This window comes from Paenibacillus sp. IHB B 3415, from assembly GCF_000802655.2.
Lineage (GTDB): Bacteria > Bacillota > Bacilli > Paenibacillales > Paenibacillaceae > Paenibacillus_AQ > Paenibacillus_AQ phytohabitans.
Window position 1 is genome coordinate 1 of record NZ_JUEI01000010.1, and the last position, 57671, is coordinate 57671.

Annotated in this window: 50 protein-coding genes (1 of these 50 running past the window's edge); 16 read left to right on the forward strand and 34 right to left on the reverse strand. The window is 51.0% G+C overall.

Going from position 1 to position 57671, the window contains the following annotated elements; translation table 11 throughout:
• Positions 1-149: 149 nt before the first annotated feature.
• The 7 genes from QW71_RS05665 to QW71_RS05695 all read right to left on the reverse strand — a co-directional run bounded on the left by QW71_RS05665 (position 150) and on the right by QW71_RS05695 (position 8104).
• Entirely contained in the window at positions 150-533 is a 384-nt protein-coding gene (locus QW71_RS05665) for a cytidine deaminase (protein ID WP_039294606.1), read from the reverse strand.
• A 171-nt stretch (positions 534-704) separates the two neighbouring features.
• Positions 705-1712 carry a hypothetical protein gene (locus QW71_RS39730; protein WP_152679703.1) on the reverse strand — a complete coding sequence of 336 codons (1008 nt, stop codon included), beginning with the start codon at positions 1710-1712 and terminating at the stop codon, positions 705-707.
• 236 nt (positions 1713-1948) lie between these two features.
• Positions 1949-3043, reverse strand: coding sequence for an NADH:flavin oxidoreductase (locus tag QW71_RS05675; protein ID WP_047013647.1), 1095 nt, complete (start codon positions 3041-3043; stop codon positions 1949-1951).
• Positions 3044-3215: 172 nt separating this feature from the next.
• Positions 3216-4061 carry a rhamnulose-1-phosphate aldolase gene (rhaD, locus tag QW71_RS05680; protein ID WP_039294610.1) on the reverse strand — a complete coding sequence of 282 codons (846 nt, stop codon included), beginning with the start codon at positions 4059-4061 and terminating at the stop codon, positions 3216-3218.
• Positions 4062-4134: 73 nt separating this feature from the next.
• A complete protein-coding gene (gene rhaA / locus QW71_RS05685) occupies positions 4135-5391 on the reverse strand; it encodes an L-rhamnose isomerase (RefSeq protein WP_039294612.1) in 1257 nt (418 codons plus the stop codon).
• 56 nt (positions 5392-5447) lie between these two features.
• Entirely contained in the window at positions 5448-6923 is a 1476-nt protein-coding gene (rhaB, locus tag QW71_RS05690; protein WP_039294615.1) for a rhamnulokinase, read from the reverse strand.
• 29 nt (positions 6924-6952) lie between these two features.
• Positions 6953-8104, reverse strand: a complete 1152-nt coding sequence (locus tag QW71_RS05695; protein WP_039294619.1) for an iron-containing alcohol dehydrogenase — start codon at positions 8102-8104, stop codon at positions 6953-6955.
• Between the two features lie 463 nt (positions 8105-8567).
• On the opposite strand from QW71_RS05695, the gene QW71_RS05700 reads away from it, so the two are divergent.
• Together QW71_RS05700 and QW71_RS05705 are read left to right on the forward strand one after the other, a co-directional pair.
• The gene (locus tag QW71_RS05700; RefSeq protein ID WP_039294622.1) at positions 8568-9323 is read left to right on the forward strand and encodes a DeoR/GlpR family DNA-binding transcription regulator; all 756 of its coding nucleotides are present in this window, start codon (positions 8568-8570) and stop codon (positions 9321-9323) included.
• Positions 9324-9539: 216 nt separating this feature from the next.
• Positions 9540-10595, forward strand: a complete 1056-nt coding sequence (locus QW71_RS05705) for an ankyrin repeat domain-containing protein (RefSeq protein WP_039294625.1) — start codon at positions 9540-9542, stop codon at positions 10593-10595.
• Positions 10596-10615: 20 nt separating this feature from the next.
• On the opposite strand, the gene QW71_RS05710 is transcribed toward QW71_RS05705, so the two are convergent.
• The 4 genes from QW71_RS05710 to zwf all read right to left on the reverse strand — a co-directional run bounded on the left by QW71_RS05710 (position 10616) and on the right by zwf (position 14956).
• On the reverse strand, positions 10616-11905 hold the full coding sequence (locus QW71_RS05710; protein ID WP_039294627.1) for a serine dehydratase subunit alpha family protein: 1290 nt from the start codon (positions 11903-11905) through the stop codon (positions 10616-10618).
• Between the two features lie 142 nt (positions 11906-12047).
• Positions 12048-12254, reverse strand: a complete 207-nt coding sequence (locus QW71_RS05715) for a hypothetical protein (protein ID WP_039294632.1) — start codon at positions 12252-12254, stop codon at positions 12048-12050.
• Between the two features lie 224 nt (positions 12255-12478).
• Positions 12479-13372: a phosphogluconate dehydrogenase (NAD(+)-dependent, decarboxylating) gene (gene gnd / locus QW71_RS05720; RefSeq protein WP_039294635.1), complete on the reverse strand. Its 894-nt coding sequence runs from the start codon at positions 13370-13372 to the stop codon at positions 12479-12481.
• Positions 13373-13417: 45 nt separating this feature from the next.
• On the reverse strand, positions 13418-14956 hold the full coding sequence (zwf, locus tag QW71_RS05725) for a glucose-6-phosphate dehydrogenase (protein ID WP_039294638.1): 1539 nt from the start codon (positions 14954-14956) through the stop codon (positions 13418-13420).
• A 198-nt stretch (positions 14957-15154) separates the two neighbouring features.
• Here zwf and QW71_RS05730 point away from each other — a divergent pair, with 198 nt between their 5' ends.
• The gene (locus QW71_RS05730) at positions 15155-15469 is read left to right on the forward strand and encodes a helix-turn-helix domain-containing protein (protein ID WP_039294641.1); all 315 of its coding nucleotides are present in this window, start codon (positions 15155-15157) and stop codon (positions 15467-15469) included.
• A gap of 90 nt (positions 15470-15559) precedes the next feature.
• On the opposite strand, the gene QW71_RS05735 is transcribed toward QW71_RS05730, so the two are convergent.
• From QW71_RS05735 to QW71_RS05750, 4 genes are all read right to left on the reverse strand, one after another.
• Entirely contained in the window at positions 15560-16789 is a 1230-nt protein-coding gene (locus QW71_RS05735; protein ID WP_039294644.1) for an MFS transporter, read from the reverse strand.
• Between the two features lie 137 nt (positions 16790-16926).
• A complete protein-coding gene (locus QW71_RS05740) occupies positions 16927-17157 on the reverse strand; it encodes a hypothetical protein (RefSeq protein WP_235441400.1) in 231 nt (76 codons plus the stop codon).
• A gap of 6 nt (positions 17158-17163) precedes the next feature.
• The gene (locus QW71_RS05745; RefSeq protein WP_039294645.1) at positions 17164-18390 is read right to left on the reverse strand and encodes a Ger(x)C family spore germination protein; all 1227 of its coding nucleotides are present in this window, start codon (positions 18388-18390) and stop codon (positions 17164-17166) included.
• Position 18391: 1 nt separating this feature from the next.
• The gene (locus QW71_RS05750) at positions 18392-19900 is read right to left on the reverse strand and encodes a spore germination protein (RefSeq protein ID WP_039294648.1); all 1509 of its coding nucleotides are present in this window, start codon (positions 19898-19900) and stop codon (positions 18392-18394) included.
• 184 nt (positions 19901-20084) lie between these two features.
• Between QW71_RS05750 and QW71_RS05755 the strand changes: the two genes are divergently transcribed.
• Positions 20085-21185 carry an endospore germination permease gene (locus tag QW71_RS05755; protein WP_039294651.1) on the forward strand — a complete coding sequence of 367 codons (1101 nt, stop codon included), beginning with the start codon at positions 20085-20087 and terminating at the stop codon, positions 21183-21185.
• Between the two features lie 27 nt (positions 21186-21212).
• On the opposite strand, the gene QW71_RS05760 is transcribed toward QW71_RS05755, so the two are convergent.
• Complete coding sequence (locus QW71_RS05760; protein WP_039294653.1) at positions 21213-22802, reverse strand: glycoside hydrolase family 43 protein; 1590 nt, start codon at positions 22800-22802, stop codon at positions 21213-21215.
• 163 nt (positions 22803-22965) lie between these two features.
• Here QW71_RS05760 and QW71_RS05765 point away from each other — a divergent pair, with 163 nt between their 5' ends.
• Complete coding sequence (locus tag QW71_RS05765) at positions 22966-23826, forward strand: AraC family transcriptional regulator (protein ID WP_039294656.1); 861 nt, start codon at positions 22966-22968, stop codon at positions 23824-23826.
• 102 nt (positions 23827-23928) lie between these two features.
• Positions 23929-25035, forward strand: a complete 1107-nt coding sequence (locus tag QW71_RS05770; protein ID WP_047013648.1) for a glycoside hydrolase family 88 protein — start codon at positions 23929-23931, stop codon at positions 25033-25035.
• Positions 25036-25414: 379 nt separating this feature from the next.
• On the opposite strand, the gene QW71_RS05775 is transcribed toward QW71_RS05770, so the two are convergent.
• Positions 25415-27532, reverse strand: a complete 2118-nt coding sequence (locus QW71_RS05775) for a glycoside hydrolase family 52 protein (RefSeq protein WP_039294662.1) — start codon at positions 27530-27532, stop codon at positions 25415-25417.
• 175 nt (positions 27533-27707) lie between these two features.
• Between QW71_RS05775 and QW71_RS05780 the strand changes: the two genes are divergently transcribed.
• Complete coding sequence (locus tag QW71_RS05780; protein ID WP_047013649.1) at positions 27708-28637, forward strand: AraC family transcriptional regulator; 930 nt, start codon at positions 27708-27710, stop codon at positions 28635-28637.
• Between the two features lie 145 nt (positions 28638-28782).
• Positions 28783-29187: a hypothetical protein gene (locus QW71_RS05785; protein ID WP_039294665.1), complete on the forward strand. Its 405-nt coding sequence runs from the start codon at positions 28783-28785 to the stop codon at positions 29185-29187.
• A gap of 167 nt (positions 29188-29354) precedes the next feature.
• On the opposite strand, the gene QW71_RS05790 is transcribed toward QW71_RS05785, so the two are convergent.
• The 6 genes from QW71_RS05790 to QW71_RS05815 form a co-directional block, all read right to left on the reverse strand.
• Positions 29355-30185, reverse strand: a complete 831-nt coding sequence (locus tag QW71_RS05790; protein WP_039294859.1) for a carbohydrate ABC transporter permease — start codon at positions 30183-30185, stop codon at positions 29355-29357.
• Between the two features lie 7 nt (positions 30186-30192).
• Positions 30193-31131 (reverse strand): carbohydrate ABC transporter permease, encoded by a 939-nt coding sequence (locus QW71_RS05795; protein ID WP_039294669.1) that lies wholly within the window; start codon positions 31129-31131, stop codon positions 30193-30195.
• Positions 31132-31214: 83 nt separating this feature from the next.
• Positions 31215-32567: an ABC transporter substrate-binding protein gene (locus QW71_RS05800; RefSeq protein WP_039294861.1), complete on the reverse strand. Its 1353-nt coding sequence runs from the start codon at positions 32565-32567 to the stop codon at positions 31215-31217.
• A gap of 326 nt (positions 32568-32893) precedes the next feature.
• Positions 32894-34222 carry an ABC transporter substrate-binding protein gene (locus QW71_RS05805; RefSeq protein ID WP_235441401.1) on the reverse strand — a complete coding sequence of 443 codons (1329 nt, stop codon included), beginning with the start codon at positions 34220-34222 and terminating at the stop codon, positions 32894-32896.
• A gap of 38 nt (positions 34223-34260) precedes the next feature.
• Positions 34261-36030 (reverse strand): sensor histidine kinase, encoded by a 1770-nt coding sequence (locus tag QW71_RS05810; RefSeq protein WP_235441402.1) that lies wholly within the window; start codon positions 36028-36030, stop codon positions 34261-34263.
• A gap of 23 nt (positions 36031-36053) precedes the next feature.
• Positions 36054-37652: a response regulator gene (locus tag QW71_RS05815; RefSeq protein WP_039294674.1), complete on the reverse strand. Its 1599-nt coding sequence runs from the start codon at positions 37650-37652 to the stop codon at positions 36054-36056.
• Positions 37653-37954: 302 nt separating this feature from the next.
• Here QW71_RS05815 and QW71_RS05820 point away from each other — a divergent pair, with 302 nt between their 5' ends.
• The 3 genes from QW71_RS05820 to QW71_RS05830 all read left to right on the forward strand — a co-directional run bounded on the left by QW71_RS05820 (position 37955) and on the right by QW71_RS05830 (position 40442).
• Positions 37955-38269, forward strand: a complete 315-nt coding sequence (locus QW71_RS05820; protein ID WP_052769910.1) for an AraC family transcriptional regulator — start codon at positions 37955-37957, stop codon at positions 38267-38269.
• Between the two features lie 121 nt (positions 38270-38390).
• Entirely contained in the window at positions 38391-39143 is a 753-nt protein-coding gene (locus QW71_RS05825; RefSeq protein WP_039294870.1) for a YdcF family protein, read from the forward strand.
• A gap of 495 nt (positions 39144-39638) precedes the next feature.
• A complete protein-coding gene (locus QW71_RS05830; protein WP_039294677.1) occupies positions 39639-40442 on the forward strand; it encodes an aminoglycoside phosphotransferase family protein in 804 nt (267 codons plus the stop codon).
• Positions 40443-40505: 63 nt separating this feature from the next.
• On the opposite strand, the gene ybaK is transcribed toward QW71_RS05830, so the two are convergent.
• The 4 genes from ybaK to QW71_RS05850 form a co-directional block, all read right to left on the reverse strand.
• Positions 40506-40982 carry a Cys-tRNA(Pro) deacylase gene (gene ybaK / locus QW71_RS05835; RefSeq protein WP_039294679.1) on the reverse strand — a complete coding sequence of 159 codons (477 nt, stop codon included), beginning with the start codon at positions 40980-40982 and terminating at the stop codon, positions 40506-40508.
• 87 nt (positions 40983-41069) lie between these two features.
• Complete coding sequence (locus QW71_RS05840) at positions 41070-41321, reverse strand: YolD-like family protein (protein ID WP_039294685.1); 252 nt, start codon at positions 41319-41321, stop codon at positions 41070-41072.
• 144 nt (positions 41322-41465) lie between these two features.
• Complete coding sequence (aspA, locus tag QW71_RS05845) at positions 41466-42890, reverse strand: aspartate ammonia-lyase (protein ID WP_039294688.1); 1425 nt, start codon at positions 42888-42890, stop codon at positions 41466-41468.
• A gap of 207 nt (positions 42891-43097) precedes the next feature.
• A complete protein-coding gene (locus QW71_RS05850) occupies positions 43098-44771 on the reverse strand; it encodes a hypothetical protein (RefSeq protein ID WP_039294692.1) in 1674 nt (557 codons plus the stop codon).
• Positions 44772-45068: 297 nt separating this feature from the next.
• Here QW71_RS05850 and kduI point away from each other — a divergent pair, with 297 nt between their 5' ends.
• From kduI to kduD, 3 genes are all read left to right on the forward strand, one after another.
• Positions 45069-45902, forward strand: a complete 834-nt coding sequence (gene kduI, locus QW71_RS05855; RefSeq protein ID WP_039294695.1) for a 5-dehydro-4-deoxy-D-glucuronate isomerase — start codon at positions 45069-45071, stop codon at positions 45900-45902.
• 34 nt (positions 45903-45936) lie between these two features.
• Positions 45937-46692 carry a DeoR/GlpR family DNA-binding transcription regulator gene (locus QW71_RS05860; RefSeq protein ID WP_039294698.1) on the forward strand — a complete coding sequence of 252 codons (756 nt, stop codon included), beginning with the start codon at positions 45937-45939 and terminating at the stop codon, positions 46690-46692.
• Between the two features lie 66 nt (positions 46693-46758).
• Positions 46759-47514, forward strand: a complete 756-nt coding sequence (kduD, locus tag QW71_RS05865; protein ID WP_039294700.1) for a 2-dehydro-3-deoxy-D-gluconate 5-dehydrogenase KduD — start codon at positions 46759-46761, stop codon at positions 47512-47514.
• A 211-nt stretch (positions 47515-47725) separates the two neighbouring features.
• On the opposite strand, the gene QW71_RS05870 is transcribed toward kduD, so the two are convergent.
• Together QW71_RS05870 and QW71_RS05875 are read right to left on the reverse strand one after the other, a co-directional pair.
• Positions 47726-48244: a hypothetical protein gene (locus QW71_RS05870; RefSeq protein ID WP_039294703.1), complete on the reverse strand. Its 519-nt coding sequence runs from the start codon at positions 48242-48244 to the stop codon at positions 47726-47728.
• Positions 48244-48669: a hypothetical protein gene (locus QW71_RS05875; RefSeq protein ID WP_047013650.1), complete on the reverse strand. Its 426-nt coding sequence runs from the start codon at positions 48667-48669 to the stop codon at positions 48244-48246. Before QW71_RS05875 ends, QW71_RS05870 begins: the two co-directional genes overlap by 1 nt.
• 152 nt (positions 48670-48821) lie before the next feature.
• On the opposite strand from QW71_RS05875, the gene QW71_RS05880 reads away from it, so the two are divergent.
• Positions 48822-49451, forward strand: a complete 630-nt coding sequence (locus QW71_RS05880; protein WP_039294706.1) for an NUDIX domain-containing protein — start codon at positions 48822-48824, stop codon at positions 49449-49451.
• A 396-nt stretch (positions 49452-49847) separates the two neighbouring features.
• Here QW71_RS05880 and QW71_RS05885 read toward each other — a convergent pair whose 3' ends face one another.
• Positions 49848-51926 carry a beta-galactosidase gene (locus tag QW71_RS05885; protein WP_039294709.1) on the reverse strand — a complete coding sequence of 693 codons (2079 nt, stop codon included), beginning with the start codon at positions 51924-51926 and terminating at the stop codon, positions 49848-49850.
• Positions 51927-52114: 188 nt separating this feature from the next.
• Here QW71_RS05885 and QW71_RS05890 point away from each other — a divergent pair, with 188 nt between their 5' ends.
• Positions 52115-52993: an AraC family transcriptional regulator gene (locus tag QW71_RS05890; protein WP_083442450.1), complete on the forward strand. Its 879-nt coding sequence runs from the start codon at positions 52115-52117 to the stop codon at positions 52991-52993.
• 58 nt (positions 52994-53051) lie between these two features.
• On the opposite strand, the gene QW71_RS05895 is transcribed toward QW71_RS05890, so the two are convergent.
• The 4 genes in view from QW71_RS05895 to QW71_RS05910 are tightly spaced (at most 56 nt apart) and all read right to left on the reverse strand, a layout consistent with a single transcriptional unit that may run on beyond the window.
• Positions 53052-54608 carry a hypothetical protein gene (locus tag QW71_RS05895; RefSeq protein ID WP_039294712.1) on the reverse strand — a complete coding sequence of 519 codons (1557 nt, stop codon included), beginning with the start codon at positions 54606-54608 and terminating at the stop codon, positions 53052-53054.
• 56 nt (positions 54609-54664) lie between these two features.
• Entirely contained in the window at positions 54665-55342 is a 678-nt protein-coding gene (locus QW71_RS05900; protein ID WP_235441403.1) for a DUF262 domain-containing protein, read from the reverse strand.
• 18 nt (positions 55343-55360) lie between these two features.
• Positions 55361-56710, reverse strand: a complete 1350-nt coding sequence (locus QW71_RS05905) for a DUF262 domain-containing protein (protein ID WP_039294718.1) — start codon at positions 56708-56710, stop codon at positions 55361-55363.
• 16 nt (positions 56711-56726) lie between these two features.
• Positions 56727-57671 carry the 3' portion of a hypothetical protein gene (locus tag QW71_RS05910; RefSeq protein WP_039294721.1) on the reverse strand. Its footprint extends 558 nt past the window's final position, so only the last 945 of its 1503 coding nucleotides appear in the window; its start codon lies beyond the right edge, outside the window — the gene reads right to left on this strand; its stop codon occupies positions 56727-56729.

Below are 57671 nucleotides of genomic sequence, written 5' to 3' on the forward strand. Positions count from 1 at the left end.
TTGGCCAAGTCTTGCTATTCAGCCAACTGAATTATGAAATTGACTCTTTTGGGCAGGATTATATAAAAAGTTACCAGAGCTCTGCGAAAAAATTTCCTGAATGACAAAAAAAGCCCGCGACAAGGCAGAGCTTTTCCTGAATCTTACGTTTAATGATGCGGTATAAGCTCTTGGATACTGTACTTCTCCACTCCATTTCCTGTTTGCACCAGAACCTGAATATTCGGCGCATAACGTACCAGCATCTCCCGGCAATTGCCGCATGGAGGAAGCAGGACCCCTCCTTCGCTTTGCGTTCTGGTAGCAACGATAGTCTCGAATTCCCGTTCCCCTGCCGTAATTGCAGCACCGATGGCAATAAACTCTGCACAGGAGCCATGAATGGAATAGAGATTCACTCCTGTATATACTTTGCCATTCTTACAGCGCACCGCTGCCCCTACCGTATGACGCTCATTCACTTCATCGAAGTTTCGGTCAATTACCTTAATGGCTTCCCGGATTAGTTCCAGATCTCTTTGCTCAACTTGCATTGTATTAGTCTCCTTATGTATCAATTCCACTTACTTCCTTATAATACTAAATATCCTTTATATTTCATTGAAGAATATCACTGCACCCTTCCATTCTATCAACAGCAATAAGCCCGGCCCAAGCTTACGGTTCCGGGCTTATTCATTAAACTCTGCTTACCATAACCGGGCTCAGCCCCAAAGCCTATAGATCAGAATCGATGCATTGGAGTTGATCTGTGTTCCTCCAGCTAAGGTCTGCAATGTGACTGCTGCGGCACTGGAATGGTTCCTTAACGTGATTACATCGCCAGTGACTGCAGAGATAATCACCATTCCCGGATTAGGCTGGGTTCCCGCTCCTGAACCGTAGACGCTGCCTCCTACAGGAGCACCATTCAGATACAAAGTGAACTGATTCGCTTCAACTGCATTGACAATGAAAATTACCGCATAATCTCCGGAATTCTCCACGTTAATAGCGGCTGTATTAGGGGTATGGCTGAAACCGACAAGACTCTCATTGCTGTCAAAAGTAACCTCCGCTTCGGTCGCGACACTCTGGGCACCTGTGTTGAAAATATAGGCATAGGACGATGAAACACTGCCTGTGGCTCCAGTAGCACCCGGTAATCCCGTCGCGCCTGTCCCCCCTGTCAACCCTGTAGCACCCGTCAACCCCGTAGCACCGCTAGTTCCCGGCAATCCTGTAGCTCCTGTTGCTCCTGTTGCTCCTGTTGCTCCTGTTGCTCCCGTAAACCCTGTAGCTCCTGTAGCACCCGTAAACCCCGTAGCACCCGTAAACCCCGTGGCTCCGGTTGCGCCAGTGATTCCTCCCCCGGTTTCACCTAGTAACTCCTGAGATACCAGCCGGTGTGCGGTCACCAGCTGTCCTGCGGCATTTTTGCCCCATACGGACACCTGGGCTTCGGGCTCTGCGATTCCTGTTGTGCTGAACACAAACTCGAATGCGTCCAGATCCGCAAAGTAATCCCTGGTGATCACCTGAAACGGTCCGACACTTAATTCTTCTTGCACATACAAGGTGCGGAATCCAATCAGGCTGTAGCCCAAGATAAGAACATCGAATTCTTCGGTTGTATTGCGGCCGTCTATTTTGACTGTTACCGATTGAGTCGGGCGGGTGCCTGTGCTGATTACCACATTGTTCTCGATAGGTCCCGTTGATAGAATCGCCATATCTCACTCTCCTTCTTCTGAATTTACAAAGGTCCTCCTTATAGCAATATTCGAGAGAAAGGTAAGGGTGCTCGGACAATGGCATTATTTTAGATAATTGGACAGTAGTACAGCGTAATGGGGCTAATCTGCGCAAAAAACACCCGATGCGGATGGACATTAGCGGATAAACACGAGGTTTGCCGCAATTCCCAATGCATCGGGTGTTATAGCTCAAACTATATTCGTTAGTATTCTTAGTATAATGTCTTGGTTGCGTCGGAGGTGAAGTGAATGATCTCACCAATACTGCCAGCCTGCACTTTGGCAGCCCACGCCGGATCGCTGATCAGAGCTCTGCCTACCGCAACAAGATCGAACTCTGCTTTATCCAGCCGCTCCAGCAGAAGGTCAATATTATCTTCCTGATTCTTCTCGGTTACCGGGCTAGGAAAAGCACTGTCAAGTCCCACAGAGCCTACCGTGATCGTCGGTTTGCCGGTGATCTTCTTCGTCCAGCCTGCCAGATTAAGATCTGACCCCTCGAACTCCGGCTGCCAGAAACGCCGGGTGGAGCAGTGGAAGATATCCACACCCGCATTGCTAAGCGGTGTAAGGAAGCGGGCAAGGTCTTCCGGAGTCTCCACCAGCCTTGCGTCATAATGGCCGCCCTTCCACTGCGAGAAGCGGAGCACAATCGGGAAGTCCGGTCCTACCGCACGGCGGCAGGCATCGATCACTTCAACCGCGAAGGTGGTCCGTGCCTCAAGATCACCGCCATATTCATCGGTACGGCGGTTGGTCTTCTCCCAGAAGAACTGGTCGATCAGATAACCGTGGGCCCCGTGTAATTCAATGCCGTCGAAGCCAATGGCCTTGGCATCTTTGGCCGCCTTGGCAAAGGCGCTGACAATCCCCTGTATTTCATTCTTGGTCATCGGCTCGGTAACTTGCTCTCCGGCCAGATTAAGCCCTGAAGGACCGATAGGCAGCGCTGAAGCATTAGGCAATTCACCGATGCTCCGGGCCATGCCGACATGCCACAGCTGCGGAATAATCTTGCCTCCGGCAGCATGCACTTCCTTGACTACCTGCGCCCATCCCTCCAGAGAGGCTTCGCCGTGGATATTCGGAATATCCGGGTGGCTGACCGCCGCCGGATGATCGATAGCTGTTCCTTCAGTAATGATCAAACCGACGCCGCCTTCCGCCCGGCGGCGGTAATAAGCCGCTACCTCCGGACTAGCCACGCCTCCTGGAGACTGCACCCGTGTCATCGGTGCCATTACTACACGGTTGGTCAGGGACAGGCCCCCTCCCTCAAAGGGTTCAAACAATTTATCGGTATTCATGATCGGCCTCCATTTCATACTTTGATTACTTTAAGTAAGTATAGTATGACTGTTCTCAGCGGCAAATGCAAATGAATGAGCACCGGGAATATGCCAAAAAGCCGGAAACTAGCAGCCATGCTGCATTGTCCGGCTTTCGTAGCATTCTCAAGACTTCAAGATCCTAATTAACCTACAGGTCCAGAACGCCGGCCTTCGGAGTTACCCGAAATGCTGCGGCCAGATCGGCCAGCTGCTGATCCGTGATTTTCTGTTTGATTTCACGTCCGCCGATCAGGTTGTAGACAATTGCCGCTTTTTCAATGGTTTCTACCAGACCGAAGGTAGCATCCATGGTAGCGCCCGTAACAAAGATACCGTGCTGCGGCCAAATCACCACACGATAGTCTTTCATTTTATCCGCAGTAGCCCGGCCGATATCACTGCTGCCCGGAACCATCCAAGGAATGACGCTGACGCCATCCGGGAAGACAACCAGACATTCTGTGCACATTTCCCACAGGGTCTTGGTGAACTTCAGTTCATCCAGATCATGGGTAAAGGTCATGGCAATCACATTCGTTGCATGGGTATGCAGCACGATGCGGTGCGAAGGATCTACCTTCAGCCGTTCAATATGGCTCATGAAGTGGGAAGCAAGCTCACTGGTCGGTACAGCGCCGTTCCGCAGACCCCACAGAACCTCTACACTCTCACCGCTATCACTGACACGCAGCACACCTAGGTTGGCTTCCGGGTCCTTAATGACATTACGGAAGTACTTGCCGGAGCCGGTTACGATGAAGTATTTGCCGGCCAGCTCAGTTACAGGGAAGGTAAGGGCGATTGTACGCAGCGGCTCGCGGATGTTAATGTATTTGGCAACCTCTTCTTCATCCAGCAGATAACTTACGTTGCCTCCGTTCAGCTCATCCCAGCCCAGGGACCACATGTGGTGGGTGATTTCGGACATTTCCCGGATAAACGGCGCTTCAACGCCGGCAATATAACCTTTGGATTCTACTACTGAAGTACTCATATGTTATCTCTCCTCTATATGCACGTATAAGTGCGTGGATACTTGTCATTTCGGTTATTACAAAAGTGCTAATCTATCTTGCAGCCAGTACTTCCTGCTCGTAGCTCTTTACTTCAGCCAGCCATTGCTCACGGACCGGAGTGCCCTGTGATGCGCAGTAGTAATCCCAGACTGCGCCGAACGGATAGGACTTGAATTCTTCTACCAGTGCCAGGCGTGAAGTATAGTCTCCTGCCAGTTCAATGGCACGAAGCTCCTCAACCGGCTCCAGCATAGCGCGAAGCAGCGCCTTAATAGTATTGCGTGTTCCAATAACCCAAGCCGCGAGATGATTGATGCTGCCGTCGAAGAAATCAAGGCCGATGTTCGTGCGCGGCAGCAAATCTCCGCGAACCAGTTCACGGGCGATTTCCAGCAACTCATCGTCCATGGTTACGACATGATCGCTGTCCCAGCGTACCGGTCTGCTGACATGCAGCAGCAGCTGTTCTGTGAACATCAGGATCGAGCTGAGTTTATTGGAGATGACTTCCGTCGGATGGAAATGTCCGGCATCCAGACAGATCGCCTTGCCGCGGGTCAGGCCATAACCCATGTAGAATTCATGTGATCCGACAACATAGCTCTCAGAACCAATCCCGAACAGCTTGCTCTCAAGTGCATCAATATTGTACTGCGGATCAATTTCCTCACTGAAAATATCATCCAGAGATTCCTTAAGACGCACACGCGGTGCCAGGCGGTCAACCGGAGTATCCTTGTAGCCGTCCGGTACCCAGAAATTCGTTACACAGGGCTGTCCCAGCTCGCGGCCGAAATGCTCAGCAATCCGGCGGGAAGCCTTGCAGTGTTTGATCCAGAAATTGCGGATTTCGTCATTGGCATGACTCAGGGTGAAGCCGTCAGCAGCCTTAGGATGCGAGAAACAGGTTGGATTGAAATCCAGTCCCAGTCCCTGCTCTTTCGCCCACTCTACCCAGCTTGCGAAGTGGCGCGGTTCCAGCTCATCGAGATCGACCTGTTCGTCCGTATCAGCATAGATTGCATGCAGATTGACTTTATGTTTACCCGGAATCAGCGACAGGGCTTTCTCCAAATCCTTGCGCAGCTCATCCGGTGTGCCGGCACGTCCGGGATAGCTGCCAGTTACAGCAATCCCGCCGCTGAGCTCTTTGTCTTTGAACAGGAATCCTTGAACATCATCGCCTTGCCAGCAATGCACTGAAATTTTGATCTTCTCAAGCTTCTCCAGCACCTCATCTACGTTAATTCCATGGGCTGCGTATAATTTCTTGGCTTCGTTATAGCTGTTTGTGATGCTCTGATCCATGCTGTTGCCTCCTAAATGTAATGTGAGCAGCTGCTCCGCCTGATAATCTTCGTAAATTATATATTCTCAATCGCACTTGCCGCAGAATGGAGCTCATCCCAGCGGGCCAGCAGCTGATTCAGCCGGGGAACCGGCCGCGGCAGATACGACTTGATTGCAAAGGAAGTGCCGATGACGTCCCGGGCTTCATGGATGTCTGCCATTCGGCCTGACTGAATCATCTGCACGGCCAGGTTGCCCAGTGCCGTTGATTCCGTCGGGCCAGCCAGTACTTCTCTGCCGATAATATCGGCGGTCAGCTGACACAGCAGTTCATTATTGGCGCCGCCGCCGACGATCTGCAGAACTTCAATCCCTTGGCCTGTGAGGTCTTCAAGCTCGGCCAGATAGCTGCGGTAGGACAGAGCCAGACTGTCAAAGATACAACGGGCTAATTCGCCCGGCGTCTCTGGAACAGGCTGGCCGCTCTCCGTGCAGGCCTGGCGAATCTCTTCTATCATATGGTCCGGATTCAGGAAACGCGGATGATTGCATGGAATCAGGCTGCGGAAGCCTTCGCTGCCCGCGGCCATTGAGGCCAGCTCGGCGAAGCTGTATCTTCCCCCATCCAGTCTCCGTACTTCCTGGATCAGCCAAAGGCCCATAATGTTCTTCAGGAAACGGTAGGTGCCGTAAGCTCCCCACTCGTTCGTATAATTGGCTGCCAGAGCTTTGCTGTCATTAATCGGGTGATCCAGCTCCACCCCGAGCAGAGACCAGGTGCCGCTGCTGATGTAAGCTGAGGATCTGCCTTGCTGCGCAGGCACACCGAGCACGGCAGAAGCCGTGTCATGCGTGGCGGCACAGATTAGGCGGCACTGCGGCAGATCATGCTGCTGCACCAGCTCCGCCGTGATGAAGCCGAGATCTTCTCCCGGCTCCGTAAGCGGTGCGAACTGCTCTCTGCGGAGATGCAGGAAGGACAGCAGTTCCGGATCAAAGTCACGGGTGGCAAGGTTCAGCAGCTGCATCGTGGAGGCATTGGTCACCTCGTTGATTTTGCGGCCGCTTAGTCTATAGTAGAGATAATCCGGCACCATCAGAATCTGATCGGCCGCTTCCAGCTCTACCCGGTCATGCGCATACAGCTGATACAGTGTATTGAAGCTCAGCTGCTGAATCCCTGTCTTGGCGTAAACCTTCTCAGGGGAGAGCAGCTTGCCGACTTCCTCCATAACCCCATCAGTGCGGCGGTCACGGTAGGCGTATACTTCCCTGATCCGCTTGCCTTCCGCATCCAGCAGTACATAATCCACGGCCCAGGTATCAATCCCGAGTGTACATTCAGTAATTCCCGCGGTTTTCGCTTGATGAAGACCGCTGATAATTTCATTAAACAAATACTCAATGTCCCAGAAGCAGGAGCCCTCCTGCTCGGTGAATCCATTGCTGAAACGGTGAAGCTCCTCCAGCTTGAGACTCCCGTCCACGAGGGTTCCGAGTACAAGCCGCCCGCTGGAGGCGCCGATATCGACGGCGATATGATTGTTCATAGGGAATCTCCTTATCTATAGAAGGTAAATTACAGAATTTTGCGGAACAAGGCAATAACCTCTTCTTTGGTAGGAATGAACGGGTTACCCGGTGCGCAGGCATCCTTCATTGCATTCTCAGCCAGCAGATCCAAATCTACTTCATCTACACCCAGCTCGGACAGTTTGGCCGGAATGCCAACTTCCTTGGACAGGGCTTTGATCGATTCGATGACGAAATCCGCGCATTCCTTGTCGCTTTTACCTTGTACCTGCAGTCCGATCGCTTTGGCAATCGCTCTGAATTTCTCAGGCACATATTTGGCATTCTCTTCTTCCACATATGGCAGCAGCATCGCATTACAGACGCCATGCGGCAGATCATACACACCGCCGAGCTGATGCGCCATGGCATGCACATAACCAAGTCCGGCATTGTTGAAGGCCAGGCCTCCCAGGAAGATCGCATATACCATCTGTTCACGTGCTTCGATATCATGTCCGTCTGTTACGGTTCGGGCCAGGTTGCCAAAAATCAGTTCAACAGCAGCCAGTGCAGTAGCGTCGGTTACAGGGTAAGCGCCTGGTGTGACCAGAGCTTCGATCGCATGCGTCAATGCATCCATACCTGTAGCCGCTGTAAGTGCAGCAGGCTTGTCGACCATCAGTTCAGGATCATTCACCGAAATGGTGGCGATACTGTTCTTGTCGACCATTACCATCTTGATCTTGCGTTCTTCATCCGTAATTACATAGTTAATTGTAACTTCACTTGAGGTTCCTGCAGTAGTGTTCACGGCTACGATCGGCAGGGATTTGTTCTTGGACTTGTGCACACCTTCATAATCAGCAATATATCCGCCGTTGGTTGCTACAATCCCGATCGCTTTAGCTGTATCCTGCGGCGATCCGCCGCCGATAGAGATCAGATAGTCGCATTCATGATCATTCAGGAAATCAACGCCGTCATGGACATTTTTGCAGGTGGGGTTCGGTTTCACTTCATCATATACGACATAGTTAATTCCTGCTTCATCCAGAACAGCCAGCAGCTTGCCGGCGATTCCGCTCTTCGTCAGGAACTTATCGGTAACCACGAGCGCTTTCTTCAGGTTCAGTTCTTGAATATAGGGAGCGATTTCTTTCAGACAGCCCTTACCCATAATGTTGATAGACGGAACATAATAGACATGAGTACTCATTGCTTGACCAGCCTCCCAGGCAAATTAGTATAGAACGATTAGAAAGCTAAGTATCTCCACTGATAGTAGGATGTACATTCTGGCTGTGACGCCTCAGGCTGGTCACTGAGGTTCAGCAGCAGACCGGCTCCGGCGCTTCCGTTGGGAACCGGCATACGCTTTCAAAGAGATTATTAGCATCCTCATCGTATCGCCGTTAATCTTTGTTGTCAACAAATAAAATATTAATTATGTTGTTTTCGTTTGTTTAATGTCTGTTTTGCAAAGATTATAATAGAATAAATGTTGTTTTTCTTAAATTCATTGTACAACACAGAAATAACGGTCTATATTTAAATATAAGAATCTATATGTTTCACACGATAACTTATCCTTATATTTCTCGCTGAAACGTTACCGTCCTTAAAAAGGAAGGCCAAGCCGTTTCCACTTGAAGCTATAAGCTACCGGAAAGGTGATACCTATGCTTGCTGCCGAAAGACGCAAAAAAATAATAGATCTTGTCCATCAGGATAAACGTGTGCTTGTGTCCGATTTGAGCCGGATGTTCGAGGTCACAGAGGAAACGATACGCAGAGATCTGGAGAAGCTGGAGAAGGACGGAATTGTCAGCCGCACCTACGGCGGAGCCATGCTGAACAGACATACCAATGAAGATCTGCCGTTCCTGACCCGTGGAGCGCTCAATACGGATATCAAACGCAATATCGCGATCAAAGCCCTCAATCTGATTAACGACGGGGATACACTTATGGTGGACCCCAGTTCCACCTCGTTTGAATTCCTTAAGCTGCTGGGCAATAAAAGCAATCTGACAATCATCACGAATTCGATCAACATTCTGCATGAATTCGCGAGTTCCAGCCTAAACATTATTTCCACCGGGGGTTCGCTGCGCCACCGCTCCCTGTCGCTGGTCGGCCCTGTAGCCCACGACACCACCCAGCGCTATAATGTGGACATCGCAGTGATCAGCTGTAAAGGCATTGATATGGAGCACGGAGTTACCGATTCCAATGAACCGGAATGCGAGTTGAAGAAATACATGCTGCGCCAGGCGGAAAAGGTAGTACTGCTGGCCGACCATACCAAGTTTGACAAAACCGCCTTCGCCAAGCTGGTCGAGCTGAGCCGGATCGATGTGCTGATTACCGACCGCAAACCTTCGGATACATGGCTTAAGCTGCTGGCCGGGAAGAATGTGGAAGTGCTGTATTAAGTAAACCTGGCACAGGTATTAACAGGCCAGTCCCCTATATAAGTGTATAAAAGCAAAAGGCAAACCCTCTCTTCCCGGATTCGGGATCAGAAGCTTTGCCTTTTTGCATACTCTCTGTTATGTTGCAATCCATTCCTTACTCTATTGGTATTCATTTCCCCTATATGATAAACTTGCAGAAATTATCTGCTATTCATAAAGGAGCGGAAAAATGCTATGGGGAAAAAGAAGCAAACCTTACCCGCCGATTTTGGCGAGCGGGTCAAAACGAATGATATCGCAGCGCTCAAGGCCATCTTTGAGGAATGCGAATGGGATGCCCGCGGGGGCTACAGCAAAGGAACCGCGCTCAGCTTCCGGCAAATCCCGGATGAGCTGGTCCGCTGGCTTGTAGAGCAGGGTGCTGACATCAACGCCCGGGACAAATATGAGCACACCCCGCTGCACTCCCAGGCTGCAACCTGGTCCGGAAATATCCCGTTACTCCTGGAATTAGGCGCGGACCCGGATGCCCTGGATTATCAGAATGAGACACCGCTGCACGCAGCGGCAGGTTATTACCGTACCCAGGCCATACAGGACCTGGTCGCCCATGGTGCAAACATCCATGCGGAGAATAAACGGAAACAAACACCGCTCGCTAAGGGATTATCCCAATGCCGGAATATCGATATAGCTAACATGGTGGAAATCTCGAAAATCCTGCTGGATGCCGGAGCAGCAATCACGCCGGAGATGAAAGATTCCGTGCGGCGGATCGGCAAGGATCTGGAATTTGTCAGAGCCAGTCACAATAACGATGAGCTGGATCAAAAAGCATCCGCACTGCTGGAGCTGTATCGGCTATTCGATGTCGAGCCTGTAGCGAAACAGGTGAAGCACGATGGAACCTCCCCCATCAAGGCTGCCACAGCGGCATGGTCCGCCCAGCATCAGGAGCTCTGGGATTACCTTGTCCCTGCTTCAGGGCACGCGCAAACTGTACAAGGAGAGGTTATCCGCATCACCGGACGGGTCTCTCATGAAATCCTGGATAACGGCGGAGGCAACTGGGATGACAATTTCCGTAAAATGCTGGATGCCCTTATCCGGCATCTGGGCACAGGTACACCGTTATCTCCCGCCCTCCTCCAGGAGGCAGCTTCATTAACCAATAGGCTGCGTAAGGGTTCCGGCTACGATGAACCGGCAAGATTAAGTGAACTGGCAGTGCAGTGGGTACTGGCCAATCCTCAGCCTGTCTCTATGGAACAACCGGATTATACCCGTTAAGTCTAATATATACGGACGTATTACGATACCGCTCCTTTGGAGAGCATAATGTTCAGGATGGCCTGGTCGGTTGCCGCAAGCCCTTCCTGAACCAGTGTCTCCATATTCTTGATTGTATCTTCAACCTTCTCAAAGATTACCCCGTCGTTCAGACTGGCTGAAATGTCGTTCATCGCCAGTGTTGCGGATTGGATTGCCGCGTTCGTGGCGGTTGAGATTTTGAGCGCGCAGGTCGGTTTCGCTCCATCGCAGATCATTCCGGAAGTAGAAGCAATAGTGTTCTGGATGGAGCGCTTGATCTGCTCCAGCGTGCCGCCCATCAGGTAGACAATACCGCTCCCTGCCCCTACTCCGCCGGCAATTCCCGATCCGCACAGCGGGGACAGACGGCCGATATAATGCTTGACATGAATGGTAATCAGATTGCTGAGTGCCATCGCTCTTGCCAGTGTCTCCTCATCTTTACCGAGGAGCTCTGCAAGGGCAATTACCGGCATCGTGCAGGCAATGCCCTGATTCCCGCTTCCCGCAGTGGTCATGACAGGCATGGCGCTGCCGTCCATCCGCGCATCGGATGCCGCTGCCGTTGCGGCAATAATCCGGTTCGCTACATCATTACCGAACAGATTGACAGCCGACTGCTGGCTCATCTTCCTGCCCACCTGCAGGCCATACTCCCCCCGCAGCCCCTCGTCCGAAATCGCCTTATTCATCCGCGCTCCTTCCAGCAGAAACCGCAGCTCAGAGAAATCCGCAGTCTGGATGAACTCATATATTTCTTCTAATGAAACCGAATATACCTCCGGGTCCACCGTGTCTGACTCCTCGCAATCCGCCTTGTCCTTCCCCGGCTCCAGCTTAACGCCGTCTTTGGACAGGAATACTACATTCGTATGCTCTTTAGCTACAATTGCAGTCGCTGTATGATTCAAGCTGCTTACCCTGGCTTCAATATACAATTTCTCAGGGGTATCCTTCAGTTCTACATTCAACAGCTTCTGCTCGATCATCGCATTAGCCTTCGCCAGCTCTTCAGGAGTAAGTCCGGAGAGAATCTCCAGCTTGCGGTGAGAACGGCGGATCACTGCGCCCAAGGCTGCCGCTATCGGCAGACCGGTCTGCCCGGTGCCGGGAATCCCTACACCCATCGCATTCTTCACAATATTCCCGCTGAGGAACAGCTGAATCGAAGTAATCTCTCCCTCAACCTGTTCAGCCGCCAAAGAGACTGCATAGGCAACCGCAATCGGCTCAGTGCAGCCTTCTGCCGGAACAATTTCTTTTATCAATACTTCCAGTAGGTTAACCATACGCGAATCACCATTCCTCTATCTCTCTCTATATAACTATTCCTATATAGTACCTCAGATTGATAGCCTGGGGGAATCCCCGTTATTAACCATTAACCAGCGGGTTATTTAATTTCCATCCCTGCTGAAATCGTGAATTCTGTTATTTCCCAAGTAACAACCCGAGTTTCCCCAGCCTCTTCAGCCCTTCAGTGCAAGCCCATCCCCCCGCGCCCGCCAGAATAGCATTATGAAAAATCTTCAGTGCCAGTGAATACGTCATGCTGCCTATGACAATTTCAACTGCAATAAACCGGATGATATCTCCCTTAGTGATCAGATACACTGTAAATTCCTGATTACGAGACACTGGTTCATCCCCCGTCTGCTTCGTGTTTCTGTACCTATATGCTCTGTGCGGGTTGTCTAATTCCGGATGCCGCATGGTTGAGCCGCTATCAGCCGGCTGCCCTCAGACTCAAAGACATTGCCCGGGCACCAAAAAACAGCAAATCCCCAAAGGATCTGCTGCTCTTCACACTGCTATTATCTTATAGAGCCAGAGTCCGGCAACTGCCGCCCCTGCCGCTTCCTTTACTTCGCTTCCACAGCATGGCCGCCGAATTCATTACGCAGCGCAGCAACTACTTTGCCGGTGAAGGTGTCGGTCTCCAGCGACCGGTAGCGCATCAGCAGCGCCATGGCGATAACCGGCGTAGCTGCCTGGAGATCAAACGCGGTCTCCAGCGTCCATCTGCCTTCCCCGGAGGAATGCATGATTCCCTTGATCTCATCCAGCTTGGCATCCTTGGAGAAGGCGCGTTCGATCAGCTCCATCAGCCAGGAGCGGACGACCGAGCCGTTGTTCCAGACGCGGGCCACCTGCTCGAAGTCGAAGTCATAGCCGCTTTTCTCCAGCACCTCAAAGCCCTCACCGATGGCAGCCATCATGCCGTATTCAATCCCGTTGTGGACCATCTTCAGGAAGTGTCCGCTGCCGGATTTGCCGGCATACAGGTACCCCTTCTCGACCGAAGTATCGCGGAAAATCGGCTCGACGACCGCCCATGCTTCCTCATCTCCGCCGATCATATAACAAGCGCCATTGCGTGCGCCTTCCATCCCTCCTGAGGTTCCGGCATCCAGGAAATGAATACCATGGGCGCTAAGCTCATCGTGACGGCGGATCGACTCCTTATAATGAGAATTCCCGGCTTCGATGATGATATCGCCCTCCGACAACAGCGGCGTCAGTTCTGAGATCACCGAATCCACAAAGGTGTGCGGGACCATGATCCAGAGGATACGCGGCGATTCCAGCTTGCCTGTAAGCTCCGCCAGACTTCCCGCACCGGCAGCTCCTTTCGCTTCAAGCTCCTGCACCGCAGCGGCATTCACATCATAAGCCACGACTTCGTGTGCGTGCTCCAATAGATTCTGGCCGAGATTGAAGCCCATTTTGCCTAGTCCAATTAAACCGACTTTCATTGCATATCCCTCCGAATGTTATAGATTAGATGATTATGCCGCTGCTCACGCACCAGGCCGGACAGCTTCCGGGTCCAGCTCCTGTGTCTGGCGGACCCCGGAATGCTCCACGTCCTCCGGTTCATCAAGCCACCAGTGATGCTCTCCGAGCAATTCATCGGCAGCCCGGGGTCCAAAGGAACCGGCTGGATACAGATGAAGCGGAAGCGTCCCTTCTGCTGTTGCTTCGATTATAGGCTGAACCCACTGCCAGGACAACTCAACTTCATCCCAATGGGCAAAGAAGGTGGCATCTCCGAGTAAAGCATCATAAATCAGGTTCTCATAGGCTTCCGGCAGGTCGGGGTTGCCCGACTCATGCTTAATGCTGACCGGCTCGAGCTGTCCGTGCTGGCGCGGATTTTTGGTATTCAGGGTAAGGGAGATCCCTTCATTCGGACCAATATCAATCACCAGCAGGTTAGGGTCCAGGGCAAGCTTGCTTCTGTTCTTATTATGCAAATCATTAAACGGCTCTTTGAATTCTATAACAATCCGCGTCGATTTCTCCTTCATACGTTTGCCGGTGCGGATATAGAAAGGCACATCCTTCCAAAGCGGGTCATCAATCCACAGCCGGGCAGCGATATAAGTCTCATTCTGTGAAGAGGCTTCTATGCCGGGTTCAGCCGTATAAGCGGGAACCTGCTGCCCGCGCATCTCACCTGCTGCATACTGGCCGCGTACCACATGCTGCGTCACTTCCTCACGGAGCAATGGCCGTACCGAACGGATCACATGGCGCTTCTTGCTGCGGACATCTTCCGGGGTGCTGCCTTTGGGCAATTGCATAGCCATCATCATAAGCAGCTGCAGCATGTGGTTCTGGAACATATCGCGCAGCGCGCCAGCCTTGTCATAATACCCTGCCCGCTCTTCCACACCGACCGTTTCACTGGCTGTAATCTGTACACTCTCGATATACCGGTTCTGCCACAATGCCCGCAGTACAGGATTGGAATATTTCAGCACCTCAAGGTTCTGCACCATCGGTTTGCCGAGGAAGTGGTCTATCCGGAAGATCTCTTCTTCCTTAAAAGCAGCGTTCAGGCTGTCATTAAGCACCCGTGCCGATTGCAGATCCCGTCCGAACGGTTTTTCGATAATCAGCCGCTTCCACCCTGCCGTGTCACCAAGTCCGCTGGAGTTAATGTTACGGGCAATCTCACCGAAGAATTCTGGACCGACCGATAAGTAGAACATCCGGTTCTGCGGAAGGCCCAGCTCTTCCTCACGTCGCCGGACATGGCCCAGCAGCTTCACATAGTCTTCGGGGCGTCCGACATCCAGCACACTGTATTCAAAAGCCCGCAGGAAATTCTGCAGCTCCGCCGAATCCTCAACCGGCCGCCGCGAGAAGGTGCGCAGTGAATCCAGCACCTGACGCTGGAAAGTCTCATGGGTCAGCTCTCTTCTGCCGAGACCTATGACTGAGAGAGGACCAGAGAGCTTGCCATCTTTGAACAGGTTATATAGAGCGGGGTATATTTTCCGTTTGGCCAAATCCCCGGTTGCGCCAAATAGTACGAATGATGATGATTCCACTTTCATTCCTCCCGTAATTATCAAATGTTTATGTGGTTACTTATTATTACTCACAAACTTTATAACACACATCATACGACTGCTGAAACCATTCGTCAACCTCATTTCGACATTTACGAAAAGTACTTATTTTCACGAACTTTCTGCTATGTTATAGTAAGGTGGATATTTATAATAACTATACAAGGGGGAATCCGCATGACCCGGGAGCTTAAACCCCTGCTCGCCAAAGTCGAGCATGTTCATCATATCATCGGCAAGAAATGGGTGAATCTGATCATCCATGTGTTAATGGAGGGTACCAAACGGTTCAGTGAGTTGCATAATATCATCCCCGATTTGAGCAAACGCATGCTCAACGAGCGCCTGAAGGAGCTTGAAGAATGCGGCCTGATCAGCCGCGAGGTCATTCCTGACCGTCCGGTACGGACGGAATATTCGCTCACTGCCAAGGGGCAGGAGCTGGGCACGGCGCTCCTGCCCGTCGAGGCATGGGCGATGAAATGGCTGTAATGCCGCTGCCCTGAACACACTAAACAGCAGGTCTCCGGGAAGAAGACCTGCTGTTGTTAGCTTTTATAGTATAATTTAAGCCTTTCAGAATCAGGACACCAGTGTCTTCTCTCCGTCTGCTTCGCTGCCTGCCCGGACATACTTAGTGTTGAAATAGAGCAGCACGATATTAGATCCCAGCAGCGAGGCGGCCGCTAAGCACCAGATGAAGGCATATCCGAGATTCTTGGCCATGATCCCCAGGATCAGCGTAATCAGGAAACCCGCAAGTGATTTGAGCGCTGACAGCCCGGAGGAGAAGGTCGCCCGCTTGGCCCGGGGAATGAAATCCTGTATCCAGACACCTGAAGAAGACATATCCATCCCGAGCCCAAATTCAAACAACACCAGACCGGCAATAAATACAGCCTTATGGGGAAACAATCCAACCAGCAGCAGCCCGAGTGCAGAGATTACAGTTCCACAGACGATGATCCGGACGGCAGCAACCTCTTTTTTGGCCAGATAGGAGACCAGGAAGCTTGATACACTGATTACTCCCATGAACAGAATCAGCAGGACCCCGAGCGCACTGACCGGAAATTCCAGCTCATTCACCCCATATACCTGCCAGGACAACAGAAAGGCCAGCAAGGCGGTATGTGTCAGGATGCTGCGCAGAAGGATAAACCGCATCTCTGTGCTGCGGGCGAAATCGGCCGAACTGGCATAGATCTCCCGGAGGATGCTGCTCTGCGTTCTGCTTCCGTAGTTGTCGCTGAAGCTGAGCCAGGTATAAATGCCGAGTCCTACCGCCAGCACGCCGGCAATAGCCACCGGAAGAACATAATGAACGCTGCTGCTCACCGTACCCAGCAATGCGCCGACGATGGCAAACGCCGAGACAAACCCGCTGATGCGGGGCAGGGCGATTTTTTTATAATCAGGCATTCCCAGCTCTTCCAGCTGATCAATGTACCAGGCCTGGGGAGAATCCGAGATCATCGATACGCCCAGAGACATCACTATGGAGGCGAGGATGAATAAGGCGAGACCCTCAGCAGCAGAAAAAAACCAAAGTCCCGCTCCCCACACAATGAACCCGGCCGCCGTCATGCGCTTTCTTCCATAGATGTCGGACAGATTCCCGCTCGGGTAATCAAAGACGGCCATAGACAGTGAAGAAACGGCAAACACGATGCTGATCTGAAAGGCATCCACGCCGCGCAAGCTCATCAAAATGATAAAAACCGCGCCATAGAGCTTATCAGCCACATTATACCCCGACAATATGACGCCCAGAAAAACACTGTATTTCCGGTGAAGCTGATTGTTCTCCACTCTGTATCCCGCCTTTCGCCTCTCGCCGGTATTCCAGTCCGAGTTAATTACTCAGGATTATATTATATTTGTTTCCTTTCCAAAGTGAATTATTGCACAGCTGGGCGGCCCTCTCATCCCGCTCCTTGATCAATGGATTAGAACCATGAAGCCACGAGATCATTGATCGGCTTGTAGATGACCATAAGGAGCAGCAGCGGGCTTGGAACCTGAAACCGCAGAAGTGTGCACACCGTCGCCGCCATTCCGCCAATCCAGAGTACACCGTAAACCATAAGATCACGCCGCTTAGCCCTTCCCTTCAGGGAAGGCAGATCCGCCGCAATACAGCCTGCGGCTATAATGACAAACAACAGCACCAGCAACATACAGGCTCACTCCTTGATATCGTCAAGAAAAGAATTGTCTATCGTACCGATCCGGTTGATTGTCACACTGGCATCGTAATGAATAGGCAGCAATTTGAGATAGCCTTCCTTGTTCTGCTCCTGCAGCTTGGCCCAAATTCGGGGGTGGGACCGGTAGATGGATTGGCCGAAGCCAAAAATATCAGCATTAAAACGTTCGTTGACCTTCTCAACGGACCGCTTCATCCGCTCAATGATCCGGTCCTCCGTTTCCTCCTCCAGCTGTCTAATCTTGTTCTCCGAATCCAGCTTGCCGGAACCCTCTACTTCCTCCACATTGCATAAAGCTTCGACCTTCAGATAAATATGCGGCTCTCCGCCGATGATTTTTACTTTCCGTCTGGTTGTAGTCGACAGCGCCTCGATGATTACCAGGCTTCCGTTATCCTTGTCTTTGATGTGCCCTGTATTTTTGCTTATGTTATCAATAACATAGTTGTAGCCCACAATCTCGTTGTCGTCCAGCCAGCCAAGCATTTTCGCCTTTTTGAACACGGCCACACCTTTGTAACTAAGCCTTGCAAGCGGCATGGTTTGTTCAATATTGCTTTTCTTACTGCCTGCCTCGGGATTCCCCTCTATCTCTACTCCGGTCAACACCGGATTCTCTCCCTCGTAAAGCACAACCTCTATGAATTTGTCCAGTGTAACCGCAGCTGTCTTGGCCGAGACCTTATAAGACTTGTCCAGTGCGGAGAATAATTTATTCGCCGGCAGCCTGTCCAGGGGCGTCAGGACTTTGAGCACATTCTCTGCGGTCGTATTCCGCGCCACCAGCATGAAGAAGTCCATACGCGGCTCGCGGCTTCTTTTGAGCATATCCAGCGTTTCACCGAGCCCTTCACGAGCCAGCTCTTCTCCGATCACGAGTACACGGATATGCCCCAGATAAGGCGAACGCGAACTGACCAGATTGAACTTGCGGAGCGATTCATAGATCGTCGGCACTGTAAAATCATAGGTGACTACCGGAACCCCGCCTGCCCCTGAACCCCCGGCCCCCTGTGATGTAATCGAAGATGGAATGACGACCTGCATCGATACCTTGTAGCCCGACTCGGCTTTATCCAGCCCCAGAGCCAGCACAAAAGCCAGTTCATTTAACTCCTTCCGTTCCCAGCAGCCGCTGAGCAGCATCGGAAGCAGCAATAGGGGAATGCATGCGGTCAAGACTTTCCTGATTCTTGTATACATATTAAGGTTCCTCACGCTTGGAAGTGTTCATCCGCTGCAGATTCTGCGTTTTATTCTCCTTCGGCCTTGTCTTCAGCAGCGGCCAGGGAAGCCTGAAGATGGAATCCTTAAGGTCTGCCGCCCTGAAGGGGCCAATCGGGCTCATGTAAGGAACGCCGAAGGAACGCAGACTGACCAGATGCAGCACCAGCAGGAACACTCCGCACAAGATTCCGTACAGCCCCATGAACCCGGCGAGTCCAATCAGGACAAACCGGATAATTCTCGCGGCAATGGCCATCCCTGCTTCGGGAATGACAAAGCTTGAGATCGCTGTGATCGACACAATGATAACCATAGCCGAGGAGATGAAGCCTGCTGCAACCGCCGCTTGCCCGATGACCAGCGTGCCGACGATAGAGACAGCCTGACCGACATTCTTGGGAATTCTCACACCTGCTTCGCGCAGGATTTCATAGGTGAATTCCATCAGCAGCGCCTCGATAAAAGCCGGAAACGGCACTGTTTCCCGCTGGGCCGCAAGACTGATTACCAGATTGGTCGGGATCATCTCCTGATGAAAGGTTGTAATGGCTACATAGAACGCAGGCGCAAACAAGGTAACAATGAAGGCCAGGAACCGTACGCACCGCAGCAATGTGGAGATATCCGCCCGCTGATAGTAATCTTCCGCCGACTGAAAAAACGATACAAAAATCGTAGGCGCCAGCAGTACAAAAGGCGTCCCGTCGACCAGGATTGCCACCTTCCCCTCCAATATCCCTGCAGCAATGGTGTCGGGACGGTCACTGTTATAAATCGTGGGAAAAGGCGTCGCCGCCGTATCCTGAATGAACTCTTCGATATAGCCGCTCTCCAGGATACTGTCTGTATCAATGCTGTTCAGGCGCCGCTTAACCTCCTGCACCAGCTCTTCATTCGCGATGTGGCTGAGATACATAATCGACACACTGGTCTGCGTCACGCGGCCGATCTGGATGGTTTCCAGCCACAGCTGGCTATCTTTGATTTTGCGGCGGATTAAAGCAGTGTTCGTTCTGAGATTCTCTGTGAAGCCTTCCATGGGTCCCCGGACCACAGATTGCGAGATTGGTTCACTCACGTTGCGGTCTTCCCAGCCGGGCAGTCCGATCCGCAGCGCTGAAGCGCTCCCCTCCACCATGAGCATCACATTCCCGGATAACAAATCGTGAACGAAATGCTTATAGTCATGGATCACAGTAAGATCGCCGGCCATAAGCACGCGTTTTCTCAGCATCTCTATTTTGCCGTCAGGAGCCAGTGCTTCCAGCAGACCGGAAACCCGGCCCTCCTGGAGCGAGTACAGAATTGAGTTATGCAGCAGCTGTGTATCTATCAGACCATCGATATAAAAAATAGCAAGCTCCGTACGTTCCCCCAGCTGCAGACGTTTCCGCACCAGATCTGAGCTCTGCCCAAGCAGTTTGTACAATTGATCATCATTATCTTCAAGCCGGCAGGATAACTCACCGCTAAACGCATCTTTCAATTTCGTTCCCCTCCACTTCCCCTATCCATTCACTCTGTTGTAGTTTGGTAGCACAGCTTGATAATTATTCCTGAATCGTTGCCTGCGCTTGAAACACATAATTCTGGAAGGAGATGCCATACTAAGATGGTTTCCGGGAAGATATGACCTGCGGGCTATAGTAAGGTGTAAATGGAGGATAGACATGAGTATTGAAAAAGATCGGATCAGTACGGCGCAGATGGTAATCCTCGGACTTTTCACTTTTATTGGGGATATGGCCCTGGTCTACCCGGCAGCCATGACTGCTGTAGCTCATCAGGATGCCTGGATTGCTGCCCTGATCAGCATTCCGCCGGGAATCGCATTGGTCTTCCTGTTCGTCACTGTTGCGAATATTAATCCGGACAAAAACATTATTGAGCTCAGCCAGCAGATTCTGGGGAAGTGGATTGGCAGTGCGGTAGGCGTATATTATCTGTTCTTCTTCATCATCGCGGCCTCTACCTATGTCAGAGAGATCGAGGACTTCATGTGTACTCAGATCTATGAGGGAACTCCGGGCGGTGTCATCCGGTTCATGAGTATTGTTATACTTGTCTACGGGCTGCGTCTGGGCCTTGAGACGGTCGGCAGAGCGGCTCAGGTGTTTTTTCCGCTGTTCGCTTTATTCCTCGTTTGCCTGATGGTGCTCTTATTTCCGCAGGTCCAGCTGGAGCGAGTCCAGCCCATTCTGAATACGCCTTTTCCGGATATGCTGCATGCTGTTTTGTTCGGCGTGTTTTATCCGTTTGGGGAAATATGTGTATTTTTCATGGTCTATCCCTACACCCGCAAGAGCCGTAAGATCAACCGGGATATCTTCCTGGCCCTCATCCTTGGAGCGCTGGGTCTGAATCTGATACTGTTCCTCTCTTTGACCGTTCTCGGCGCCTATTTCTCAGAGCATAATTTCTATGCAGCCTATATCCTGGCCCAGAAGATTAATATAGCCAACTTTCTGCAGCGTCTTGAAGCACTGATGGCTACGGCCTGGATTATCACAACCTATTTCAAAACAGCACTCTACTTCTATGCCTTCGTTCTCGGGACCGCCCAGCTATTCAAATTAAAAAGCCACCGTCCGCTGATCTTCCCTGTGGCCTTCCTGATCTACGGACTCTCCCAGCTCATCGCCAAGAACATTATATTCTATGTAAAAGAGATCCCGGACTACTGGGTAGACTGGGATCTCACGCTTTCGCTCGTACTGCCGCTGATTATGCTGATCGTATATAAAGTGAGACAGCGCGCGGCTGCCTCATAAGCTGTAGAGCTATAGGCTGTGCCCGCCTCAGAAGTACAGGCCTGTATACTCGAAGTAGTCAAAATACGCCGCCTTCGCCTGCTGGTCCAGATCCTGGGCGCAGATCCCGGCATAAGAGCCGGTGAAGCCCAGCTTGCCGCCATGCTCATCCGAGAGGGTGCCGAAGTCAAGCGGCGTACACATCGCCGTCCAGACCTCCCCGTCCGGTGAAGCGTAGAACATAATATCTCTGCCGTTAATCTCTGCCTTCAAATAGTAACGTTCCCAGTCCTTCACCGAAATCTGCATGGAGGAAATTTCCCCATATTTGCTGGCCTGACACATTACGACTCCTAAAGCTACCCCTCTGAGTTCATCCGCCGTTACACGCAGATAATAGTAGTCCTTGTCATCATAGTAGAGCACCAGTCCGGCCATCTGCATGAAGCTGTCCGGCTTGAATTCCAGGCAGGTAGTTACGGTGCAGGCAAAATGCTGAATCGGCCTCCCGATCAGACTCTGGTCAAACAGCGATGCCAGGGATTCCCGGCCGCGCAGCCGCAAGAAGCCGGGACGCTCCTGCAGGCTTACCCACGATTCATCGAACGGCACGCGCAGACTCTGGTATGGATGACCCAGCACGGGGCCGTCAAAATCATCGCGCTCCGGCAAGGCATCGAACGGGTGCGGGGGAAGCTCCGGCGCTTCGGTCCGCAAAGCCGGCAGCTTCCCGCCATGCGCCAGGCGCAGCCACCCCTCCTCGGTCCAGACGCAGCGCTGGATAGCCGTCTCCCGGCCCAGCGGATTCAGCTTGCCCGTACCCGGGATCGGGCGGGTGCACAGATGAGCCATATACCATTCCCCGGACTGCGTCTCCACCAGTGAGCCGTGCCCTGCCTGCTGGAAGGCATAGGTCAAATCATGAGCCGTAGTCATGACCGGGTAATCCGGATCAGTCTCATAAGGTCCGGTTAGGCTGCGGCTGCGGGCCATCGTGACCATATGATTCACTCCGGTGCCCCCTTCAGCAACCAGCAGATAGTAGTAATCTCCGCGCTTGTACAATTGCGGGCCTTCCGTTACACCTGTCGGAGTCCCCTGGTATATTTTATGAATAGGGCCGGTCAGCCTGCCACTCTCAGGGTCATACTCCTGCATCACGATGCCGGAGAAATTGCTGTGATTCTGCCGGAAATCCCAGCGCATATTCAGCAGCCATTTGCGCCCGCCCGTGTCGTGAAACAGGAACGGGTCGAACCCGCTGCCGTTCAGCCGCACCGGCGGGCTCCAGGGTCCTTCAAGACTGGTAGCCGTAATCAGGTAGTTATGCAGATCCTTATACACGCTGGAGCGGGACTTTACATCCGTAAACAGCAGATAATACAAGCCGTTGTCATAGGATAGTGCCGGTGCCCAGATGGAGCCGGAGCTTCCGTTGCCGCGCAGGTCCACCTGAGACGTCTCGGTCAGCACACGGGTGAGCGTATGCCAGTGCACCAGATCACGGGAATGATGAATCTCTACACCGGGGAACCATTCGAAGGTTGAGGTTGCAATATAATAATCATCGCCTACCCTAAGGAAAGACGGATCGGGATGAAAGCCGGTCAGCACCGGATTGACAATGGTTGGAGCCATAAATTTTACCCCCTGGTTAATGTAAGTTACAGATTGGATTGAACCGATTGGATTCTTTAGAAGAATCCCCGTTTTTATTGTAGCGCCTGAGGGAACAGAAAGTTATAATGGGTTATAATAAAATGTTTGTATTTTGTCATGTTGGAGGCCTCAGGAAAGCGTTATGAAACAGCTATTCGAACCTGTTCTGTTTGCGAACCGGCAGTCTCTGATCTGGGACTACCGCATTTATACCGACGATCATTACAAAGGATATTACCACTGGCATCAATGCTGTGAAATCATGTTCGTGCACGGCGGACAGGGCAGCATCGTTGTGAATCAGCAGATGTATGATATCCGTCCTGGCATGCTTTTCTTTTTCCAGCCGTATCAGCTGCACCGGATCTATTCGGAAGTTTCACCAGCTTGTCCATTCGTACGCACGATCTTCTATCTCGACCCCCATATTGCCGAGAATCTGCTGCAGGGCTTCAGCAAGCGTAAAGCGGTCTTCTCTGCTCTCTGGCAGGGGAGCAACCCGTATTGCGGCTTTGATCTCGGGGACCGCTTCGAGACCATGGAGTGGATCTACGAGAACTACAACCAGTGCCGGAACAAATCCTCCGAGGAAGATCCTGAGGATATCACGATGCTGCTCCTGCAGCTGCTCAGCTGCCTTGGAACAGGCGAGCAGTCCCTGATCCATACCGGAGAACGGCGGAATCTCCGGTATTCGGAGCAGATCATGAACTGGATAGAGGCTCATTATCAGGAAGAGGTTAATCTGGATCAGCTTGCGGAGGAGACTCATCTGTCGAAATCCTATGTCTCGCGGATCTTTCATCAGGAAACAGGTGGCCGCCTTGTCGACTATCTCACCGCCCGGCGGCTCAAGCAGGCCTGCCGGCTGCTCGGAACTACCGATATGCCTGTGGAGCAGATCGGCATTGCCGTCGGATTCCCGAACGCCTCCTATTTCAATCAGCTGTTCAAGCGGGTCCTCGGGACCACTCCGCTGAAATACCGGAAGGGGAACATGTAGATAAATGACAATATAACGATATTTCTTTATATCAAAGTGCAACTTTCTATAATCATAGGACGCTATACTGAGGCCATATTCTAATTAATGGAGGCATCAGTGATGAGTACAGCATATTGGCAGGAAGTTATGAACCGGCTGGATACGAAGGTATCGCGGATGATAGAGCAGATCGGCGGAAAATGTCCGCATTTTGCCGGAGAAGACGGTAAGTTCGATGATATCGCCTCCGACTGGTGGACGACCGGCTTCTGGCCGGGGATGCTCTGGATTATGCATGATATGACCGGTAAGGACCACTATAAGGATGCAGCCTGGCACTGGGATGAGACGCTGGAGCAATGGTTCGTTAGGCCGACCGTGGAGCTGCATCATGATGTTGGTTTTCAGTTCCTGTCTACTGCCGTAATCAAGAACGTTCTGACCGGGGACGAGGATGGCCTGCGCCGGGGCCTTGAGGCCGCTAACTTCCTGGCGGCACGCTATAATCCGGTTGGCAGGTTCATCCGCGCCTGGAATGAGGACAAACACGGCTGGGTGATCATCGACTGCATGCTGAACATCTCCCTGCTGTTCTGGGCAAGCAAGGTGACTGGCGATCCGCGCTATAGACATATTGCGGTCAGCCACGCGGAGACTGCGATGCAGTATGGTGTGCGTGAGGATGGATCGACCAAGCATATCCTCTCCTTCGATGCCGAGACTGGCGCATATATCGAGAATTTCGGCGGCCAGGGCTATTCCGCAGAATCCTGCTGGAGCCGGGGAGCAGCCTGGGGACTGTACGGATTCATTAATACTTACCGCCACACCGGGGATGAACGTTTCCTGAATACTGCGAAGCGGATTGCCCATTATTTCATCTCCGCCCTTCCGGAGGATCATGTGCCTTACTGGGACTTCCGGCTGGCAGACGACAAGCGGATGTTCCGAGACAGCTCCGCCGCATCGATCGCTGCCTCAGGCTTGCTGGAGCTGGCTGACATCGTGCCTCTTGGCGAGAAAAGCCTCTACGCAAATGCCGCGGAGCGGATTCTGCGTTCACTGACGGAGAACTATGCCACCTGGGACCAGCCGGAGCATGAAGCTATTCTGCTGCATGGTACAGGCAGCGGCGACTCCTTCATCGATGTATCGCTGATCTACGGCGACTATTACTATGTCGAAGCCGTCGCCAAGCTGAACGGCTGGAAGCACCGTATTTTCTAGTCTGGGTATTGGATAACATAAACAGCGGGCCCCCGCATACTGGGGGACCCGCTGTTTGTTGTTTAAATTTATGCTGCTTAAGAGCATTCAGCTGTTGCAGCATCACGATTCAATTCCGGTAAAATCCTGCACAGAATACAACATTTTCTTCATTTTATTAGCTCAAATCCGATAATGTTGTATAAAATACATCATTCATCTTCTTCCAGGCAGCTTTGCAGGAAAAATCCTGTATTTCATACAACAATCCTCCCGAACGCACCGGTATTTTGGGTTCAAAGTTGTAATTCGTACAACACTTTTACTTTAGCAGGTGAATTAACGCTAACCGTTCGCGGCTCACATTTCCCCGCTTTCCCACTTATCAGCTTGCAAATGCTTACCCCCGCTGCTCCTCCAGCCACAAGACCGCCGTCACTCCGCGCGGATAATATTTGCTGCCGGTGATCTCGCCGGAGATAATCTGGTCGCTCCAGCTCCAGATCGAGAGCTGCGGATGCGTAAGCCAGGTTACATGTGCCGAATCGGCTGCATGGCCTTTGTCCTCCCACTCCAGACCAAGAATTTGTCTGGCGATGAACTGGCACAGATAAATCTTGCTCAGCCAGCTGTTGTTGCTGGTGGAGGAGATTTTCCAGCCGCCGTCTTCAAACAGGCACACCCCTTCAACAAGCACGGCCTGCAGATGCGTGTCTAGCGCCGCGATGTATTCGCCGAACCGCCCCCCGCGCTCCAAAGCTTCCTTGCAGCCGGTGAAGTAAGGGAACACGAGGCCTTCAATCGCCGGAATAATCTTGGAGTCATTGCCTTCTCCAATTACAGCCGGGATATAACCGCCCTCGGTAACACTGTCCACAATGGTTGCTGCGCAGAGCTCTGCCTGTCTGCCGGCAGTCTGTGACAGCTCCGTATTGCCGTTATCGCGGAAGATCTTCTCCATCGCCAAATACGCTGCCCAGCATTTACCCGCCAGGTAAATATTGTTGCGCGCCTGACCCAGTGACACATCCAGACTGTCGTACGTAGTAATCTCCGCGCCGCCCATTGTCCGCGAGCTGTCGAGGGCCATCACACCGTTTCGTTTCGCCGGGTCCGGATGATCCCGGTTCAGCATACTCTGCAGGCATCTCTCCAGTACTGTAAGGTTGCGTTCCATCCAGCTGAGGTCACCTGTATGCTCCAGATATACCGCCGCAGTAAGAATCCAGTTCACCAGCTGCTCATGGGTCATATGCGAGAAGCAGCCGTCGATGCCGTACAGCTCATATGAGGAATACCCTGGACGCGAGACGGCATTGGCTACCCCCATATCATGGGTGAAGCTGATCCCGCCCGGATATTCGGCCACGTCTCCCGGGAAACGGACAGTATCCACATAGCTGTACCGGTCTACGAACATATCCAGCTCATTGCGTACGGTCCACGGATTCATTTTCAGCTCATAGAATAGCTGGTCCACTGTAAGATCGAATGTGTTCATCATCCGGTATTCACCTTCGTTCACGACCCAGAACGGCTGGCCTTGGTACTCCAGCAGCTCGGTTGAGCCATAATAACTGCGGATGGCGTGAGCCAGCATGAAGGTCTGATCTTCGCTGAGCCCTGTTCCTTCAAGCATGGAGTTAGCCTGCACTGCCTGCTGCTTCAGCTGATCGAAATGGGACAGCGCATATTCCGCTACCGCCTCTACATTACTGTAATAGCGGTTATAGTAATAACCAGCGTCCATTCCCGAGGTTACATAGCCAGACCGGTGGAAGCAGACTGCGAACCGGTAGACCTTGCGCTCGCCTGCGGGCACATCCATAACCAGTGCTCCAACCTGGCCCAGTCCGAAGGTCCAGTTCTCCTCCAGCTCCGTTGTCAGAATATCCTCCATGGTGAAATGCATAGCGGACTTGACGCTCCCCTGTTCCGCTGCTATCGCCAGGAACCGCCCCTGGCCGACACCGGTCAGCTCTGCTTTGCTGCCCTCGAAGCGTCTCAAAGCGTTATACGGATCATTCCCCTGGAAGCCGAAGAACGCCCGGCGGGCAGCATCGCCTGAAGTATTGTCAACCTCCAGCTCTACCAGTACCGCAGGCAGCAGCACTTCCTTGAGCTCCGCATCTGCAGCTGTTTCCGGGTCCGGAACCGGCCGGACCGGGGAGAGAATACGGAAGGTCAGATCCCCTGCCTGCCAGCTATCCGTAGCCAGCCGGAAATCGCGGGTGATCTCGTCGTCCGCGTAATGATAAAGAATCTGCGGCTTATCCGGGTTCGGATCAGGGTTCTCAATGTCATAGCGCTTACTTTCATCGTCACTGCCCTGCTCATGGAAAGGCAAGGTATCGAAGCCGCGGCCATCCTTGCGTTCCAGGCCAATATATATATTCTGTCTCGGCGGCTTACCCGCTTCCAGATCAAACCCGCCGGACGCTCCCTTAAACCCCAGAGTGAAGCTGGAAAATGAACCAATCGGTGAATGATGGGCATTAAAAAACTGATTTGTCGGCATATCGTAAATGCACTCCCTCCAGGCTGTGTCCCGGCAGTACCGGGCTCATAGCTCTATGTTAGCGCCGGCCCGGCTTATGCAACAGGCGTAAAGCCGCCAATTATTTGGACAAATCAATCGGACGCGGCGGCCTATGCTATAATAGAGCCAACTTTTAGTGAAAAAGAGGTTGAGTATGAACGTATTAGATCCCGGTACACAGCATTCCATGGACGGCCGGATGTCCCCGGATATACAGGCTGCCTTTCATATATTCGCTGCCCACTGGCGCAAGGTGAACAGGGAGTGGCAATATCCGGCGCACACCCATCCGATGTTCGAGATCAATATCGTCCTGCAGGGTTCGCAGCAAATGAACGTAGGCGGGCAGTCTTACATCCAGCACAGCGGCGACATTCTGTTCATCCGCCCAAGCGTGCTACATTCCAGCCTGGGTACGGTTTCAGAGGATGAAATGACCTATTATTGCCTGCATTTCGACATTGATGATCTGGTCCTGCGCCGTTCCCTGATGACGATGGACACCGTCAGCCTAAGCGGCGACACTCCGGAGCTGCAGGCGATCCGTTCTTCGCTCGATGCAATTATCAGCTCGACGATCCTTCCTGATGCCAGCGATGCCCAGCGGGGCCGGCTGGTAACGCTCAATGCTTCGCTGCAGCTGTTCACCGCACTCAGCAGCTGGGTACTGGCTGCATTGCCCTCCCCTGCCCGGAGCACACTGCCCGGTGTTACGGAGAAAACCGTTGCCCTGGCGAATGCCATCGAAGGACTGCTGCAGGAATCCGTATTCACCGCTGCGGCAACCGGCAGCCGGGCCGGAAGTATTGAAGACATCGCCGCTAGGCTTGGCTACAGCCCGAATCACTGCAACCGCGCCTTCCGGCAAATCTACGGATTGCCGCCGAGGCAGTATCTCTCTGACCTGATCATCCGCCATGCCAAGCTGCTGCTGCTGGATAACAGCCTGTCAGTGGAGAGTATCGCCTACCGGCTCGGCTACCGTGATGTCTCCCATTTCAGCAAGCAGTTCAAGCGCTGGACCGGCCTGCCCCCCATGGGCTACCGCCAGCTTACGGCAGAGTCTGAGCCGGTGAAAGAGTAATTCATCCGGACTTACTACATGCCTTCTATTTATTATGCATTTATATGAAATGATTTATATTTATAGACTATTTTCCATCTAATGTTATTATATGGATGAGGCTATATATAAATGGCCTTACATTAAATGAGGAGCGTGAATATTCATGAAAAGATGGACAAGAATCCTGCTGCTGACCGCAGCGCTGTCAATGTCCGGAGCCCTTTCCGCCTTTGCTGCCGCCGAGGTCGAACCCAACAATGAACTCAGCTCAGCGAGCATTGCCCACTACGGTGGTGATTACAGTCTCGGCTACATTTCTTCGATTTCAGATATGGACTGGTGGGTGCTTACCGCTAACCGGACGGGCACCCATAACATTACATTCAGCCGCAATAATCAGCCTTTCAATCTCAACATTTACTCTTCAACCGGTGCCTCACTCTACAGTGGCAACGGCAGCTCTGCCATCACACTGAACCTGGTAGAAGGACAGACCTACCGCTTCTTGGTCTACGCCACCTCGGTCCCTACCAGCTACTATTATCCATATTCAATTGTAGTCAACTAACCGGCATCTCCTTCACACTCTCCTGAACTTAATTGCGCTGCATACACATGCTGAACAGCGGTTCCCGCATAATCAGGAACCGCTGTACTCCCGGCAGTCTTACTCATGATTCAGCTTTGCTCCTTACGGAGACAGGTATCTCATTTTGGTTATTTCTTCTATTAAAATTACCCCTTGGTGGCCCCTGACGCAATTCCCTTAACGAAATACTTCTGCAGGAAGATAAATACGATCAGCACAGGCACGACCGACATGGCGGTTCCGGCAAAAATCATATCCCAGCGCGAGGAGAATTCCCCGATATACCGGTAGATTTCTACAACCATCGTCTTGGCCTGGCCGGAAGGCAGCACCAGCATCGGCATCAGGAAGTCATTCCAGATCCCCAGTCCGTTCAGCACCACCATACTTGCCGTAACCGGTCCGAGCAGCGGGAAGACGATTCTCCAGAAAATCCCGTAGCGGGAGCATCCGTCAATCTCTGCCGCTTCTTCAATCTCCCGTGGAATACCTTTGACGAAGCTGGTATAGAGCAGGCATCCGAAGCCTACGGCACCGGCGACATAGATCATGATAGGTCCCGCCAGACTGCCGTACAGGCCTAGTATTCTCAGCTCTTTAAACAGCGGAATCATATACGCCTGGAACGGAATCATCATGCCGGCCAAGAAATAGATGAAGACCAGCCGCGTCCAGCGGGCATTTCTGCGTTCAATCGCGTAACCTGCCATCGGAATAATCAGCACCTGAGCGACAATCGCCACTACGGTCAGAATAAGACTGTTAAGTATCGCACGCGGAAATTCGGTCTCCGTGAGCAGATATTTGAAGCTGTCTAAATACAGTGTCTTCGGAAAAGCAACCGCATCGCGCATAATCTCGGCGTTGCTTTTGAACGCGGACATCAGATTAAAGAAAATCGGGAAGAAAAAAACTACTGCCACCAGGAGCGTAATGACAAACAGGACAATTTCAGTGATTCTCCGCTTGGTCTGCATCGTCATCTTAGAGCTGCACCTCCCGTTTCTGCAGGAATTTAACCTGGATGACCGTAATGATCAGAATAATCAGGAACAGGACCATGGCCAGCGCCGTGCCGAAGCCTTGTCTCAGCTCCCCGAAGCCTACTTTGTAGATAATATAGGTTAATGTCTCTGTCTCAAAACCCGGGCCGCCGTCGGTCATTACGGCAATCTGGTCAAATATCTTCAGCGCGCTGATCATGGAGAGCACCATGCACACGGTCATCGAACCCGCAAGCAGCGGGAACGTAATATGCCGGAACTGCTGCCAGCCGCCTGCGCCGTCAATGCTGGCCGCTTCATTAAGCTCCTGCGGAATGCCCTGCAGTCCGGCCAGATAGATGATCATATAATAACCCGCGCCTTTCCAGACGGTTGACAAAATAATCGACAGCATAGCGTATTTCGGATTGCCCAGCCAGTCGACGATATAGTCGCCCAAACCGACGGAGGTCAGGATCTGATTAAACACGCCGAAGTTGTAATTCAGAATCATTGCCCAGACAAAGCCCATGACGATCCCGCTGAGCAGGGTCGGGAAATAGAAGATACTTCTGAATAAATTACGGAACCAGCGTACCTTGTCGACCATTAAGGCCATCGCGATTGCAGCAATGTTCTCAAGCAGAACTAGCGTAATTGTCATAACTAAAGTGTTCTTCAAGGCGTTCTGCACCCGCGGACTCTGGAAGATCTCGACGAAATTGGCGAATCCGATATACCGGATGTCGCTGCTGATCCCGTCCCACGATGTGAAGCTTAGGTAGACGCTGCCTGCTGTAGGAACAATGACAAACAATGTGTATAAAAGGAATGACGGCAGGATGAACAACAACGCGTAGGACTGCCACTTTTTCTTTTTCTTGCCCGGCTTCTCTGCGGCTATAAATGACTTGTCTGTATTCACGATGGATGTAGCCATGGTTCCTCTCCCCTCCCTGGGACGCGCTTGTCTAGATAAGGGTAACCTCTGCCGGAGCAGAGGTTACCTTCCGGCGCTTTTATTTACAGTGAATTGGCTTTGACCTGATTGTCATATTCGGTATCAGCCTTTTTCATATATTCAGTTACGTCAGCATCGTTCACAACCATATCCTGGAGCAGCTTATAGTACCAGTTGCGGAATTGCGGAGGAATCAGGTTATCGCCCCACCAGTTGTTGATGGCCAGAGATTTGGTGACACTCGTGTCGGCAATAAGATCCAGTGCAACCTGCATTTGCTCACTTGTCTCATAGGTAACTTTCTCTTTGGTGGAAGGAATGGCATTGATCGAAGCCAGGTAGACCGAGTATTGCTCCGGTGCAAAGAAGAAGCGGATGAAGTCTTTGATCGCTGTCGTCTTGTCAGCATCCTTGGCGGCATCAGCGGATAACGACCAGCCGGCCGGTGACGGGAGACCGATGACATTCAATTTGCCTGCACGGTCCGGGATCGCGTAGAAGCCGAATTCGAAGCCTGGATCAGCTTCAGCAATCTGGGTAAACATCCAGGTGCCGGAATACAGCTGTGCGGCTTTGCCGGATACCAGAATCGACGCGGTCTGATTATCTGCGGTGCTCAGCCAGCCTTTGTCCACATAGTTCTTGAACAGCTCTTTGAAATCAGTCATGCCCTGGACTACATCAGGATCTGCGAAGCTGACGGTCTTGGCCGTACGTTTGGAGTTCCAGTCCGGGTCTTTACTGTAGACATCGTCGATCAGGAATTTATTGACCCAGAAGCCCATATGGAAGATATCCTTGCCGCCTACTACCAGCGGGGAGATACCTGTAGCTTTCAATTTTTCCTGGATGGCAATGAACTCGTCATAGGTTTTGGGAAGCTCGGTGATCCCGGCGTCCGCGTAGGCTTTTTTGCTGTAGATGATCCCTTGCGGAGCGTTGACCTGCATGGGAGCGTTCCATACTTTGCCGTCCACCTGCGGTGGCGATTCGAACAGATCCAGCAGATCGGCCGGAAGCTCGACAATTTTGCCGGCATCCGCGAATACCTGGGTATCACGCATTTCCACCAGATCCGGGAATTCTCCAACCGCATCCTTCGTCTTCAGCCAGTCCAGATAAGCGGCAGATGAAGTTTCACTTAGGTCCTTGATGGTGACGTTAGGATTCGCTTCCATGAATTTCTTGACGGTATCAGCAATGGCCTTCTTGGTCGCCGGGTCACCCGACGCATAACCGATGGTGAAGCTGACATCCTTCTTCGCAGCATCTGTAGCTGCTGTATTTCCTGACGGAGCCCCGGTTGCCGCTGCGTTGCCGCCGCTGGCCGTGTTATTGTTATTTCCGCCGCATGCGGTGAGTACAGTGGTTGCTGCGAGCAGCATGACGGATAATTTCGTAATGGTGTTCTTCATATCTTTAGTAACCTCCCCTTGGGTATACAGCCCGGAAACTGCCGAACCGATGTGCGCATCATCGTCCGTAAGCGTTTCCTTATGCTCCAAGAATAGCATTCAGCCTTCACGGTTAGAATGAACTAATTTAAGGGGGATGTGCGGTAAATTTAAGAAGATTCTGAGCCTGTCAAGTGGAGACGGCTTTGCCGTCCTTTTAAAGGACGGTACCGTTTCAGCGAGAAATAGAAGGATAAGTTACCGTGTGCAACATGTAAATTCTTATATTTACAAAAAAAACGAAGGTCCGCAGACCTCCGTTTTCTTGTGTAGACTATCGTGTAATGTCACTGCCAGTATTCCTGTACCTGCCTGTCGTATTCAGTATCGGCCCGTTTCATATATTCTAGTACATCCCCGTCCTTAACAACCATTTCCTGCAGCAGCTTGTAGAACCAGTTACGGAACTGCGGAGGAATCAGGTTATCTCCCCACCAATTGTTGATCATCAGGGATTTGGTTACGGCTGGATCGGCCATCAGATCAAGCACCACCTGCATCTGTTCACCGGCCTCCCGCCTGAATTCCTGCCTGGTCGAAGGAACCGAATCGATCCGGCTCAGGAATGCGGCATAAGGCTCCGGTGAGAAAAAGAACCGGATGAAGTCTTCGATCGCCTGCTTTTTGAGCGGCTCCTTTGCCGCCTCGGCAGACAGCGACCAGCCGGAGGGCGACTGCAGGCCGACCACATTCAGCTTCCCTTTACGGTCCGGCACAGCATAGAAGCCGAATTCGAAGCCGGGATCGGCTTCCTGGATCTGTGAGAACATCCAGGAGCCGGAGAACAGCTGGGCTGCCTTGCCGGATACCAGAATGGACGCCGTCTGGTTATCCCCTGTGCCAAGCCAGCCTTTATCCACATCGCTTCTGAACAGCTGTTTGAAATCAGTCATGGCCTGGACTACATTGTCATCGGTGAAGCTAACCTCACCGGCCGTCCGCTTCGCGTTCCAGCCGGGATCAGCGGCATACACATCATCAATCAGAAATTTATTAACCCAGAAGCCCATATGAAAAATATCCTTCCCGCCTACAACGAGCGGAGTGATCCCGCTTGCCCGCAGTCTGTTCTGGATCTCCAGAAATTTATCGTAGGTTGCCGGAAGTTTCTTAATGCCTGCATCGGCATAAGCTTTCTTACTATAAATAATACCCTGCGGGGCTGAGACAAACAGCGGGGCATTCCATACCTTGCCGCCGATCCGCGGCGGCTGATCGAACAATTCCGCCAGCTCATCGGGGAGCGGAACGATCTTCTCCGCATCGGCGAAGGCCTCGGTATCCCTCATCTCTACCAGATCGGGGAACTCGCCCACGGCATCCTTAATCTTCAGCCAATCCATATAGGCAGAGGAGCTTGTCTCACTGACATCCTGGACGACTATGTTCGGATTCGCCTGCATGAAGGCCTTAATGGTATCCTCGATAGCCTGCTTCGTCGCCGGATCACCGGAGGCATAACCTATAGTAAAGCTTATTTTACTTCCCCCGGATGCTGTATCCGGGCGGCTCCCCTGATCAACCGCATGATTCCCTCCAATTCCGCCTGATTCGGTTTTGCCTCCACAGCCGGACAGGATCAGCGCGGCCGCAAGCGGCACTATTGTTATTTTCATACCTGATATCCTCGGCATTTGCATCCCCTGTGACCTCCTCATTCTGTGATAACCGGGAACGTCAGCGTAATGGAGGTCCCGACATGCTCTCTGCTGTTCACAGACAGGCCATACGCCTCCCCGAAGCTGGAGCGGATACGCTCATGCACATTTTTCATGCCGACATTCTTGCTTGGAGCCTCCGGGTCTTCCAGAATCTTATTAATGCGGGACAGAGTCTCCCTGCTCATCCCCACTCCATCATCATATATCGTAATCGCCAGCACGTGCTCTCTCCGTTCGACCGTAATGCCGACGGTTCCTTTTCCCTGCAGGCGCAGTCCATGCTGAACCGCATTCTCCACCATCGGCTGCAGAGACAGCTTCAGGATGGGCCAGTCCAGATTAACATCTTGGGCAATATCCAGATGCAGCTCGAAACGGTTCTCATACCGCACAGAAATGATATAGAAGTAATTCTGCAGATGGGCGAGCTCGCTGGCAATGCTTACACGGTCTTCCCCGTAATCGATGACATACTTCAGCTCATTGGATAACGCCAGAATCATATCCGCCACCTCGCCCGCTTCCTTATCCACGGCGTTCATCCGGATCACCTCAAGGGTGTTGTACAGGTAATGGGGCCGGATCTGGCTCTTCAGTGCATTCAGCTCGGTCTGCTTCTGCTTGATCTGGGCCACATAGGCCTCATCAATGTAGACCTGCAGCCGTTCCACCATCCGGTTGAACCCGTGGGCCAGCCTGCCCATCTCATCATTGCTGTTCACGGAGAGCTGGATATCCAGCTTGCCCGACTCCACCACGGCCATCTGCCTGATCAGCTCCCGGATGGGAGCAGCGAGACGTCTGGAGAACCAGGCCCCCATTACAATCATCACAAAAGCACACATGCCGATGGCGATGTACACTGTTGCCCGTGCCGACAGCAGCTGTTCGAACAGGTTGCCGCGGTGGATTTTGGCGATGACCTGGCCATTCAAAAAAGGGATGGACTCACTGAGCACAATCATCTCATTGTTAGTTTGATCAGCAGCTCTAGCCCCCGCCGTACCGGCAGGCTGGTTGCTGAAATACGTCCGCCCCTCTCCGTCTAGCAGGTACAGCTCATCCTTCTCCCCGAGACTCAGCTCACGGAAGAACTGCTGGAATAACGAGGTATCGATATCGAGGAAAAGCGTTCCGACTACCTTGGGCTCTTTGGTCACACGTCCGGAGGTATCAATCAGGCTGCGCCCGATCGTGAACACCTGGCGGTCCGAGCCATAGAAATAACTGTCCTGATGGGTAGGGAAAATAGCCACCTTCGCAGGGTCACCTGCCATGGCGGACAGCCACTCCGCATTCGGAACCGTCTCCATGTTCAGCGACCGGTTGCTTCGCTCCTGAACATACAACTTACCGTCAGACTGACGGATAAACTGGACACTGGAAATATAAGAATCACTGAACAGAACGGTCTTCAGGAAGGATTCTATCGGAATGGTGTTGATCTGCTCCAGCTCATTCACATTCTGTGTCTGATTCTGCGAATAGCTCTCAATGAACCCTTCATAACGCCCTGTATACATTAATTTGGATACTTCATTATACTGATTGAATGCTGAATTCAGATTATAGCTCATATAGAGTACCATTTGCTGCAGATTGCTGGTGGTATACCGCTCCACATAACCGGAAAAGGTCTGTACGGAGAAGAAACTCAGCGCAAAGAGCGGAATCAGCCCGACCAGCAGGAAGGATGCAGAAAATTTAACAAAAATACTCTTCGGTCCCCGTCCCCAGACCGGCACGGGCCATCGTCTTTTCACTCTATGATCACCCTCCAATCCGCTTAGTTCCTGACCGATTGCTTATATTCCTGCGGCAGCTTGCCGAATTGCTTCTTGAACATGTCGCTGAAATGCCGCGCATTGTTGTAGCCGACCCGGTCAGCAATCTCGTAGACCATCAGATCACTCTGCAGCAGCAGCCGCTGCGCATGACCCATCCGCACTTCAGTAACATAATTCTTGAAGTTCTGGCCGGTATGCTTCTTGAAGAAGCTGCTGAAATAATAGGGATTCATATACACCATGGCGGCTATGGACTCCAGCGTAATATTCTCGGCATAATGCTCCTCCACATAGGTTTTCACCTGCGCGAGCTGCGGCATTTCCTTGCCGGAGATCCGGCAGCTCAGCTGCTCGGACATTTTGGACAGGACCGCTTCAAATTCCTGCTGCAGTGCGCAGAAGGTCGGGGCATCCGCCAGCTTTTCCAATAGCGGCTTCTCTCCCTGATTCAACAGCCCCGCATCCGCGCCGAAATCAGCCATATCCTGTTCGAGCTGGATCACAGCATTGTACACATAGGACACCGCCTGGTTCCGGCTATCTCCAGAGAGCAGACGCACGGTCTCCAGCAGCTCGCCGGTTAACGCCATTAGCCGCTCCTTGTCGAGTGATTTGAGCGCTTCCGGTAGGCTGCTCTGGATGGCAGCAAGTGTGGATACAGGTACAGCAGCCTCCATTGGTTCGGCGGGATAAGGAATCACCCGGTTCAATCCGGCAAAATATCTGAATCTTAGCGCTTTCAATGCAGACTGATAGGAATCCGCCGCCTCTTCAATGCCGCTGGCCGGGCGGCCGATGCCTATAGAGACCTGCAGCTTCAGAAAGCTGTTGATTTTGTGATGCAGATCCTCCATTAATTGCTGCGGTTCATTCAGATGCTCATGCTGGAGCAGCACCCCGAAACGCTCTCCTTTGCGGAACACATACCCGTTGCCCCTGCTGTCCACCGTCTCCTTAATGATGTTCAACAAGGCGAATTCCACCAGCTTGCGTTCCCGTTCCTCCCAGCGCGAAGGCTGGCCACCGTATTCATCCGTCTCGATGACACATACGCTGGCATAGCGGGTAATCGCCGTGTTACCCATCCGGGCAAGCGTAGCTGCCGCAGCCTTATTGCCGTCGGTCAACTGCTCCAGCTGCTCCTCAACCGTAACAGACAGGTTCTTCCGCTCATAGGATTTGAGCATTTCCTTGTTGCGCTCTTCCTCGGATTCCTGGCGGATCACCGTAGCTGCGCGGATCACTACCTGCTCCAGCTGTCCCGTATTCACCGGCTTGACCAGATAATCCAGTGCCCCGTATTGTACCGCTTGCTGGGCATAAGTAAATTCCTGATAGGCGCTGATAAAGACCACCTTGATCGGACGCCCGGAATGATGAATTTCACGGATAATATCGATACCGGAATAACCCGGCATACTGATGTCACTGATAATCAGATCAGGATGGCAGCTGTCGATCATCGCCTTCAGCTCTATCCCGTCACATGCTTCCCCTACTATATTAAGCCCGAGGCTCTCCCAGGCTATGAGCTTCTTCAGCCCGCGCAGAATAACCGGCTCGTCATCCGCCAGCAGCACCCGTATCGTCCTGTTCATTGCTGCACCTCCGCATGGTTGTCATTTATATATTATTACAGGATAGCGGCTGTTTCAGTCTGTATTCATGGTTGAAGAGATTCATCCAACTATACTTTATCACGAGAACCCCGGCGGCCGGGTGAAGCTTTTTAAGAGGAAAGCGCAGTTTTTTAAGAATATTGCTGCTCGGGTATACCAGCATCTCAGGCTGAGAGAGAACAAATAAAAGAAACAGCAGCAGTCATATAAGAGGGGAACCTCCATAGGCGGCCGGGCAGCAGGAGAGCAGTACGTCTGTCTGCGGCAAAAGCGGGAGTTCTGTGCGGAGAGTTACAGCTTATCTGATCAAGCACTGCGGCGAGGATTTCGCCGGGGAACAGCTTGCTTCACAGCTGAATATGAATTACAGCTACCTGTCGGCCGCGTTCAGGCAGGCCACCGGACAGACGATTATTGAGACCCATACCAAGCTCCGGATGAACAAGGCCATTGAGCTGATGCGGACGAGTTCGTACAATGTATCTGAGATCAGTGAAGCGCTTGGCTACCCCAACCCTTACTACTTCAGCCGCGTGTTCAAAAAAGTGCTCGGTGAATCCCCCTCCTCCTACATGAAGCATCTGTACCGCACCTGAACATGGGCGAAGCTGGGAACACCGGCCGGACTCATGGTACAATACAACCAGAAATGACCTGCTATGCAGGGCAGGTGAACATAAGACTCTTATATAATCCTTGAAAAAGTTGGTGACCTGCTTGATCTACCTCATTAAATTCGCATACAGCTTTGTTCTGCCGCCGGGAATCTTTGTGATCCTGCTGCTGGGAATGGTGGTCTGGCTGTGGAAAAGCAGCCGCCGGCCGGCGGTCGTACTGCTCGCGGTAAGCCTGCTGCTCTATCTGTCGATGACCTCTGTGGTCAGTGACCTGCTGATTGGCAGTCTGGAACGGCAATATACGCAGCCTTCTGCAGTAGAAGGCGATGTTATTGTCATCCTCGGCGGAGGTGCCACCTCCGGCACCCCGGATTTGGACGGGCAGGGCAATATGTCCGGTCCGGCGGCAAACCGGCTGCTGGCTGCCGCCCGGCTGTACCGGCAGACCGGACTGCCTGTTATTTTCTCCGGCGGCCAGGTGTATGCGGACAGCGGCAATGAAGCCGATATCGCCCGGCGGCAGCTGATCGGCCTCGGCATCCCGGCAGAAGATATCCTGCCGGAGAACCGCTCGCTCAATACCGAGCAGAATGCGGTCAACACCGCTGCACTTATGCAGGAGCACGGGTTCAGCCGTCCGGTGCTAGTCACATCAGCCTTCCATATGCCGCGCAGCATGGTGCAATTTGAGCACGCGGGACTAACGCCGCAGCCCTTCCCGGTTGATTACCTGGCCAGCCGCCCCATGTCACTCTATTTCAACAAATTCACTCCCTCCGCCGGGGCTGTCTCCACCACCGGACTGGCGCTGAAGGAGTATCTGGGGCTTGTGGCAGCGAAGCTGTTGCCTTAACTGCTCAAGCTGCAAACCGGGTAAGACGGACAAGATGGGCAAGACGGGCAAAACTGAGTAACTCTGAACGCTTGTGGTCTGCAATTCCGCTCGTATAAGAGTACCATTGATTACCTTGTTGACCGCACCTCGGCCGTAACGGAGCAAGTCCGGTCTCGCGCGGACTGAGATTCGCCCTGGGCGGAGCAACCCGGACTCCAGCGGACTGAGATTCCGTTATTTCGCTCCATTCTCTCTTTATGGAACTCTCGCGGACTGAGATTCCGTTAATGCTGCCCATTTGCTCTGAAAAGAGCCATTCTGCTTCACTTAGCGGAATCTCAGTCCGCAAGCTGCCGGAAATGCCTGTTTTCCGGCAAATAAAGGCCTCTCAGTCCGCATACTCCTGAACGAACGCATCCATTCACCTCGTTGATCCTTACTTTGCGGATGGGCCGCTAGGTAGTATCCTGCACTATATTACATACATCCTTAGTGAAAGCGAGGAATAACCTGGTGAGCCAGCACGAAGAAATATTAACCGGCGGAAATGTGAATCACATTGTCCGTAAGGCGGACACCGTCCGCCGTCCCACAGGGGATTGGAGTCCTAATGTCCATGCACTGCTGCAGCATCTGGAGAAGCAGAACTTCGGGGGAGCGCCACGTTTTCTCGGAATCGATGACGCCGGGCGTGAAATACTGAGCTATATTCCAGGAGAAGTCCCAGGCAATGCTTACCCTGAACTTAAGCCATATATGTGGTCTCGTGAGACACTTGCAGGTGTAGCACGCCTGTTACGTTATTACCACGATGCGACTGAAGGGTTCAACGCGCAACCAGAGGGAAGCTGGCAGCTCAGCTATGCTAATCCTGAAGCACATGAAGTGATCTGCCATAATGACGCCGCCCTGTACAATGTGGTTTTTCAGAATGATGCTCCTGCGGCTTTGATTGATTTCGACATGGCCGGACCCGGTCCGCGGATGTGGGACATTGCATATTCCATCTACACATCAGTTCCGCTGGCCAGCTTCGCACCTGACTACACATCCGGGTCCACCGTAGCTTACCAATCCGATTTACATGCGGCAGACCGGCGCCAGCGGATACAGTTATTTTTTGAGGCTTATGGAATTCCCGTCCCTAAGGATCTGCATACGTGGATCATTGAGCGTTTGACCGTCATGTGCGACACGCTGAAGAAGGGGGCCGCGAGCGGCAATCCTGCTTTTATGAAAATGGTTGATGAGGGGCATCTGGCACACTATGAGCGTGAGATCCGGTTTATAGCCGGTCACTACGCAGAATGGAGTTAGCCGAAACCGCCAAAGAAGCCGGAATCCCTAGACCTCTAGGAATTCCGGCTTCTTGCTCTACGGCTATTCTTTAATCAGATCCGTAAATACAGCAGACACCACATCTGCCAGCAGCTTAGGCTCAAGCTCCATCTGCATACCGACCCGGCCTGCACTGACGGCGATGGTCTGCAACCCCTCCGCGCTGCTGTGTATGAACGTAGGATACAGCTTCTTCATGCCAACGGGCGAACATCCGCCGCGCACATAACCTGTCCACTTCAGCAGCTCCTTCAGCGGGAGCATCTCGATCTTCTTCGCTCCGGCGGCTTTGGCCGCTTTCTTGAGATCAAGCTCTTCAGCCACCGGAATAACAAATACATAGGGCTGCGGCCCGCTGTGTGATACCAGTGTCTTAAACACAGTCTCCGCCGGGAGGCCAATCTTCTCAGCAACAGCACTCCCGTGAATCTGGCCATCCTCATTATCATAAGTATGAAGGGTGTATCCGGCCTTTTTTGCATCAAGCATACGCATGGCATTGGTTTTGTTCACTTGCATGTCCCTGCTACCTCCAACCACTCTCCGGCGCGCCGGAGCTTTCTTCTGTCCTGCTATGCTCTACCCTGCAAGACCTGCCTCCAGCGGCTAATCCCGCGGGTAATTCACCTGCATAATATCCATGAACGGAACCTTGATAATTTCTTCGTTATATCGCAGGTGTACCTTGCCGGTACGCGAATCCATCTCCACAATCACTCCGCGAACCTGTTCTTCCTTCCCCCAGACCGTCAGCAGAATCTCGGAATCCTCCTGTTTCGCCTCGACCAGCTGATTGCCCAGCTCTTCCAGCACGAATTCGTCGCGGGTTGGACGTTTTGCTACTTTTGCCTTCGCCACACTATGCCTCCAGTAAGCCATTACAAATTTATGATACTTCCGGGTGTAAATGCTCCCGTATATTATAACACGACCTTTACCCCGGGTTTACAAAATAATACCGGTCTCTTCAGCCAATTTTCGCTATCCCCCGGATTCTGCCCTTTATTCCTTATTCAAAAGCGCAGCCCCCGCGATCCCGGGATGGGTCATTTCATACGGATCGAGGATCAGATTAAGCTCTTCCTCACTGAGCACATTGTATTTCAGGCATAAAGCGCGCACGGATTCGCCGGTCAGAATCGCTTCTCTGGCAATACGCGACACCACTTCATAGCCCAGATGCGGGTTCACCGCAGTAATGATGCCGACGCTCTGCTCGACTTCCCGCTGCAGCTTCTCCTTATTGGCCACGATGCCCGCCAGGCAGTAGTCCGTGAACACCTTGAAGGAATTGTTCATAATGCTGATCGACTGGATCAGATTGAATACCAGCACCGGCTCCATAACGTTCAGCTCCAATTGGCCGGCCTGGGCGGCGAGACAGATCGTATGATCATTGCCGATGACCTGAAAAGCGACCTGATTGATCACCTCGGCCATCACCGGATTCACCTTGCCGGGCATGATGGAAGATCCGGGCTGGCGGGCCGGAAGCGTAATTTCATTAAAGCCGGAGCGCGGACCGGAGGCCATCAGCCGCAGGTCATTGGCGATTTTGGACATGTTCATCATGCAGACCTTCAGCGCTGCCGAGACCTCGGTGTAGGCATCGGTATTCTGCGTAGCATCCACCAGATGCTCAGCACTGACCAGCGGCAATCCGCTGATCTCGGCCAGGAGTTCTACCACCCGCGTGATATAACGCGGCTCCGCATTCAGTCCGGTGCCGACCGCCGTCGCCCCCATGTTCACCTGATAGAGATGATGCCGCGTATGCTCGATCCGCTGAATATCACGCTCCAGCACGCGGCTGTACGCCTCGAATTCCTGGCCCAGACGGATCGGCACCGCATCCTGAAGATGGGTCCGTCCCATTTTGATAACCGGATCAAATTCCGCCGCTTTCAGCACAAATACGCCATGCATGCTCCGCATAGTCACCAGCAGCTGCTCCAGCAGAGAGAGCGTGGCAATATGAATCGCCGTCGGAAAAGCATCGTTCGTGGACTGTGCCATATTCACATGCGTGTTGGGACTAAGCTGCAGATAATCGCCTTTGGTTCGGCCCAGCAGCTCCAGCGCGCGGTTCGCAATCACTTCATTCGCATTCATATTCAGCGAGGTGCCGGCCCCGCCTTGAATCGGGTCTACGATGAACTGGTCATGCCACTTCCCGGCAATCACTTCATCCGCCGCTGCAACGATAACATCACCCAATCCTTTGTAGAGTCTGCCGATTTCCATATTAGCCAGTGCCGCAGATTTCTTGACGATGCCCATGGCTTTAATCAGCTCCTGATGCACCCGGTACCCGGTTATCGGGAAATTCTCTACTGCACGCAGCGTCTGTATCCCGTAGTAGGCGTGTTTCTCCACTTGTTTGCTCCCTAAGAAATCCTTCTCCAGCCGGTACTCTATCTCTGTCATACTGCTCCCCCCATGTCCTGTAGTCGATGATCGGCTTTCACAATAGTTATCTTATTCTTTCCTTTGATCTATTAAGATATTACCATTCTTAACATATCATGCTCCAGCCCATCTTGATAGCGAAGCTGGCTGCAGACAGCGCAAAAGAACCCGGCAGACGCTTAAGCATCCCCGGGTCCTCTATAGGTTCATTAATTATTTGCAAGCTTAGACAGAATAACTGTCAAAAGAAACCGGTTTGCCGTTAATCTCTGCTTTTACCTCTGTCAGGCCATTGTCTGTGCATAGCTGCAGATGCTCTTTGCTGATCAGAGAGATATATTCCGCAGACAGAATTTCTCCCGCTCCAAACTTTGGTGCCCGCTGTGCGGCGGCTGCGGCAAACTCATCAAGCCCGCCTATTCCCAGCTCCGCAGCCTGGCTAACGCTTAGCGCTTCAACAACGACTCCGCCCGGCATCCCTGCGGAGATCACCTCGAGATAATCCGGGCGTTCCAGCAGCTCATAGCCATGCGATAAGTAGACGGCAAAATACACATTGCCTGCATAACCGAACAGCGCTGCAGGCTGCTTACTCCACTGCCCCTTAGGAAGAACACCTACAACCAGCTTGTTCTCACCTTCGGGTACCGGGAACAGGGACATGACGGTGTTCTTATGATACAGCACTTCCATATAAGGGCTTTGGTGACGCGGATCGCCCGCGTTATACCCCTGGCCCGGATGGAAGAAGTACAGCCGGTTCACGCCTTCGGCTGCACCCACCGGGAGCGAATACGCCCAGCGCAGCTGCTCATTATCGAACTCCTCTACCCGCTCCCACATGCCGCCCGCCGCATAATCCTCTGTGATGTAGGCATAGGAATGGAGCGGCGGCTGGCGGTCCGGATCACCGGCAACCACCTTCTCGGTTTGCTTCTTGACCTCTACCGCTGCCTTGCGGTTCAGCGCATTTGAACGCACCTGCTCCGGCGCTTCATAGAACAGGAATCCGGCATATTCGGTGCGCGGCATCTCCTCCGGCAGCTTGAAGTCTCCGAACTGCACATAGTCGTGCAGCACATTGCCGTCAGCCGGCACATCATGCGGCCAGCCTCTGGAATGGGCACCTGCCCAGGCGCCCTGCAGATACCACTGGCTCCGCTCGTTCCAGAGATAATCCAGCATCTCGCCAAGGGTACGCTTAATGCCACTGTCTGTCTCCAGCTCCCAGGCACAGGTGAACGCCTGCACCCAGTGCCAGAACCACGGGAGGCTGCCGTACTCCGGCATTCCTCTCTCCCGGATATGCGCCAGTGTGATGTCCAGACTGCGCTGTCCGTCTTCCAGCAGCTCGTCATCCTCGAAGAGGTTACCGAAGATCAGCTTGGCTGCCGTATATTTCGCTTCATGGTGGCCGAACGTCGTTACCGGCTTACGGAAAAAGCTGCTGCGGTAGACATGACCGATGGCCGTGTGGAAGGCAATACGCAGCCCCGCGCTGAACTGGCTCGAATATTGCTTGCAGAACCAGACCATCAGGCTGCCCATGATCTCCACCGGCAGCTCATGCGGCGGCGCTTCTCTGGGCTGCGGATTCAAGCCCAGCGGCCAGTGGCCATAGAGTTCTGTACCGGGCTGGCGGTTCTGCAGCAGAACCGTTTCCAGCATGACAGCTTCCGCCTTCCTTTTCGCTTCCGCCTTATCGAAAGGCAGCTCCAGCGTATCATCTACCGCAGCGGCAAATAAATAAGAAGCATAATAGAAGTTATTCCGCACATCATCATGGAACCAGAGGCCGCTCGCAAGCAGCGGACGCCGCTCCGCCTCCAGTGCGATTGAACTGATAATTTCCTGCTGGCGTATTTTATAAGAAGTCTGATCCTGAAGCCTGTCTGCCATTTCCCTCACCCTCCAATATATATTTTCTGTATCACGAGCCCCTAATCCGGGAGTCATGCCCGCGTGTGTATACATAGAACAACTATCCCTCTTCTATTAGGTATACTCCACCCTGGGAACTCACTGCTTTCCAGCTCTATTGTGCACGCTTTCAGTTCAGATGGCAATCTCTAAAACTAACAAACAAACTAAAATAAACGTACTAAAAAAGATTATCTCTTGCCAAATGAACGTAAATGGATTAAATTGTACCTATACGAACGAAAATACATTTTTCTTAAGGAGATTGAATATTCAATGGAAAGACGTTTTGCATCACATCCGAATGAAGTTAAGCAGTTTGACACTGAGCGCCTGCGCAAGGAGTTCCACATTCCGGTTATTTTTGCTCCGGATGAACTGAAGCTTGTCCTGACCCACGAAGACCGCATGATCGTAGGCGGGGCTAATCCGGTCAATGAGGATGTTGTACTTACAACGGACCTTAAGGAGCTTGGAGTGACTTACTTCCTGGAACGCCGTGAGCTGGGTATCATCAATGTCGGCGGCAAAGGTTCGGTTGTTGTAGACGGAACTGAATATGAAGTTGACTTCAAGGAATGCCTGTATGTAGGCCAAGGCTCCAAAGATGTTATTTTCAAAAGCGCGGACAGCGCCAAACCGGCGAAATTCTACCTGAATTCCGCTCCGGCTCACCAGTCCTACCCTACTACCAAAACAACGCTGGCTGAATCCGAATCCGGAGCTATGGGCGGACTTGAGAATTCCAATGAACGTACGATTCACCGCTTCATTCACACGAACGGCGTGCAGAGCGCACAGCTTGTTATGGGAATGACTCAGCTGAAACCGGGCAGCATGTGGAACACCATGCCATCCCACACTCACCCGCGCCGGATGGAAGCTTACTTCTACTTCGATCTGCCGGATGACTCCATCGTCTTCCACCTGATGGGCGAGCCTACAGAAACCCGCCACATTGTAATGCACAATGAACAGGCTGTCATTTCCCCAAGCTGGTCCATTCACAGCGGCGTGGGTACACATAACTACACCTTCATCTGGAGTATGGCCGGAGATAATAAACGTTACGACGATATGGACCCCGTAGGCATGAAAGAATTACAATAGAAGCAAATCAACTACGGAAAGATGAGGCAGGCGGATGAACCCGATACGGCGACACGAGATGATTATGGAAGTTATGCTGAACCAGAAGGATGTAACAGTGAACGAGCTGAGCGACAAGCTCCAGGTAACGGGAAAAACAATCCGCGAGGACTTAAGCAAGCTGGAGGAACAAGGACTGATCATGCGTGTACACGGCGGAGCTGTGCTGGCACAGAGCGATCAATTCGGGATTCTGCCCTCCAAAGACCCGCTGGATAAGTATTCCGAGGAGAAATCGGAGATCGCCCTGCGTGCGCTGGCACATATCGCCAAGGATGACATCATTGCACTCGACGGCGGGAGCACCACGCTTGAGATTGCCCGGCGGCTGGAGAATATGCCCCTGACGGTCATTACCAATGATGTGTATATCATCAGCGAGCTGGTTCCCAAAGACAACATACGTCTGGTCGTTCCCGGAGGGTACCGTGTCCGCAATATGCTGGCCGGTCCTGAAGCTGTCTCCTATGTACAGAAGCTTAATATTCAAAAAGCCTTTCTCTCGGCGACAGCCGTTCATATTGAGCATGGCCTGTCCATCTATACCGGAGATTTAATCGATTTCAAACAAGCCCTAGTATCCACAGCCCGCCAGGTATTCGCCGCTTGCGATCATCACAAATTCGGGCACACCGCTCTGCGCACCTTTGCTTCACTGCAGGAAGTCGATGTGCTGCTTACAGACAGCGGGCTTGCGCCCGAGACGGTGGAGCTGTTCCGCAAGGCAGGCGTCAACATCGAGTGCGGGTAGTTTAAATACCCATTTAAGCCCTATAAGCGATACTCAATTATGCAACTTAAAGGAGAGAATTATAATATGTCATCATTATTCAGTTTGGCAGGTAAAACAGCAATCGTAACCGGCGCAGGCCAAGGTCTTGGTCAAGGGATCGCTCTTGCCTTCGCAGAAGCAGGCGCAGATGTCATCTCCGCTTCCCTATTCCCAAGTGACGAAACCGTAGCAGCTGCTGAAGCTTTTGGCGTCAAGGCACTCAGCATCGCTACTGACCTGAGCGATCACTCTAAGCTTCAGGGCATGTTCGATGAAGCTGTTGCCTTCACAGGCAAAGTTGACATCCTTGTGAACTGCGCGGGTATGATCCGCCGTACTCCAGCCAAGGATCACAGTGAAAAAGACTGGTTCGACGTCATCAACCTTAACCAGAACACTGTATTCCTGCTGTCCCAGATCGCCGGCCGCCACTTCCTTGAAAGAGGCAACGGTAAAATCATCAACATCTGCTCCATGCTCTCCTACCAGGGCGGCATCAATGTACCAGGCTACACTGCAAGTAAGCATGCCGTAGCGGGTCTGACTAAAGCATTCGCTAACGAATGGGCTGGTTCCGGCCTGAACATCAACGCCATCGCTCCAGGATATATGGCTACTGAGAACACAGCTCCAATCCGTGCGGATCAGAGCCGTTCCGATTCAATCCTTGACCGCATTCCAGCCGGACGCTGGGGAACTGCTGAAGATGTTAAGGGCCCTGCTGTGTTCCTGGCATCCGCGGCTTCCGATTACCTGAACGGACATATCCTTAATGTAGACGGCGGATGGCTGGCCAGATAATTCCGGCTTGGAATTTTGAATACCAGCACCATAAATTGATTCGGCTTGCTCCAACTATAGAGATAATAAGCGCCGTATATACAAACTGAGCGCGTATAGATAGAATTGTTCATAGTTTAGCGGCGGCTGTTCAGAGCAGTTGCTAAACACATCAAACCCCGGATGCTTCTTAGGCACCGGGGTTCTTTGTATGCTCAGTCCGGCCCATCCCTTATCTGAACACGATGAACTCGTCAGGATTGGCACGGATGTAACCGGCGATGATCCGCAGACTATGTGCAGTAAGCTCCTGATATTGTGCGTACAGGGTGGTTACGGCTTCTTGCAGCTCCGGGTCCGCTTCCAAATCTGTAATCGCCGCTTCGTTCCAGCCCGTGCCTGCGCGCAGGTTCCTCGCCCCGAACAGCTCTTTCGATTCCTCAAGTAGTTGAATTAGCGGAGCATCTTCAAAAAACCGCAATCCCTCCAGCACACTGCTCCAGTATCCCGGCTGATCCAGCAGATAACTGAGCCACCCGTAGTATTCTTCTGCGGACTTAGAGCTATGGTCATACAGAATCCGGAACATACAGAGTGCCCTCTGTCCCCTGCTAAGCTGTGCAATTGCTTCATTCTTCACCGCCGGAGATTTCGCGCGGATCTTCATGAACGTGGGTTCCATGCAGGCATAGCCAAGCCGTTCGTCGCTAAGCGAGTTGAATGTAGTACGCTCCATGGGTACTGGCTGCATTATTCGTCCTCCCTGACAGTCAAGAATATAGAGCATGCTTGAACAATGGCTAAATACAAGAAATGCAGGATGAGTATCCCTATGAAGATTAGTCCGGTAACCGGTGTCGGCTGGTCCTCATGTACTGTCATGGGAAAGAGCGCAGCGAACAGGTAGACGAATAAGCTGAAATAGGCAAACCAGAGCAAGCTCGTAATCATAGCTATTCTCCGGTTGTCCAGTATTCGCCGGGTTACATACACGATCAGAATTCCGGTCAGCAAAAAGCCCGCGATATTAATTAGCGTGACCGAACGCTCAACCTTCCCGTACTCCCATCCGGTGATCCGGCTAATCCTCAGTGCATTTCCAATCAGCTCAATTGCCGCAAAGACCGGCAGAGCCAAGATGATGCTGGCCAGATTTAGCTTAACCAAATATTTCATCGTACTCCTCCTGAGCCGTACATTCCCTCTACCACATCTTCATTTGGATATTACTGTATTTCTGTATCTATGGTAAGCTTTAAAAAATATAATCGTCAAGACCCGCTGCATTCCGCATCCTGCTTTGACGCAATTGATGAAGGAGCTTCTGTATGAGCGAAGAGATACTGACTACATTTGATGAGCAAGGCAATATAACCGGAACTGCTCCCCGCGATGAGGTTCACCGCCTCGGTCTCTGGCACGAGACCTTTCACTGCTGGTTTGTCCGTCAGGCTGACAATGGACTGATGATCTACCTCCAGCTGCGCAGCCGGCACAAAAGAGATTATGCCGGACTGCTCGATATCACCGCTGCCGGACATCTGCTGGCTGACGAGACGGCGGAGGATGGGGTCCGGGAGGTACAGGAGGAGCTGGGCCTTGAGCTGGCTTTTGACGAATTAAAGCCTTTGGGGATTATCCCCTACCAGATGGATACAGCCGGGTTTATGGACCGGGAGCGGGCGAATGTTTTTGTTTACGAGAACAAATATGCTCTCAGTGACTTCTCGCTGCAGCGGGAAGAGGTAGCAGGGATCGTCCAGGCCCGCTTCGCCGAGTTCCGCAGCTTCATCGCTGGAGCTAGCAGCACTCTACATGTGCAAGGCTTCCGGGTAACCGATGACGGTGAACGGGCCGAAATTAATGAGCAGGTTGATCTCTCACAGCTCGTCCCGCATGAAACTGCTTATTATTTGCGGGTTATTGAGGGAATTGAAGCTCTTTACAGCAGAGCATGACGTCCGAATTTCAAACCTATTTGCTTACTCGGCTGCTTCCACGGCAAAATGTCAGGCGTAATGCTCAAACTAAATCCTTTAGATGGATTTAATACATTTATTTTCCGTCGAACGAATTGTTTCCTGGAATTACGTGGATAAACAGCATCTGCTTCACTGCAATTCATCGTTAGAGGGAAATACGCCACAATTAAATGTGCTTTTTCCACTTGTATTCCTTAAAAGGGTGGATTCGGCAGGATTAAGTGTCCTTTTCCCACTTGCTTTCCAGAAATCGCCTAAGTCGCAGCAGAGTTAGAGGCAACACAGCATTTTGGAGGCTTATCATTCAAAAGGCAGAACCCGATTTTTAGCGGGTCCTGCCTTTTTTAACTCATTGCTTATATTTTCAGCAGATTATACCTTTGCAGTCTGGCGTTTCAGCATAACCAGCCCGTTGACCGGCAGCTTCAGCTCTGCTGGTGCAGCGGCACCGGATTCGAGATCCGTATACTCCTGACCATCCAGCGTTACCACTTGCTCGTTGCCGCTGAAATTCTGCACAAATACATAATCATGCTCGCCGTCACTGCGCAGCTGAGCCGTTACTCCTGTAGGAAGCTCGGTGTTCAGGGCGCGGCTGATGCGTTCTTTTCCGGCAATGGCGGCGTACAGATCCACATAGAACTGCGGGTCCTTCACACGTGTGGCCAGATGATAGGCTTTGCCTGCCCCCAGCTTGTTCACGGTCAGTGCCGGACGTCCGGCGTAGAAGTCGCTGCGGTAATGACCCAGCGCTTCTGCACCCTCCAGATGAATCAGCTCAGCGATTTCATGCGCATCATAGTCTCCGGTCAGCTTCAGGGTGTTGCCAGGGTCCATCACGAGGCCGTTCAGATCGCGGCTGTGCAGCCCTTCTGTCTCTTCTGCCCAGATACCCAGGGTTCTGCGCAGCGGGCCAGGGAAGCCTCCCAGGTGGCACAGGTCGGTCTCGCCAACGACTCCCGACCAATAGGTAGCCAGGAATGTGCCGCCCTGCTCTACATACTTCTCAATCCGCTTGCCATTTTCTTCGCTGATCAGGTACAGCATTGGCGCAATTACCAGCTTGTAGCCGGACAGATCATCACCAGAGCCGACCACGTCCACCGGAATCCCCAGCTCCCACAGTCCACGGTAATGCTGAAGCACAGTCTCTTCATATTTCAGCCCGGAATTGCGGATACCCTGGGCATCCTTAACCGCCCAGCGGTTGTCCCAGTCGAACAGGATAGCTGTTTCGGCAGGAGTGGTTGTACCCACTACATCCGTTAATCCTGCCAGCGTACGGCCAACCTCAGCCACATCTCTGAATACACGGGTCTCCGCATGTCCGCTGTGATCGACAACTGCGCCGTGGAACTTCTCGCTGGAGCCGCGGCTTTTGCGCCACTGGAAGTATTGCACGGAGTCTGAACCATGGGCTACCGCCTGCAGGGAGGACAGCTTGTGCATACCCGGACGCTTCAGCTTGCTGACAATCTGCCAGTTCGTGAGCGAAGGTGTGCTTTCCATCAGCAGGAACGGTTTCTTTTTGAAACTGCGGTACATATCGTGGTGCATCGCCGTCCAGGCTGCCAGCCGGGCATCATCATCGTCCTCGGTATACCCCCAGTCCGGATAAGCATCCCAGGATACGACATCAAGGATCTTCGCCAGGTTACGATAATCAATACCGTCGATCATATGCATGTTGGTCGTCACCGGCAGTTCAGGATTGAAGCTGCGCACCGAGTCAATCTCATGCTGGCAGAAGTTAATCGTCTGGTCACTTACGAAACGGCGCCAGTCCAGGTTAAGACCATGCACCTGAGTCTCTCCGTGCGGAGCAGGGGATTCAATCTGTTCCCAGGAGGTGTACGTATGGCTCCAGAACGTGGCCCACCAGGCATGATTCAGCTCGTCCAGACTTCCCTTATATTTAACCTTGAGCCACTCTCTGAAGGCATTTTGACAGTAATCACAGTGGCATTCGCCGCCGAATTCATTGGAGATATGCCAGCCGATGACTGCAGGGTGATGGGCGTAACGCTCAGCCAGCTTGGAGTTCATCAGTGCGGTTTTTTCACGGTAGACCGGTGAAGTGAAGCAGTGATTATGGCGGACCCCATGCAGATTGCGCACCCGGTTCCGTTCTACCCGCAATACCTCAGGATATTTCTCCGACATCCAGGCCGGACGTGCTCCGCTTGGCGTAGCCAGGAAGGCATAAATTCCATTATCCTTAAAAGTATCCAGCAGCTGATCCAGCCAATCGAAGGTGAATACTCCTTCTTCACGCTCCAGCGATACCCAGGAGAAAATCCCCACGGACATTACATTGCAGCCTGCCAGCTTCATCATCCGGATATCTTCTTTCAGCACCTCAGGGTATTTCAGCCATTGCTCGGGATTATAGTCGGCACCATGCAGCATTACAGGAGCCTTGCTGCTGATTGCAGGAACTATGCTGTTCATATTATTACATTCATCCTCTCGTATAGGGTTCGATGTTAGAATGGGACTTTTCACTGATATAAGTTCTTCGTCAGCTCTATCCCTTTAGCTTGTAACCGTTTATACTATTTATAATAAAGGATAATCCGCTGCCAATGGTAGTATAATAATAGCGTTTCCATAGCACAAAATGAATATGAGGTGTGTACATGCTCCCCTTCTCCCTGATTGAAATGCCGCGCGACCTGAGCGCGTTTCCCCTATACCCTTATTCGGTCGGCCGCCATATCCAGTATCATCATGTGCGTCCGGCCGGATTCCCGGTGCATCAGATTTTCCTGATCCGCAGCGGCAGCGGACGGTTCCGCGACCTTGAGAATGGCACTGAGACGGTGCTGAAGCCGGGAATGGCCTATGCTTTTCCACCCGACCGCGGGCACGAGTATTATCCGTTGTCACATGAGCCGTGGCATGTAGGTTTCATCGGCTTCCATGGAAGCCAGTCAGCGTCTGTGCTGGAGGGACTCGGCCTGCTGCCGTCTGCGCTGTTCCATCCTGAACGGTTCGAGGATTGCTGGGATATGATCGGCGGAATCTGGCATACGGTAAATGGAAACAGCACCGGCCGCCAGGAGGAGCAGTCGATGCAGGATCTGTCGGTAACCCTCTACAGGCTGCTGCTGATGCTGCGCAGGAGCGAATTCTCCGCCGGTACGGCGACCCGCCTGGAGAACGAAAATGTACGCAATGAAGCTCTGAATAAGGCCGTCAGCCTGATCAACGAGCATTTCACGGAGCCACTGCTGATTACGAATCTGGCCGCTGCTGTCGGTTACTCTGTCCAGCATTTCCAGCGTCTGTTCCTGCAGGAATACGGCGTGACTCCGCATAAATATCTGCAGAATCTGCGGCTGCAGCGCGCCGTACAGATGATCACCGAGGACCCTGAGCGTCCTGTGCAGGATATCGCCCTCAACCTTGGCATGGACACCAATTATTTCATCCGCGTCTTCCGCAAGGCGCACGGAGTGACTCCGGGGGTGATGCGGAGCCGGCTTGCAAATGAGCGGGATAGTCCATTAACGTAGGGTTCCATGTAATACTTTTACATGAAAGACTGCTCACTACTTTAAATGTATGCAATATTCACTTCATTTCATTAAGCTTAATAAAAAACCTACTCCCATACATATTTCGAATCGAAATATACCCTTCCTTCTCTTTTAAGTAGGCATCAAAATTATTAATTCGTTCTTTTTCAGAGCTCTCATTAAAAGCTTTAAACCTATATAGGAGGGCGTTATTTAAGTGTTGTTCAGCAGAAAAATAAATCTTTATATTGTGGCTCAAATTATCAAATATAAAGTTTTCCCCATTATAATCATTGAGATACACTGGTAAAGAATCTGTTTGAACACCATTCACTATAAACTTTCCGTCTGTATCCGAAAGAATCCAATCATAATTCGCTAAAAAGTCACTGATATCCCAAACTGCATGTGTTTCTGCATGTGCTGCAAATCCTCTCATACCATATACGTCAGTATCCTTTGGCTGTACAATCCTTCTATTTGCGGAAATCCAACCGTCCGGCAAGCTGTGCAAAGGATATTCCAGTGCATTTTCACTAATCGGCATCCCCATTTCGGAAGTAAAGAAGTCGCACCAGGCATGTGGTAGTAGAATAGCGCCGTAACATCTATGCGTAGCTCCTCTATCTCCTTGATAGTTTTGCCATGATACTGCAATATCAGTAAAGCTGATTTTCCCAATATTAATTCTATTTATGAATATGAATTTAAGAATATCGATATATTGGTGTGGCTTATTATCAAGGCAGATCGTGCTAATCTCGGTATGAAACGCAGCGGTACAAAATTCTTTTAAATAGCATGTTTCTCCGTCATAAGTCAGAAAATTATCTGCCAGACCATTTATGAATGATAGATTCTCATACTGTTCAATTGTTTCTTTATCTGGAGAGTATTGCTTGGCGAACTCTTTCATTACAACGTTCTTACATAAATCACTCTTGCACTTTTGTATATCATTATTTGACAGCCAGGTACTAACGCTGGCTTCGAATCGCTTATTCAAAACAACGATGTCGTTTAAAAAGCATACTACCTCGTTACATTGTTCATTTGTACATCCAGTGTAATATTGAGGTATTCCTTGCACATAGTATCTGGCATAAACTATTTGCTTATCTTTAATGCCGTCACCACACCAAAGTGCTCTAGCTGCCCTACATGATTCTCTATTATTATTTAGAATTTTCTTCATAGTGCGGAGATATTCATAAAGGTTTTTCTTATTCAGATCCTGCCTCTCCTCAACAAATGGCAGATTGGATAGATAACACCAAATAACAACATCTTTCTTGGTTTCATCGGTCTTATAATTATTATGCAAGAATATATTTAACATCTTAAGGTAGTTGGTATCCCTGATATTCCAATGCTGCCCCTTACAATAATCACTAGGATACTTATTATATTGAGTTAATGAGTAACGAATACACGAAAGATAGTCAGAATATACATTCTCCATTTCACGCATCATAGCATCTAAAATAGCTTCGAGCCGTTGGAAATGCTCTTGCTTCAACCACCTAACGTCTGTAGATTTATAAGCATTATCACTATGCTTTTCTTCTATCCACATCATACGCAAGCAGTATTGCATAAAGAAGATCAGCATCTCTTCCTCACAATGAACAACTACCGTTTTGGAAATCCCATCATCGGTTTTTTTTTCTAAATGTTTATAAGCAGTAAAGAATTCAAGCCATTGTTCTCCATTTTTAACGCGAATGTTTTAAAAGTATCTTTGCCCAACAAATTACCGGCATGATGATATAACTCCGCTTTGAATATTTCATAGGATTTTAAATCCAGACCATCGTTGATATCTAAGAAAAACTGTTCTGCATCTTCTAATTTATCAACAGGAACCAAATCAAAAACCACTTGCTCAAAAAGAAAATCGAATGATATTTTATCGGACAGCTTATACTGAGGATCAAACTCCTCAATAAGCTTAGCCAGTGAATATGTAGTGAAATCAACAGCATGTTCCTTATTTATTTTTGTCGGGTTGTCCAACCATGAATTCGCTACCTCCCGGCCTGTAAACGAAAATTTTCTAAGGAGTTCTTTCACCTCTGTATCCGGGCCTTTCAACAGATAAGAGCAAAGACACACAAGGGTCGTCAAGCGTTGCTGTCCGTCATAAACATAAAAACATTTGTTTTCTTCGTAGCCAACAAGGCAGCTAAAGTTAAATTCCGGGCCCTTCTTAGCGCTTTCAGCCATGGCTTTTAATAGCTTTACAAACTTCTCGCCACCGCTCCCCATAACATAGTCACGTTGAACATCGGGTATAATAATTTGATCAAACTCGCTTAGCATATCTTTTAAAGACCCTTTTATCATTTCCACAAAATAACCCCTCTAGTTATTATATTTCCCCTCGATATAGGCAGAATATATTTGCCGAAAGATATCAAATTCCTCCGCCCCGTTATCTAGCCAGTATTGTTGTTTTGCTTTATCCGTTTCTCTGTTAAATTCCTCTCGAATATTCATCAACTTATCAATATATTTGAGCGGATCAGGTTCATTCTTCAATTGAGATTCAATAAAGCAAGCTTGCTCAAACGGCTCTGACAGTTCACTACACTCTTTCCAGAGGTATTCCTCCACATATTTCTTATCATTGTTTTTTAACATTCCAAAAAAGCGGAATTCATTTTTACTTTCTTGTTCGCCGCTTCGTCCATTTTTCAACTTGTATAGACAACTAAAAGCATTATAGCTGTTCCAGTTCTTTGTACTTATATCACATGATAAAGCTGCTAAAATATCCCGGTAGTGGTTCAAGTGAGATAACTCTTTGCCATACTCATAACCTAGCGTACTGCTCACATCATATTCATCACTTCCGTAACGCTCACAGCACAATAATTTTAAACGGTTCTCATCAGTATAGTGCTTATCTTTTTTCCTTTTTTCATCTTTTTCCGGTACTCTCTTTTCACAATATCCCTGTTGTACTAGTTTCCATACATCTTTTTTGAGAAATAACATTTCGGATAACTCTTCAAAAAGATGCAGCATTTTTTTTCTTTGCTTATCCTCTTTCGAATCCATAATTAGATTAGCTTTAATCCGATCTGAAATAACAAACCGGGTTTTATTTTTGTTCAGATTGATAAACTCATCAAATGGCTGTGTTCCAGAAATATGCAGGAGGAAATATACATTGTTTCTTATGTACTCGATAAATTCATCTGCATCTTCGGGTTTGTAAGCACGGTATCCGCCAGATTCTGTCTGACTCTCTTTTGTAAGCTCTAGCACTGTTGTCATTGCTTTGTAGTTTTCCTTGAACCGGGACAAATCAGTATACATTTTTTCTTCTGGAATCTCCCATAGAGCAATATTATTTAAGTAGCTTTGTCTTTTGACAACAGGTTCTTTAACGCCCTCATCTCTTTCGAATCGAAAAGAAAAACATTCTTCATTGGGCTTTAGGTATTTCAACAGTAAGTACAGAGTTATGATCCGTTGTTGCCCATCTACTAATTGCATTATGCTATCTGCTTCACGGTATAATGTAATCATTCCCACAGTATACGTTTCTTGCTTACTTAAGAATGCAGACCATAAATCAGCAGCTAATTTTGAAGCAAGTTCAGTACTCCATTTGTAATTTCGTTGAATAAGAGGAATATATACATCATTTTCGCCAAAGCATTCTTTTATAAGATAATCGAATGAAACCATTTTGTTATTTTTCATATTTGCCCTCCATCAGTTACATTGACGCAACACTTTTACAAAGACATTTGTATAAATTCATCTTTAAGTTTTCTACTCCGTTTTCTTCTATAGTGTAAATATTCTGTAGTGACCAATCTTCAGGCACTTCCTCTGTTTCCCAATCCATAAATGAAAGCACAAATTCTATTTTTCCACTGGGCTCGGTGATAACTATATTATTCAAAAAATTATAATAGGAATCATAAAAGTTAATCAAAGATTCATTGAATCTAAGCTTTTCCTGTATAGTTTTTTTGTCTTGTTCACTAAGTTGACTATGATCTGAATTCGACAGCTCACTTTGGTCTTTTTGAAGTTTATTTATATTTTCTTTTGTGTTAGTTTTCTCTCTTTTTAGTATAGAATCATGATTACCCGCGAAATCCTTTTCTTTATTTTTGCTTCCAGTGTATTTCTTAAAATAACTATAGATCAGTTGACCATATTCTACAGCATCGAATGTAAGGTGGCAGCATTTCTCAATACAAATTTCTGTATTCATCCCCGCTGCATACTCATGAATATCCCAGAGAGTATCACTTGCAATTACTTCTTTATCAGCAATTGGACTAATCCTTGAGCTAATCCCTTTATCTCCGCCTTGTACATGTTTGTCTCTTAAATATGAAAGCAGAAAAAAATCTAATTGATTGTTTTCTATACCGGTTTTTTGCTGTTCCTCGTCAACTTCTGCTTGTGAAATAAAGGTAGTACCGTTCAGAAAACGTTTAGACCAATTGTTAAAATTTTTAGCCTTTTGCTTTCTGGGATGGCTGAAGTCCAGACAAAATCGAGGCTTATGTACAACATCAAAATTATCATCTGATGACAGATATTCTTGCAAAGCAAATCTTTTATTTCTATACTCGATGAAATTGATTGGGGCATCTTTTATAACAAACAAATTTGCAAATCCGTTCTCGTTAAGTTGCATATATTT

Coding starts and splice junctions, on each gene's coding strand:
- rhaB (WP_039294615.1), bottom strand. CDS start 6,923: ATGAACAATCATATCGCCGTCGATATCGGCGCCTCCAGCGGGCGGCTT.
- QW71_RS05675 (WP_047013647.1), bottom strand. CDS start 3,043: ATGAATACCGATAAATTGTTTGAACCCTTTGAGGGAGGGGGCCTGTCC.
- QW71_RS05745 (WP_039294645.1), bottom strand. CDS start 18,390: ATGTATACAAGAATCAGGAAAGTCTTGACCGCATGCATTCCCCTATTG.
- gnd (WP_039294635.1), bottom strand. CDS start 13,372: ATGAAAGTCGGTTTAATTGGACTAGGCAAAATGGGCTTCAATCTCGGC.
- QW71_RS05800 (WP_039294861.1), bottom strand. CDS start 32,567: ATGAAGAACACCATTACGAAATTATCCGTCATGCTGCTCGCAGCAACC.
- QW71_RS05705 (WP_039294625.1), top strand. CDS start 9,540: ATGGGGAAAAAGAAGCAAACCTTACCCGCCGATTTTGGCGAGCGGGTC.
- QW71_RS05795 (WP_039294669.1), bottom strand. CDS start 31,131: ATGGCTACATCCATCGTGAATACAGACAAGTCATTTATAGCCGCAGAG.
- QW71_RS05870 (WP_039294703.1), bottom strand. CDS start 48,244: ATGCAGCCAGTACCCATGGAGCGTACTACATTCAACTCGCTTAGCGAC.
- QW71_RS05730 (WP_039294641.1), top strand. CDS start 15,155: ATGACCCGGGAGCTTAAACCCCTGCTCGCCAAAGTCGAGCATGTTCAT.
- QW71_RS05780 (WP_047013649.1), top strand. CDS start 27,708: ATGAACGTATTAGATCCCGGTACACAGCATTCCATGGACGGCCGGATG.
- QW71_RS05900 (WP_235441403.1), bottom strand. CDS start 55,342: ATGATAAAAGGGTCTTTAAAAGATATGCTAAGCGAGTTTGATCAAATT.
- QW71_RS05880 (WP_039294706.1), top strand. CDS start 48,822: ATGAGCGAAGAGATACTGACTACATTTGATGAGCAAGGCAATATAACC.
- QW71_RS05905 (WP_039294718.1), bottom strand. CDS start 56,710: ATGAAAAATAACAAAATGGTTTCATTCGATTATCTTATAAAAGAATGC.
- ybaK (WP_039294679.1), bottom strand. CDS start 40,982: ATGCAAGTGAACAAAACCAATGCCATGCGTATGCTTGATGCAAAAAAG.
- QW71_RS05890 (WP_083442450.1), top strand. CDS start 52,115: ATGCTCCCCTTCTCCCTGATTGAAATGCCGCGCGACCTGAGCGCGTTT.
- QW71_RS05790 (WP_039294859.1), bottom strand. CDS start 30,185: ATGCAGACCAAGCGGAGAATCACTGAAATTGTCCTGTTTGTCATTACG.
- QW71_RS05875 (WP_047013650.1), bottom strand. CDS start 48,669: ATGAAATATTTGGTTAAGCTAAATCTGGCCAGCATCATCTTGGCTCTG.
- QW71_RS39730 (WP_152679703.1), bottom strand. CDS start 1,712: ATGGCGATTCTATCAACGGGACCTATCGAGAACAATGTGGTAATCAGC.
- QW71_RS05765 (WP_039294656.1), top strand. CDS start 22,966: ATGAAACAGCTATTCGAACCTGTTCTGTTTGCGAACCGGCAGTCTCTG.
- QW71_RS05710 (WP_039294627.1), bottom strand. CDS start 11,905: ATGGTTAACCTACTGGAAGTATTGATAAAAGAAATTGTTCCGGCAGAA.
- QW71_RS05760 (WP_039294653.1), bottom strand. CDS start 22,802: ATGGCTCCAACCATTGTCAATCCGGTGCTGACCGGCTTTCATCCCGAT.
- QW71_RS05695 (WP_039294619.1), bottom strand. CDS start 8,104: ATGAGTACTCATGTCTATTATGTTCCGTCTATCAACATTATGGGTAAG.
- QW71_RS05885 (WP_039294709.1), bottom strand. CDS start 51,926: ATGAACAGCATAGTTCCTGCAATCAGCAGCAAGGCTCCTGTAATGCTG.
- QW71_RS05665 (WP_039294606.1), bottom strand. CDS start 533: ATGCAAGTTGAGCAAAGAGATCTGGAACTAATCCGGGAAGCCATTAAG.
- QW71_RS05815 (WP_039294674.1), bottom strand. CDS start 37,652: ATGAACAGGACGATACGGGTGCTGCTGGCGGATGACGAGCCGGTTATT.
- QW71_RS05805 (WP_235441401.1), bottom strand. CDS start 34,222: ATGAAAATAACAATAGTGCCGCTTGCGGCCGCGCTGATCCTGTCCGGC.
- QW71_RS05700 (WP_039294622.1), top strand. CDS start 8,568: ATGCTTGCTGCCGAAAGACGCAAAAAAATAATAGATCTTGTCCATCAG.
- kduI (WP_039294695.1), top strand. CDS start 45,069: ATGGAAAGACGTTTTGCATCACATCCGAATGAAGTTAAGCAGTTTGAC.
- kduD (WP_039294700.1), top strand. CDS start 46,759: ATGTCATCATTATTCAGTTTGGCAGGTAAAACAGCAATCGTAACCGGC.
- rhaD (WP_039294610.1), bottom strand. CDS start 4,061: ATGAGTACTTCAGTAGTAGAATCCAAAGGTTATATTGCCGGCGTTGAA.
- QW71_RS05785 (WP_039294665.1), top strand. CDS start 28,783: ATGAAAAGATGGACAAGAATCCTGCTGCTGACCGCAGCGCTGTCAATG.
- rhaA (WP_039294612.1), bottom strand. CDS start 5,391: ATGGATCAGAGCATCACAAACAGCTATAACGAAGCCAAGAAATTATAC.
- QW71_RS05775 (WP_039294662.1), bottom strand. CDS start 27,532: ATGCCGACAAATCAGTTTTTTAATGCCCATCATTCACCGATTGGTTCA.
- QW71_RS05895 (WP_039294712.1), bottom strand. CDS start 54,608: ATGCTGATCTTCTTTATGCAATACTGCTTGCGTATGATGTGGATAGAA.
- QW71_RS05860 (WP_039294698.1), top strand. CDS start 45,937: ATGAACCCGATACGGCGACACGAGATGATTATGGAAGTTATGCTGAAC.
- QW71_RS05755 (WP_039294651.1), top strand. CDS start 20,085: ATGAGTATTGAAAAAGATCGGATCAGTACGGCGCAGATGGTAATCCTC.
- aspA (WP_039294688.1), bottom strand. CDS start 42,890: ATGACAGAGATAGAGTACCGGCTGGAGAAGGATTTCTTAGGGAGCAAA.
- QW71_RS05740 (WP_235441400.1), bottom strand. CDS start 17,157: ATGTTGCTGGTGCTGTTGTTTGTCATTATAGCCGCAGGCTGTATTGCG.
- QW71_RS05770 (WP_047013648.1), top strand. CDS start 23,929: ATGAGTACAGCATATTGGCAGGAAGTTATGAACCGGCTGGATACGAAG.
- QW71_RS05850 (WP_039294692.1), bottom strand. CDS start 44,771: ATGGCAGACAGGCTTCAGGATCAGACTTCTTATAAAATACGCCAGCAG.